Below are 41328 nucleotides of genomic sequence, written 5' to 3'. Positions count from 1 at the left end.
CGCCGTGCCGACGCACGGCGGCTGGATCCCTGTGACAAGCACAGGGAAGAGGGAGCTTGGGGAGGCTTCCGCGTCAAACAACTGCCTCCGAAATAAGGGTGGATTTCAGGCGGTGATTGGGGAACGGGCGACTTAAACTCCCTTACCTGTGCCTGTTACAGGAGGGCCGAGAGAGGCGCATCCCGGTCCTGATCATCGAGTTAAGCGGGCAGTCGTGTCCTCGCACTGCCCTTCATAGACACCCCGCCTAGCTCACGCATCAACACAGACAACCTTCTCCGAAAGCTCACATCCAGAGCGGGACGAGAACGGAAAACCGCACACATCCCGCTCTTTCCGCGCGAGCTAAGCAGCCGTGAACAGCTTACCTTCGTAGTACTTTTCCGGCGGAAGCGGATCCTTGAGGGTTCCGAAATCCTGGAACATTTTGTTGAAGTCGGCGAGCCACTTGTTGACCGTCCCGTCGTTAGTGAACGTGTCAAGCTCGGCGCTCGTCAGCATCTTGCGGCTCTTGGCGACCTTTGCGGTCGCGTCGGCAGGCGCCTTGAGGAAGGCAACCGTCAGCTCGATCGAACGGTCGAGGTTGGCGGCCCTGTAGTCCATCGCCTTCTTCATCACGCTCAGGAAGCTGGTGACGAGCTTGGGGTTTTCCTGGACGATTTCGTTGCGAGCGACATAGGTGTTGATGAAGGACGTATTCGGATAGAAATCCTCGTTGGCGATAAGTTCCTTCATGTCGGGAACGCGTGGCTTGATCGCATCGATCAGCGGATACCAAATACCGGCAGCGTCGATCTGCTTCGAGGAGAAGGCGGCAACGATCGTGCTCGGATCCATCGGCACCAGCTGAATATCGTTGACCGTCAAGCCCACCTTGGCGAGACCGAGGCGGAGGATCATATCGCCGGAGGTGCCCTGCGGAACGCCGACCTTCTTGCCCTTCAGATCGCCAAGCGAATTGATGCCAGCCTGTGCAATCACGCGATCGCTGAAGCCAATGTCGTTGACGCCGATGACCTTGGCGCGGCCGCTTGCCGGAAGCCAGAGGGCGCCAGGCCCGATCGTGCCGAAATTCAGGCTGCCCGCGCCCATTGCCTGGATCTGGATCGGGCCGTTGGTGAAGACCTTGAGATCGGGCTTGAGCCCCTCGGCATCCCACAGCTTCTGGTCTTCGGCGATCGCGAAGACGCTGGCGTTGGGGAAATCCGCGATATAGCCGATGCTCAGGGTATCTGAAGCGGCATTCGCCTTCCGGGCGAGCGGCAGGGTTCCAGCAGCGGCGAGCGCCGCGGTCGCCGTCATGAATGTACGTCTCGTCAGCATTGTCATTCCTCCTTTTATTCTCGCTGTCATTGGGATGCGGGGTGATAAACGGCGCGCCAGACTTGGTTGCGCAGTTCGGTGAATTCGGGCGAAAGCCTCACGTCTTCGGTACGGGGATAAGGCAAGTCGACGGGGATGATCTTGTGCAGCCGCCCGGGCCGCGCCGCCATCACGATTACCCGGCTGGCAAGATAGACGGCCTCGTCGACGTCATGGGTGATGAACATGACCGTGCGGCGCTCCTGGCTCCACATCGTCAGGAGCTGATCCTGCAGCTGTACGCGGGTCAGCGCATCGAGCGCTCCGAAGGGCTCGTCCATCAGCAGGATCTTCGGATTGACCGCATAAGCGCGCGCGATGGCGCAGCGCTGCTTCATGCCGCCCGAAAGGGTCTTTGGCAGGGAATCGGCGAAGTCGGAGAGACCGACGAGGGCGATGAAATGGTCGGCGATCCGCCGGCGATCCGTCTTCGCCAGACCGGCGATCTTGAGACCGAACTCGACGTTTTCGCGCACAGTAAGCCAGGGAAAGAGTGCATATTGCTGGAAGATGACGCCACGCTCCGGCCCCGGACCATGGACTTCCATGTCGTCGACCGCCACACGGCCGGAGGATGGCTCGGTGAGGCCTGCGGCGATGTTCATCGCCGTTGACTTGCCGCAGCCTGACGGCCCGACAACCGTGATGAATTCGCCGTCATCGATATCGAGCGAGAAATTGTCCAAGGCAAGGAACGACCCCTGCCCTTTGTCGAACGTCTTGGAGACGTTCCGGAAGGCGATTTTGGTGGTCATAGTCTCTCCTGCCAGGCCGTCAGGATTTTGTCGGCCGCCATGACGATCCGGTCCATGACGAGGCCAAGGACACCGATGGCGATCAGGCTCACGAAGATCGTCGGAAGGTCGTAGTAGAGTTGTGCTTGCTGCATGCGGAAGCCGAGGCCGGACTGCGCGGCGATGAGTTCGGCCGCGACGACCGTGGCCCAAGAAGAGCCGAGGCCGACGCGAACACCGACCATGATGTAGGGCGTGGATGCTGGAATGACGACGCGACGGAAAATGGTGAAATCGCCGGCGCCGAGCACGCGCGCGGCGTTGATCAAGGTTCTGTCGACGCTGATGACGCCCTGGTAAGTCGCAACGACGCTGGACAGAAATGCCGCCAGGAAGATGACGAAGATCTTCGGCGTTTCCTCTATGCCCATCGTCACAATGGCAAGCGGAATGATCGCAAGCGGCGGTATGGTGCGGAAGAACTGCACATAGGGCTCGATGATGCCGCGTGCCACGCGATACCATCCCATCAGGAAGCCGACGGGAACGGCAACCGCGACGCCCAGCGCAAAGCCGGTCAGCACGCGCCCGAGACTTGCAAGCGCATCATCAAGGAGCTGGCCGTTTTCCGCCTGGATCAGCGCCTGCGAAGCGACCTCAGTCGGCGTCGGCAGACCGACCAGCCCCTGCGCGGTGATCAATTGCCAGATCAGCAATCCCGCGGTGACGGAGACGATGTTGAGCACGAGCATGCCCGTCGCACTGGACAGGAAGGCTCGCGACGGCGCGCTATTTGTTGCTTCTGCGGTTGTCTCTGCCATCATTCCCGCCCTCCGCGGACGACACAGCGAAAGCCGACATGGGTCGTGGCGTGTCTTGCCGCGTTCATCGCGCACCTGCCATGACGTCACGCGTGCGGAAGTTCGACTCGATCAGCCAGTCGCGCAGCACGTCCAGCAGCTCCTGCCGCTTGTGGGCATAATCCGGATTGTCCCAGAGATTGCGGACTTCCTTCGGGTCGTTTTCGAGATCGAAGAGTTGCCCTTCTTCCGATCCCTTGAAATGCACGAGCTTCCAGCGATCGCTGCGGACGCCGGTGATGAATTCCGTGCCCGTGAGTGTCACGTCACCTGCCTGTTCGCAGAAGACGTGGGTGCGCGGCGTCCACTCGCCGCCCTCAAGGGCGGGCTTGAGGCTGCGCGCTTCGAATGACTTGGGCGGCTCGATACCCGCATATTCCAGGATAGTCGGGCCCAGATCGAAGAGCTGGCAGAGGCCGTTGACCTCGCGGCCGCCCTCGAAGCGGCCCGCGGTCGACCAGATGATCGTCGGCACGCGGGTGACGACGTCATACATCGACCATTTCTGGATCAGGCCGTGATCGCCAAGGCATTCGCCATGGTCGGAGGTGAAGATGACGATCGCATCCTCGAGATAGCCTCGCTCCTTCAGGGCTTCCAATAGCTCGCCGATCTTTTCGTCAATCAGCGTTACATTGCCGAGATAGTGCGACCAGAGACGCTGCATCTGCTCGGGTGTCGGATCGAGGCTCCAGACGACTGAATCGTGGTCCACCTCGACATCATGGACGCGCTTTTCCTTGAGCACCGACGGTAGCCCATCCAGCTCCTCCTTCGTCGGCTTCGGCAGTGGCAGATCATTGCGCCGGAGATAGGGCTCGGAGTAGCGGGCGGGCGGGTCGTAGGGCGGATGCGGCCCGGGCAGGCCGACCTGCAGGAAAAGCGGCTCGCTCTGCGGGTAGGTGTTCACCCACCACTTGGCCATATTGCCGACGAACGCATCCGAGTGCAGTTCCTCCGGCAATTCCCAATCAAAGGCGCCAAGGCGTTCCTTGTAATCGTCGCGCTTGCGATAGAGTTCGCGCTGTTGCTTCACCAGGCCGTTTGCGGCAAGCGCCTTATCCCATTCATCGAAATACCAGCGGCCTTCGAGATATCGGTCCTTGTTCTCGACGACGTAGCGTTCGTGAAAACCGGAATCCGAATTATAGGGAATGGTGTGCATCTTGCCGATATTGACGCAGCGATAGCCGGCATCCTTCAGCTTTTCGACCCATGTACGCTGCCAGGCCTGCCCGTTGCTGAGAACGCCGGTCGTATGGGGATAGTAGCCGGTGAAGAGACTGGCGCGGGAGGGGACGCAACTCGGCGCCGTGATGTGGCAATCGGTGAAAGTCACGGCCTTTTTTGCAAGTGCATCGAGGTTCGGTGTCGAAGCGTAAGGAAAACCTAGGGCGGCGATAGAATCATAGCGCTGCTGATCCGTCATGATCAAAATGATGTTGGGCCGATCAGCCATGATTGACACTCCCGATTGCCGGTTCGTGATGAAAGTTCAATGTTGATTAAATCTACAAACTGAGTGCACTATAAGAACGTGAAATGTCTCGCGAGTAGTTGCCTGTTTGAAGCATTGAAATTCCTCCGTGGACCAAGCTCAAGGCTGGCCCTTGTCCTCACCGGCGAAACATGGCACAAAGTTAGCGCTAACGCAACGCTCACTTTGAGCCTTTTTCCCGACGGGAGCGGCACTATGGCTGGAGAGACTGGGGAAGGTGAGGCCCGAACACCCTTGACGCTCGCATCGATTGCCGATCGCGTTGGCGTTTCGGTCAATACCGTCTCGCGCGCACTCAGGGCACCGAATACCGTGCGTGCCGAACTCAGGCGACAGATCGCCAAGGCGATGGAGGAGCTGAACTATGTTCCGAACCGGCTCGCCGGCGGACTGGCGGGAACACGCTCCGACATCGTCGGGGTCGTCGTGACGTCGCTCTATTATTCGGAATTCGCCGGAATCGTCGACACGCTGCAGTCCGCACTTCTTTCAAGCAACCTGCAGGTCATGCTGGCCAATACGCGCTACGATGCCGAACAGGAACTGCGCCTGGTGCGCTCGATTTTGAGCTGGCGGCCTGCCGCCGTTGCCATCATCGGCGTCGACCACCATCCCAAGGTCGACGAGCTGCTGCGCGCATCCGGCGTACCGATCATCGAGATGTGGGATTTGAACGGCACGATCATCGATTCTGCGGTCGGCCTCGATCATCGGGCGATCGGCGCGTCGCAGGCTGCACATCTCATCGGGTGCGGCTACCGGCAACTCGCTTTTCTGGGCAGTGTCCGGGAAAACGATGCCCGTGCGCGCAAGCGTGCGGAAGGAATGAAGGAGCGTGTGATCGAGAGCGGCTTGAGCCCCGTCGTCATGGCCACGCGGCAGGAAAGCGGGCATCCCGATCTGGGAGAGGCACTCGCGTTCGACCTTCTCGATCGGCATCCGGAAATCGACGGCATCGTCTGCAACAGTGACGTTGTCGCATTCGGAGTCCTGCGCGCGTTGCGAAAGAGAGGAAAGCGGGTACCGGACGATATCGGCGTCATCGGATTCGGCGACAGCGAGGCCGGTGCATGCATGACCCCGTCGCTGACGACGGTCCGGCCGGATCGCGAACGCATCGGACGCCTGACGGCGGAGATGATCGTGTCGCGCATCAATGACGGACCCTCTCAGCGCGTCTCGGTAGACTGGCAGCTGCTCGAGCGCGAAAGTACCCGAAGCGTCTAGACGTGAGCTTTCAGGAGGTTGTCCAAGTTGTAGCGCGAGATAGCGGTTGTCTGGCGCGGACGCTTCCCCAATTTCCCTCATTCCTGTGCCTGTCACAGGAATCCAGCCGCCGTGCGTCGGCACGGCGAAAAGACTCCTGTCAACTGGTCGACTTGCTCATTGGTCGTTATGGTGGAACCAGGCAAAGAGATCTCCCGCCATCTGCCGGCATCGCGAAAAGGCGAGTCTCCCGCGCCGTGGACACGGCGCTGCTGGATTCCTGTGACAGGCACAGGAATGAGGCAAGATGGGGCGACGGCGGCGCCAAACAACCAACAATGAGATCGTGGATTGGCAGGATGCCCTGTAGGCCACCCCTCATGGAAATCCCACCTCACCGATCAGCAAGGACAACCTCCTGAGAGTTCATAATTAGAGCGGTTCAGCGTTTCTTGGAACCGCAAAACCGCACTAACCCTTTGTTTTTACGGAATTCCGTATGGGAAACCGCTTCTCACTTTTCCTGCAATCGCCCTACCTAAGACAGGCGATCTCCGTCCTCGCCAAACAGATGTAGCAGTTCCGGATCGAACCGCAGCGCCAGGCCGTCCCCCACCTTCAACCGCTTCTGCCCGGCAAGGACCGCCACCAGCTTCTTATGGCCCTCTGCCTCGGCATGAACGACGGTTTCGGAACCGAGCTCTTCGACAAGAGTGATGCGCGTTTCCATCGTGCCGGAAGCCCCTTGATCCGCAAGTGTGACATGCTGGGGACGGATGCCGACGCTGACTTTTTCGCGGGCGGTGTGCGAGGCCGCGGCCGGGACAGAAAGGCGATGGCCGCCGACGGTTTCGATTTGCGCGGACTTGCCGTCGTGGCCAACGATCCTGCCTTCGAGAAAATTCATGTGCGGCGCGCCGATGAAACCGGCAACGAAGCGATTGGCGGGTTTGTTGTAGAGCTCCAGGGGCGTGCCGACCTGTTCGATCCGGCCGCGTCGCAACACGACGATGCGGTCAGCAAGCGTCATGGCCTCGACCTGGTCGTGGGTGACATAGATCATCGTGGCCTTGAGACGGGCGTGAAGGGCCGCAAGCTCGGCGCGCATGCTGACCCGCAATTCGGCATCAAGATTGGAAAGCGGCTCGTCGAGCAGGAAGGCGTCCGGACGGCGCACGATGGCACGGCCGATCGCGACGCGCTGGCGCTGGCCGCCAGAAAGCTGGCCGGGGCGACGCCGCAGGAACGGTTCGATTTCCAGCATCCGGGCCGCATCGTTAATCCGCGTTTCGATCTCGTCCTTCGGCACCTTTGTATTTTCGAGACCGAAGGCAAGGTTCTGGCGCACGCTCATATGCGGATAGAGCGCGTAGGACTGGAAGACCATGGCAAGGCCACGATCGGCGGCGGTGATCTGCGTTACATCCTTGCCATCGATGGAGACGCTGCCGCTCGTCGGCTTGTCGAGGCCGGCGATCAGGCGCAGAAGCGTCGATTTCCCGCAGCCGGAAGGGCCGACGAAAGCGATGAATTCGCCGTCCTCTACGGCAAGCGAAACGTCGCGGATCACCTCGACTGCACCGAAATTCTTGACGATATTACTGAGCTCGAGCCGGCTCATGCACTCTCCTATTTCAGGCCGGAACCGGCGATGCCGGTGGTGATGAAACGCTGCAGGAAAACGAAGATCAGCACGACCGGGATCATCGAGACGACCGTCATCGCGAGGATATAGTGCCACTGCACATTGAGTTCGCCCGCATAGACGTTGAGGCCGACCTGCAGCGTATAGAGCTCCTTGCGCGAGAGCACGATCAGCGGCCAGAGGAAGTCGTTCCAGCGCCAGACCACCGAGAAGATGGCGAGCACGGCAAGTGCTGGCGCAGAGAGCGGCAGCACGATGCGCCAATAGATCTGCCATTCGCTGGCCTTGTCCATGCGCGCGGCATCGATCAGTTCGTCGGGGATGGTCAGCATATATTGGCGGAGCAGGAAGACGCCGGTCGGTGTTGCGACCGTCGGCAGGATGACGCCCCAGAGACTGTCGAAAAGGTTGAGCGTGCCGATGACGGAATAGAGCGGCACGACGATGACCGAAAGCGGCACCATCAGCGTCGCAAGGATCATCAGCATGACGGCGGCGCGGCCCGGAAACTGGTACTTCGATAGCGCAAATGCGGCCATAGAATTGACGAGCAGGGTGATGATCGTCGCAACGGATGTCACGAAGACGGAATTGCGCAGGAAGAGGAAGAAGTCGAAACGTTCGAAGGGCTCGGTATAGTTGCCGGCGGCAAATTCGACCTCGCGAACCGGGGTGCGGTCCTTGATGTTCGTCTTGATGATCTCACCGGGTGCCTTCGGATCGACCATCTGGGCGATGATGCCGATACGCCTGATCTCGGCAAGCACGCGCCGGCTGCCATCCGGCATTGTGACGTTGTAAACCGGCAGCGGCTTGTCATAGCCCGGCACCGTCGCCTGCTCCGTCACGTAGGGCAGGAAGGAGGGTGGGAACTCGGCAAGGGCGGCAGGCGTCTTGAAAGAGGAAAGAACCAGCCAGACCGCCGGCCCAAACATCAGGAACAGGCCGCAAATCAGCCAGATCCAGCTGACCACATCCGTCCAATGCCAGCCGCGGCCGCCGCGACGGCGGAAGATGAAGGCGGCGATCCCATTCATTCACGCTCTTCCTTCTTTTCGGTGCGCCTGCCGACGCCGAGCTGGATCAACGTCAGGATGACGAGCACGATCCCCATCAGGATCGAAGCGGCAGATGCAAGACCGGGATTGCGCAGCGAGCTCGCAAAGCCGGTCTCATAAATATATTGCGTGATATACATGGTGCTTGTCCCCGGCCCGCCGCCGGTGAGAACGAACACCTCGTCAAAGATCTGCACTGCACGGATCAGCGCCAGCACCAGCACGACGATCAGGTTCGGCATGAGCAGCGGCAGGGTGATGCGCCAGAAGATGCGGGTGGGACCCGCCTTGTCCATGGCTGCGGCTTCATAGAGGTCCTTCGGGATCGCCTGCAGACCGGCGAGCAGGATCAGCGCGTAGAAGCCCATATGCGCCCAGACCGAGACGAAAACGGCAAAAAAGAAAGACCAGAAACGGTCGCTGAGCCAGGAGAACGGCTCGAAGCCAAAGGGAGAGAGCGCATAGTTCAGGAGGCCTTGCCGCTGCAGGATCCATTTCCAGATAAGGCCGACCACGACCGGCGACAGCAGCACCGGAAAGAAGAAGACGGCGCGCCAGAAGCCGCGATTGGAAAGCTCCCGATTGAGGATCAAGGCCGTCGCCAGTGACACGATGATCATCGCCGTCACCTGGAAGACGACAAAGACCGCCGTATTGCGCACCGCGCTCCAGAAGGTATCGGCCGCGCAACTTGCCGGATCGAGATAGTTCCGGCAATCGAACAGAATGCGATACTGGTCCGCACCCACATAGGTGCGGCTGGGAAGAAAGATGGCGCTGCCGCTGGTCGTCGAATAGATGAAGTTGATGACCAGCGGCACGAGTACGAAGATGGTGAAGATCAGCATGTTCGGTGCCAGGAAAATGCCCGCCATGCCGCCAAGTCCCGTCAGCCTCTGCCAGGCCCGCATCGGGATGTCGATCAATCCCATAACGAACCCGACAGGCGTGTAGAGAACCTGTCGCAGGCCGGCTTTCGCCGATGACTCGGAAGCGGTCTCCACCGTCATATGCTTATTCCGTCAGTTGCCGGCGACCTTGGCCTTGATGTCCTCGTCGATGCGGGCATAGGCATCGTCGAGCTTCAGCTCGCCAGCAATAACCTGGCTGATGCGGGCGACGATCGCGCTATAATAGGCGTCCGACCACTTCCAGCCCGGAAGCTTCATCGCCGGACCTGCGGTCTGCGGGGCGGATTCGACAAAGGCCTTCAGGGCTGCCTTCACGTGCGGATTGTCGGTCTTGAAATCCAGCTGGCCGGATGCGACCCCTTTGTGTGCCGGAATGAAGAGGCTGCGTTCGGCGAACTCCTTCTGCACGTCGGCACTTGCCAGATAATCCATCACCTTGGCGACGTCTTTCGGATTCTTGGTGTACTTGACCGCTACCAGGCCGGCACCGCCCTGCATGCCGGAGCAAGCCGCCGGGCCGCATGGACTTCCCGTCATGACCCAATCGAAATTGTTGCCGATCTTCTGCGCGAAACCAGGGACCTGCCAGCTGCCCGAGTAATAGTAGGCGAGCCCGCCATTGATGAAGTCTTCGGCCGCTGCGCGGTAGGTGGTCCCGGCAGCACTCACCCAGACATCCTTGTTCATCGTACCGTCCTCGTTCCATTTGACGAAGCGGCTCAGAAAGTCCTTGGCACCCTGATCGAGCGGAGCTGGCTTGCCGTCGGCGGCGATGTAGTTAGCACCATAGGAGATGTTCGGACCCGAGATGCGATGGCCGGAGCGATCCATAGCCATGGCGAAGACCTGCTGGCTCTCGGCGACCTTTTTGGCTGCCGCCGCCCAGTCGTCCCACGTGGCCTTCGGACCGGGGATCTCGACCCCCGCCTGATCGAACAGCGTCTTGTTGACGAAACCGCCCGTTAGCGTGATCTGCGTCATGAAGCCGGTGATGGCGTTTGAGCCATCCGGGCGCAGCCAGTCGGCCTGAGCTGCGAAATTGTCGTCCCAGTATTTCGCGTCGGCGAGATAGGGGCGAAGATCGAGCCAGTGCTGCGCCAGTGCCTTGAGATTGGTCAAGCGGGCGATATCCGGCCCCTGACCGGCTTCGAGCTGCACCGGCAGTTGCTCCTTCACGACGTCATAGGAGACTTCGTCGAGGATGACGTTGATATCGGGATTGGCCTTCGAAAAGCGCGACAGCAGGTCCTTCACCACCTGGCCTTCGCTGCCATCGGAATACCACATGATGCGGACATCGCCTGCCTGTGCGGCAACCGATGACAGCAGGACCGCGGCGAATGCCGCGGCGATCGATCTCACTCTGGTCATTTTCTCCTCCTCTTGAGCAAGTTACCTTCCGGCCAGTTCCTCCCCTGCCGGACAGCACATCTATGAAGCTGCACCTCGTAGCCCAGAGCCCGGTAAGGGCAAATATGTCGCGTCACCCTGGACAGACCAGTCCGACGGGCGAAGGATGCGGCCTTCGGCCCGAACAGTGCCGTCCTCCTCGAAAACGATGCGGCCGTAGTCCGGATCGAGGACGATGAACGCCCCTTCATCATCCCGGCGGGCCGCAAGCGCGCCAAGGCGCCGGCGCATGCCTTCGAGATCGCCCTCGCGTGCCGCGTCGGACAAGCGGACGAGCCAGCGCCCCTTGCGCCCGGCCATGCGCAGCTCGATATCCGTCGTCGGCCCCTCGCCAACCTTCTCGAACGTCGCACTCCCGATCAGAAGCGCAAGACCGTTGCCTGAGCGGGCGAATGCCAGATTGCCGTCGACGCGAGCTTCATCGAATTCCTCGATCGGAAACCAGGCATGGGTGAAGTCCGGCTGCCCGTCGTGGACGTCGAAATCGAGAATCGCCAGATCGCGATACTGATGGACCCGCGGCAGCGTTCCGCAACCGCCCCAGAAACTCGGCCGGCCATGGCCGAACTGGATCGTCTCGCCGGGATGATTGATCCAGATCTGCGCTTCCGGCCTGGCGCCGAGACGCAAATGCAGGACCGTCTCCTGATAGCCCCAGGCGCCGGGCCGATAATGCGCGACCGTCCCAAGCGCCGTGTCGCGGGTCTTGTAGTGATAGAGCGCGGCAAAACGGTTCTCGCCTTGGCAGAAGGTCCACTCCTGCGCCGTGTCGCGCGCGTGCAGTGCGATGGCCGCCAGTTTTTCCGGAATGCGCAGGCCGTGATCGCGGAGGCAGACGGCAAGCAGCGGCAGAGCATGGAAGCGTCGGCCATACCAGCCGCGGCCCCAGAGCATCCGGGCGATAGCGGAGAGCTCCACCGAGCGGCCGGGCCGCAGCGTGTGTTCGTATGAGCGCCCCTGGCTGCCGGTCAGCATGCCCTGGTGAGCCGAGCGGGCAACGATCTCCATCAGACGGACCATACATGCCTTGGCGCGCTCGCGGATGGTCTCGTCCGGCGCGCATGCCGCAAGCGCGCTCAGTCCCTTGAGATCGATCGGGAAATAGGGCGCCGAGTTCCATTCCGCCATTTCCCAGCGCTCGAAATGATCGAGCCAGGCGCGCACCCGCTCTTCGCCGATTCTGCTCTGTTCGGAGCCGGTGCGACCGGAGCGGACGAAGGTGGCATCGAGAAAGAGCCGGCCGCCGAGATAGGCCGCCGTGTGGAAAAGAAGTGCGTGGTTCTCGGAAAAGTACCACTGAACGTCATTGCCCGGCTCGTCCATCCAGTAGCGATAGTTGAGGATGGCGTATTCGATCTTTCTGCGGAGATCCGGTGAAAGCAGATCGCTCCACCTGATATAGGCGAAGATCAGCGGCACAAGCACGAAATCGGCGCAGTCGTGGCAGTCTTCGATGACCGGCAGCATCGCCTCGATCATCCCTTCGGTGTCTTCGCCTCCCTGCCCCAGGGCCAGGCGTGCGAAGGCGCGCACGGTATCGCGCTCGGAATAGGTGGCGACCTCGGCGAGCGCTTCGGCAACGCGCTCCTGCAGCGAAGCCGGCGCCTCTCCCTGTCGTTCGCTGTGACAGATCTCGACACCAAGTGTGCGGCTGGCGGCAAAATCGCCAATCCGTAAGGTGATATGGAAGTGGCGGAAATCGGCAGGCATTCGCTTGGACGTGCCGAGCTCCAGCACCGTTGCACCCTTGGCGAGTTCGAAATCAAGGTCGAAACGCTCGGTCGACATGAAGTCGCCCTCGATTCCGACATGGGCTGTCAAAGCGGCCGGAAGCGGCAACGGAAAGATAATCCTGACATCCTGCCCGAAATAGGCGGCACGATCGAAACGCATGCCTTCGAGGATTGTCTCGAGCACATCCGCCTCTTGCCCAGCGATCGGCACCGGCATTGCGGTCTCGATCTTCGGACCGGAAACATAATCGAGCTGGAAATAGAAGCGTGCGTCGCGCTCGGCGAGATCGTCAAAATAAACCCGGATTTCGTTGAGGCCGGATGTGAGCTCGATCTCGAAAGTCTGCTGCGTTTCGAGATTGCGCTCATAGCGCGCCATGAAGCCGACCTCCTCGCCATTGACGAAGAGGATCGCGCCGCCGCAGGTGGAAAGGCGCAGTTTGGCGGCGCCGGTCGACTCCGCGTCGATAAACGTGCGAGCCCAATTGCCGATACGCGTCGGACGGAACCAGAAGCCGGAAAGGTCGACGCGCGGCGAGCCGAAGGGAAACCACCAGCGGTTCGCTTCGAAGTCGAGCGCCGGCTGCGGCCGGCGACCGGAATAGGTCTTCTTGAACGCGGTGCGGCAGGGATATTCGTGCGGGATAAAATTCTTCGTCTTGGTGACGAAGAAAAAGGGATCCATCTTGCCTTCCATGGGCTGGTCGGCGACGTCGTAGCGCTGTTCCCGCAATTTTCCGAGCTGCCAATGGACGATCGGCTGTCCGCTCGCAGTCGCCCGGCGGAGATACGATTGCTTGCTCTCGCTCATGCTTGCTGTCTCGTCAGGTGATCTGACCAATGGCCCATGCGCCATCCATTCCAAAGCCTCCTGCATGCGCCCGCTCGTCGCAGTCTCCTCATTGGTCATTGTGCATAGGCATTCCATTTGCGCAATCTGAAAGATTTTTGCATAAAGGACACCGGAGTGAGGATGCCGCATGGCAAGCGAACAGAAAAAAGGCAGGCGAACGCGTCTTGACGATATCGCTGCGCGATGCGGCGTATCGATCAGCACGGTGTCACGAGCACTGGCCGGCGAAAAGGGTGTCAGGCCGGAAATCCGCAAGCTGGTAATCGAGACGGCAAACGCCATCAGCTATGCGGTACCAGCGAGTGTGGCCGGCAAGAAGGTGATCCTGGTCGCCTCCAGCGCGGCAATGATCGACTATGTCCGCAGCCAGTTTACCCTCTATGTGCTCGAAGGGCTGAATGCGCGCGCGGCAACCCTCGGCATCGAAGTTCTCATGCGGCCGGTCGCAAATAGCACCGACCAGATGCGCGTCGTGACCGAAATGCGAGACGATCCGAGCCTCGGCGGGATGCTGATCCTGACCCTCGACGATGAAGACATGCTGGCGGTTGCCGCCGGGCTTGGAAAGCCGGTCGTGCTGGTCAACAGCGACGATCCCTACATGCGCTTTTCGAGCGTCACCCCCTGCAACCGGTCCGCTGCCTTCATCGGCACGGAACGGCTGATCAAGGCCGGGCACGAACGCATCCTCTTCATGCTCAGACCGGGACGCCGAACGATCGAAAGACGGATGGAAGGTTGGTGCGACGCGCTGCGGCATCATGGGCTGAAGGCGAATGCCGATCTCGTGCTGGAGGTCGACGACTGGCTGCCGGAGCTCGGTGCGGAAACGCTGACACGACATGTGCAGCAGAACGGCCTCTCCTTTACCGCCATTCTGACCGCCGGCGACAGCCTTGCAAACGGCGCCGTTCGTGGCTTGCAGGCGATGGGATACGACGTGCCGCGCGACGTCTCAGTGGTCGGCATCGACGATCTTCCGCAATCGGCCTTTCTCAACCCGCCGCTTTCGACGGTGCATATCCCGATACGCGAACTCGGCGCCACAGCACTCGATCTCCTGCGCGACATGATGCTCGGCCTGACCTTGCCGACACGGCGCGTCGAGCTCGGCTGCCATCTTGTCGAACGGTCGTCGATCGCAGTTGCAAGATCACAAGCCTGACTCCGGGGCACGCGAAAAGTGCGAGACGGCACGACGCGGGTGGACTGCATTCGATTACATTTCCGCGGGATGAATTCGTGGCTTATTATCGGCCTATGCTGATAGCTCCGTCAGGTCTTTGCCAAAATAGATAACTGGAAGAATGTTGTTCCAGTAAGCCGGAACTTGTTTGAAGCCGAGCGCTTCGTAAAGGCCGATTGCCGCTTTCATCGTCGGCATTGTATCCAGCACGATCCGCTTATAGCCTAGAACTTTCGCCACTTGTGTCACCGCTCTCAGGAGCTCTCGCCCGGCGCCGGTGCCGCGAGCCTCCGGCCGGACGAATAGCCGCTTGACTTCTGCGTGGCTTGCAAGACCGATCTGATGGAGAGCAACACATCCGATCGGTTGGTCATTAACGAGAGCAAGCAGCAACTCACCCGACGGTGGTTGGTATTCTCCCGGCAACTGGGCCATCTCGGCATCGACATTTTGAAAGGAGAGATCAACATTGATATCATTTACATATGATTGCATAGGCACGCGAATGATATCCACCTCCGATTGCGTTCTGGCAGGAATAATGCGTAGCATCGTCTAGTACCCCCGATATGCCTCAACCACGCTCGATCGAGCGTTCGAAACCTAGACAGCCGGGAGGTTTCGAGACCGTTTCGGCCGAAGCTTTTTTTACTTTCAGCTGTAATCTGAAGGAGCGCCGGCAGCAGCTCCTTCGTGTCACGCACTGAGCCCAGACGGGCACGATCACCTTCAGTCGGATCGCTTAATGCTCCGGCACGTATCGAACCGGTTCCTATTGCCGCACCCGAAATTGCCCTATTGCGGTTGTCTCGATAGCCCCATAACGAACAGAAGACTTTTTCGCGTAGCTCGATTCCCCGTCTGGTCCGACCGTGCCCCGCTTAACGCCCATGATTCTTGCGGTTGCCCTGTTCATGGAACAGATGGATTCGACTGTCATTGCAACCAGCCTGCCGGCGATTGCGGCCGATATCGGCACCTCGCCGATCGCGCTCAAACTTGCGGTCACCAGCTATCTTGTCGCGCTCGCGATCTTCATTCCGATTAGCGGCTGGATGTCCGACCGGTTCGGCGCACGGAACATCTTCCGGCTGGCAATCTTCGTCTTCATGATTGGTTCGATCTGCTGCGCGTTCTCCCATTCGATTGCCGCTTTCGTTGTCTCGCGCCTGATCCAAGGCGCCGGCGGTTCGATGATGACGCCGGTAGGCCGGCTTTTGCTCGTGCGCGGCACTCCGCGCAATCAGCTGGTCAACGCCATGGCCTGGCTCACCATCCCCGCCCTGATCGGCCCGATCATGGGACCGCCCATTGGCGGATTCCTGACGACCTATCTGAGCTGGCATTGGATCTTCTGGATCAATGTCCCGATCGGTACGATCGGCATCCTATTGGTCACCAAGTTTCTACCCGCCGTCGAACCGCGCAGCCCGCGGCCGATGGATTTCATCGGCTTCTTTCTGTCGGGCATAGGCTTCAGCGGTTTCGTGTTTGGCGTGTCGGTCATCAGCCTGCCTGCCGTGCCGATCTTCTACGGCTATCTGACGCTCGCCGTCGGCGTGATCGCCGGCATTTGCTATCTGCTGCATGCCCGGCGCGCCGAATATCCGCTGCTCGATCCGAAAATGTTCCGCTATCCGATGTTCCGGGCGGCAATCCTCGGCGCCTCGAACTTCCGCATGGGACTTGGTGCCCTGCCCTTCCTGATGCCGCTGATGCTGCAGCTGGGCTTCGGCCTCACGCCGCTGCAGTCCGGTTCCGTAACCTTCGTCACCGCCGTCGGCTCGCTGAGCTCCAAATTTGCGGCAACCCGAACCTACGACACCTTCCGGTTTCGCACGGTGATCTCGATTACGACCTTCATCTCGGCGATCTTTCTCGGGATCAATGGGGTTTTCACGCCGAGCACTCCGCTGCCACTGATCATGGCCTGCCTGCTTATCGGCGGACTGCTGCGTTCGATGGCCTTTTCCGGCGTCAACGCCATGGCCTTCGGTGATGTCAGCGACGCCGACAGCAGCCAGGCGACCTCGATCAATGCCGTTGTCCAACGCATTTCCATGGCCATGGGCGTTGCGATCGCCGGCGGAATTCTCGAAGTTTCGAGCAGCTTTCACGGCGGAAAGCTCGAGCTATCCGATTTTCATACCGCCTTTTTCGTCGTCAGCGCGATTTCGCTGACCTCAGTCATTACTTTCCTGAGATTGCCGCGCGACGCCGGCGCGGATCTGACGAACCATCGCGCGCGTCGAGGACGCACGGCGCCTGCTCAAGTTCCTGCGCAATCCTCTGAGTAGAACATCCGCTCAGGCAATCTCCTTCTGCAACTTCGTGAGAATGGTGATCAGCTTGGGCGCCATGTCGCGGATCTCCCGCAAGTGGATTGCACTGAGACGCCGCAGCAGATCCTCTGATTTTTCGGTCAGTTGCAGCGTCTGGCGGCGCTTGTCATCGCGATCCGTCTCACGCCGCACGTAGCCGGCGGCAGCCAGTCTCCCGACAAGTTCGGTCGCCGTATGCGGTGCGATCAGGAGCCGCTCCGCCAGCATGCCGATTGTCATCGTCTCTCCCGCCGGATGTCCCTTGATCGCCAGCAACGCCTGATGCTGCTGCGGCGGGAGCCCTTCCTCCTGGGCTGCGGAGGTGCTGAAATCCATGAACTTGCGCAACGTGTAGCGCAAAGTTGCAAGCGCCTCGTAATGCGCCTGCAACAGCTCATCCTCGTTCTTTCCTGAGTTCGTCGTTCCACCCGTTCGCATTTTTGACATCCGCATTTGATTTATGTCGTATTACGATATATTGAGGGCCGCCCTCAAACGTCGCCCTGATAAAATACAGGCTTTCCATGAACGATCACTCTTTTCCACCCTCGCATGACTTCACCGGCGGGCTGGCGCGCCGAAAAGCCGGAGATTTTACGACCGATCGCCGCGTTCTTCTTCTCATCATAATGGCCGTCATTGTCGGAACCGGCGGCGCATTCGCAGCCTGGGTGCTGGTCAGTCTCATAGCGTTGGTCACCAACATCGTCTGGTTCGGACAGATCGGCATCGTGGCCCCCTCGCTTGGTGAAGTCCCCCGGTCTTTCTGGATGGTGCTGGCGCCTATTATCGGCGGCCTGGTCATCGGGCTCATGGCGCGTTTCGGGTCCGAGAAAATTCGCGGGCACGGAATCCCGGAAGCGATTGAAGCGATCCTTATCGGCGGCAGCCGCATGTCTCCGAAAGTCGCCATACTGAAGCCCCTATCCTCCGCGATCTCGATCGGCACCGGCGGGCCCTTCGGCGCAGAAGGCCCCATCATCATGACGGGGGGCGCGATCGGCTCCCTGTTCGCGCAATTTTTCCACATGAGCGCCGCCGAACGGAAGACATTGCTGGTGGCGGGTGCGGCATCCGGCATGACCGCGATCTTCGGCTCCCCGATTGCCGCCGTCATGCTTGCCGTCGAGCTCCTGCTTTTTGAGTGGAAGCCGCGCAGCTTTATTCCGGTTGCCGTCGCAGCCTGCGTTTCGATCTGCTGGCGGCCGCTCCTGTTCGGGACAGGTCCCCTCTTTCCGACCAATTTTCATATGCAACTGCCGTGGTGGGGGATCTTCCTCTGTGCGGCGATGGGGGTTATCTCGGGTCTGCAGTCAGGCTTGCTGACGACATTGCTCTACAAGATAGAAGACGCGTTCGAAAGGCTGCCCATCCATTGGATGTGGTGGCCGGCGCTCGGCGGTCTCATTGTGGGTCTTGGCGGACTGATCGAGCCGCGGGCTCTAGGTGTCGGATATGACATCATCTCGGATCTTCTGAGCAGCCATGTCGTGGCTGCGGCCGTTCTGGCAATCCTTCTTGTCAAGGCCGGCATCTGGCTCGTTGCGCTCTCATCCGGCACATCCGGAGGCGTTCTCGCGCCCTTGCTCATTCTTGGCGGCGCACTCGGATGGCTCGTCGGGCTTGCCTTCCCCGGCGAACCCGGTTTCTGGGCGCTGCTCGGAATGGCCGCGATGATGGGTGGCACGATGCGGGCTCCGCTAACCGGCACCTTCTTTGCTGTCGAGATAACCGGCGACGTCAGCACGCTCGTACCGCTGCTGGCCGCGACTGTCGTTGCCTATGCGGTTACGGTCCTTCTGCTCCGCCGCTCGATCCTGACGGAAAAGATCGCGCGGCGTGGCCAGCATATCACCCGTGAATATGGCATCGACCCGTTCGAGCTGACGCGCGCGGGCGAGATCATGATCAGGAAAGTCGATACCCTGCCGGCGTCAATGCCGGCGACCGAGGCTCGCGATTTCCTTTCATCACAGCAGGAAGCGCACAGATTGTATCCGGTGATCGAGCCGGACGGCCGGCTGGTGGGCGTGGTGTCGCGTGCCGATGCGTTGGCATGGCAGACGGCCACCGAGCTCGAAGGGGAAACGCTCTATGACAAAGTCTCGGACGCTTCCATCCCCGTCGGGCACCCGGACGATACCGTCGGCTTCATCGCCGACCTGATGATCAAGGGCGATACCGGACGCATTCCCATCACCGATCCCGTGACCGGCGTTCTCGTCGGGCTGATCGCAAGAAAGGACCTTCTGCACCTCAGAAGGTCGGCGCGGTCCTTGGAACAGGAAAGACAGGTCTATTTCAGAAACGGTGGCTCCGGCAGACCTTAGCCGGGCGCCGGTGGCTTCGCCTTTAGTCGATGCTTTCGGGAAGTCCGGCCGGGAGCCCCGTACTCCCGGCCGGTGCCGATCTCGTATTACTTCGACTGCCAGCTCTTGACGAGCTCGTCGTAGTTGACCGTGATCGGCTTCTCCTTTTCATTTTCTATCTTGAGCTGCGGCGCCAGATTACCGTGCTTTACGGCATCGGCGTTCCAGTACTCCAGATCATGCTCTTTGGCGAGCTTCGGACCGATATCGCCCTGGATCCCCGCACGCTCCAGGCGCTGGAGCACCTTTTCCTGCTCCGAGCAGAGAGAATCCATAGCCTCCTGAGCCGTCTTGGCCCCCGAAGAGGCGTCACCGATTGCCTGCCACCAGAGCTGCGCAAGCTTCGGATAGTCAGGAACGTTCGTACCCGTCGGCGACCACTGCAGGCGAGCCGGCGAACGATAGAATTCGATCAGACCACCGAGCTTCGGTGCGCGATCTGTGAAGCTCTTGTGATCGAGGGTCGACTGGCGGATGAAGGTGAGGCCGACATGGCTCTTCTTCACGTCCACGGTCTTGGAGGTGACGAACTGGGCATAGAGCCAGGCGGCCTTGGCGCGATCGTCCGGGGTCGACTTGAGCAGCGTCCAGGAGCCGGCGTCCTGGTAACCGAGCTTCATGCCGTCCTTCCAATAGACGCCATGCGGCGAAGGCGCCATGCGCCATCTCGGCGTACCGTCATCGTTCAGCACGGCCTTGGCGTTTGCGTCGACCATGTTGGCGGTGAAGGCGGTATACCAGAAGATCTGCTGCGCAATATTGCCCTGTGCCGGAACCGGACCGGATTCCGAGAAGGTCATGCCCTGGGCTTCCGGCGGCGCGTAGGCTTTCAGCCAGGCGAGATATTTCTCGATCGAATAGACGGCTGCCGGGCCGTTCGTATCACCGCCACGGGCAACGCAGGAACCGACGGGGCGGGAGTTCTCATCGACCTTGATGCCCCATTCGTCGACCGGCTTTCCGTTCGGAATGCCCTTGTCGCCGTTGCCGGCCATCGAGAGCCAGGCATCGGTGAACCGCCATCCGAGCGATGGGTCCTTTTTGCCGTAGTCCATGTGGCCGAAGACCTTCTTGCCGTTGATCTCGCGGCCGGTGAAGAACTCGGCAATATCCTCATAGGCTGACCAGTTGACCGGAACACCGAGATCGTAACCGTACTTGGCCTTGAAATCCGCCTTGTTCTTCTCGTCGTTGAACCAGTCGTAGCGGAACCAGTAAAGGTTTGCGAACTGCTGGTCAGGCAGCTGATAGAGCTTTCCGTCCGGGGCCGTCGTGAACGATTTTCCGATGAAGTCGTCCACGTCGAGGTCCGGGTCGGTGACGTCCTTGCCTTCTTTCGCCATCCAGTCGGTCAGCGACCGAGCCTGCTGGTAGCGCCAATGCGTGCCGATCAGGTCCGAATCGTTGACATAGGCGTCGTAGATATTTTCACCGGACTGCATCTGCGTCTGAAGCTTTTCGACGACATCGCCTTCGCCGATCAGGTCGTGGGTGATCTTGATGCCGGTAATCGCGGTGAACGCCGGCGCCAGGACCTTAGATTCATAGCTGTGGGTCTCGATAGGCTCGGAAACGACCTTGATCTCCATGCCGGCGAAAGGTTTGGCAGCATCGATGAACCATTGCATTTCCTTTTCCTGGTCGGCGCGGGAAAGCGACGAGAGATCGCCGATTTCCTTGTCCAGAAAAGCCTTGGCTTCATCCATTCCGGCATAGGCCGATCCGGTCAAGGCTAGCAGCATCGCCGCTGTCGTCGTCAATAATTGCCTTCGCATCATATCCTCCCAAGGTAGCGATTGCAGTTATCATGTTCAGGCGGCCAGAACCCCCGGCCATCTGTATCAGCTTGCCGTCATACGTAGCGGAAGACGCCGATGGCGTAGACTACGGAGATGGCAAGAGCCCACCACAGGCCGGGGCCAACCAGACCCAGCCACGCGAGATGAATGTATGCCGCGCCGAGCAGCGAGATGAACAGCCGGTCACCCCGCGTCGTTTCGAAACGCAGCAGGCCGACACGAGGTGAACCGCCCGGCGAAAAATATTCCCATATGCTCATGGCGATCAGCAGTGCGAGGATCGCCAGGAAGAAGAGCGCTGTCGGCAGCGTCCATGCCATCCAGGAAAAGTCCATTCTTCTTCCTCCTCACACGCGCCCGAGCGCGAAGCCCTTCGCGATGTAGTTGCGGACGAAATAGATGACGAGCGCGCCAGGGATGATCGTCAGGACACCGGCCGCGGCGAGCACGCCCCAATCGAGGCCGGAGGCGGAAACTGTGCGTGTCATGGTGGCAGCGATCGGCTTGGCATCCGTGGTCGTCAGCGTACGCGCCAGGAGCAGTTCCACCCAGGAAAACATGAAGCAGAAGAAGGCGGCGACGCCGATGCCGCTTGCGATCAGGGGCATGAAGATCCGCACGAAAAAGCGCGGGAAAGAGTAGCCGTCGATATAGGCGGTTTCGTCGATCTCCTTGGGCACGCCGGACATGAAGCCTTCGAGAATCCAGACCGCCAGCGGCACGTTAAACAGGCAATGGGCAAGCGCCACCGCGATATGCGTATCGATCAGGCCGAAAGCGGAATAGAGCTGGAAGAACGGCAGGGCGAAGACCGCAGGCGGCGCCATTCGGTTGGTGAGCAACCAGAAGAACAGATGCTTGTCGCCCAGGAAGCGATAGCGGGAAAAGGCATAGGCCGCCGGCAGCGCAGCCACCACCGAGATGACCGTATTCATCACCACATAGATGATCGAATTGATATAGCCGCTATACCAGGATGGATCCGTGAAGATGATCCTGTAGTTGCGAAGCGTCGGGTTCAGCGGCCAGAGGGAAAACGTGCCGGTGATCTCCGCATTCTCCTTGAAGCTCATGTTGACGAGCCAGTAGATCGGCAACAGCAGAAAGATGATGTAGATCGTCGGCACGAGCCAGGAAAGGCTGCCAGCGGGTTTGTATGTCTGTCTCATCGCTCGCCCTCCCTTTCTATCTGTTGGCTTCGCCGCTGGTCATGACCGTGTAGAAGATCCACGACAGGAGCAGGATGATCAGGAAGTAGATGATCGACATCGCCGCCGCCGGCCCGAGGTCGAACTGACCGACGGCCATCTTTACGAGGTCGATGGACAGGAACGTCGTCGAATTTCCAGGCCCGCCGCCGGTGACGACGAAGGGTTCGGTATAGATCATGAAACTGTCCATGAAGCGCAGCAGCACGGCGATCAGCAGCACCCTGTTCATCTTCGGAAGCTGGATATGGCGGAAGACGGACCAGCGCGAGGCGCCGTCGATCTTGGCGGCCTGATAATAAGCGTCAGGGATCGACACGAGACCTGCATAGCAGAGCAGCACCACCAGGCTCGTCCAGTGCCAGATATCCATGAGAATGACGGTCACCCAGGCGTCTTCGGGATCGCGCACATAGTTGTAATCGAGCCCGACCGCTTCCAGCGCGCGGCCGAGGAGGCCGATATCGACGCGGCCGAAGACCTGCCAGATCGTGCCAACGACATTCCAGGGTATCAGGAGCGGCAACGCCATCAGCACCAGGCAGACCGGCACGCCGATGCCTTTTCGCGGCATATTGAGCGCGATGAAGACACCGAGCGGGATCTGGATCGCAAGAACGATGAAGGAGAAGATAAGGTTGCGCTGCAGCGCTGCCCAGAAGCGGTCGGAATGCAGGATTTCGATATACCAGTCGGTACCGGCCCAGAAGAACTCGTTGTTGCCGAACGTATCCTGCACCGAGTAGTTCACCACCGTCATCAGCGGGATGGCGGCCGAGAAGGCGACGAGCAACAGGACCGGCAGAACCAGAAACCAGGCTTTGTTGTTCCAGGTCTTTTCCATAGTCAGGCCTCCCTGCCGACGCGCCAGGAGTCGGCGTAGATGCTGACGGCGCCGGGATCGAAAGTGACGCGTGCGTCGGCGGGAATGTCGGCATCCTCCGAAACGACGATCGCGATCGGCTGGCCCGCGAACCGCGCCCGGACGATTTTCTGCCGGCCGATATCCTCAACGCGTGTAACGGAAACAGGCATGCCGTCGCGGCCAATCCGGATGAATTCCGGCCGGATGCCGAGTTCGGTCCTTGCCGCGCCATTAATTTTGGGCACGTAGTCGAGGGCGAGCGTTTCGTCGCCGACGCGGACGGTGCTACCCTCAATCCTGGCGGGCATGATATTCATCCCCGGCGAACCGATAAAATAACCGACAAATGTGTGGCTCGGACGCTCGAAGAGCTCGGCCGGCGTGCCGATCTGGACGATTTCGCCCTCATACATGACGACGACCTTCTCGGCGAAGGTCAGCGCCTCGGTCTGGTCATGCGTGACATAAACCATGGTGAAGCCGAACTGCTTGTGCAGACGCTTCAATTGCGACCGCAGCACCCATTTCATGTGCGGGTCGATGACGGTCAGCGGCTCGTCGAACAGGATGGCGTTGACGTCGTTGCGCACAAGCCCGCGGCCGAGCGAGATCTTCTGCTTCTGATCGGCGGTCAGACGCTGCGCCTTGCGCTTCGCCCAGCTGGTCAGATCGGTCATTTCCAAAATTTCACGGACACGGCGGTCAACCTCCGCTTCCGGAACGTGACGATTGCGCAGCGGAAAGGCGAGGTTGTCGTAAACCGTCATGGTGTCGTAGATGACGGGAAACTGGAAGACCTGCGCGATGTTGCGGCTCTGCGTCGAAAGATTGGTCACGTCCTCGCCGTTGAAGAGGATGCGGCCGTGCGAAGGCTGCAGCAGACCGGAAATGATGTTGAGCAGTGTGGTCTTGCCGCAGCCGGACGGGCCGAGCAGTGCATAGGCGCCGCCATCGCTCCATTCGTGATCGACTTCCTTCAGGGCCCAGTCCTTGTCCGTCTTCGGGTTCGGGCCGTAAGCGTGACGAATATGGTCGAGTGTGATCCTTGCCATCGTCGCTGTTCCTCAAGCCTTCTGGCCGACCGTCACGATGGCGCGGCCATCGGTGTCGAATGCCATCAGGTGACGGGTGTCCATGAAGACATCGATCTCGGTATCGGGATCGATGTCATGAACGCCATGCGCCAGCATCACCCAACGCACACCGTCATAGTTGACGTGAACGAAACTCTCCGATCCGGTGATCTCGGAAACCTGCGTGCGGGTTCTCAGTTGCGCAGCTTCGGCTGTCTGCGGCTTGAGCCCGAGATGATGCGGATGAAAGGCGATCGTGACCGGGCCGTCCGCCATTGCGGAAAGATGCGGCGGGACGGCAAAAGCGCTGGTCCCTTCGCGCTCGAAGGCCCCTTTGGCCTTGACGACCTGGATGAAATTGAGTGGCGGATCGGCAAAAGTCTTGGCGGTGATAAGATCGACCGGATTGCGATAGACGCTGATTGTCGGGCCGAACTGCGTGACGCGTCCTTCGCTGAGCGTTGCGGTATTGCCACCAAGGAGAAGCGCTTCCGAAGGCTCAGTCGTCGCGTAGACGAAGATCGCACCGGACTGGGCGAATATCCTCGGCAGCTCTTCGCGCAGTTCCTCGCGCAGCTTGTAGTCGAGATTGGCGAGCGGTTCGTCCAGAAGAACCAGACTGGCGTTCTTGACCAGCGCGCGGGCAAGCGCAGTGCGCTGCTGCTGCCCGCCGGAGAGGCTGAGGGGCGTGCGATCGAGATAAGGCGTCAGCTTCAGAAGTTCCGCCGCGCCGCGGACTTCGCGGTCGATCGTGGCGCTGTCCTTGCCGGATATGCGCATCGGCGATGCGATGTTCTCATAGACCGTCAGCGCCGGATAATTGATGAACTGCTGGTAGACCATCGCGACGTTTCGCTGCTGCACCGGCTTGCCGGTGACATCGACGCCGTCGAAATGGACAGAGCCGCTGGACGGGCGATCGAGCCCTGCCATCAGCCGCATCAGCGAGGTCTTTCCCGACAGCGTCGGTCCGAGCAGGACGTTCAGCGTACCGCGCTCAAACGCCAGATCAGTCGGATAGATATGATACTCACCGCCTACCATCTTGGCAGTGTTGCGCAATTCCAGCATTCCGGTTCCCGTGCCTCCTCACCGACGGGATCACATACCGCCTTATCCGGCCATTTTCGCCGGCACGGCGGCCATGTACTCCTCCAACAGAGCGGCCTGTTCCTTTGTAAGATAAAGACCCTTCTTGGTCCGGCGCCAAAGCACGTCTTCGGCGTGCCGCGCCCACTCTTCCCGGATCAGCCACAAAACTTCACATTCATAGAGATCGCTGCCGAAGCTCCTCCCCAGATCTTCGATCTTCTGGGCGCTTCCTAACAAAGCAAACGCTCTGGTACCGTAACGGCGCACCAGCCGGCGGGCATGAGCCTCAGCCAGAAACGGGTAACGACTTTTGACCTTGCCAACTTCCGCCTCGTAGCCTTGAGCCGGGAAATCACCGCCAGGAAGATTGCTCTTTGCCGTCCACGGAGTGCCCTTGACGCCGATCGCCTCGCCAATCTTTTCAAGCGCATGCTCACCAAGCCTTCGATAGGTGGTAAGCTTGCCACCGAATACATTGAGGAGCGGTGCTTCACCCTCCTCGCCCTCGAGCTTGAGGACATAGTCGCGCGTCGCCTCTTGCGCCTTCGATGCGCCGTCGTCATAGAGCGGACGCACAGCCGAATAGGTCCAGACGATGTCTTCACGCCGGACCGGTTCCCGGAAATATTCCGAAGCTGCGCGGCACAGATAGTCGGTCTCCTCCTCAGAGATCCTGACATCGCTCAGGTCGCCATTGTAATCGCGATCGGTCGTGCCGATAAGTGTAAAGTCCTGTTCGTAAGGTATGGCGAAGATGATGCGGTTGTCGGGGTTCTGGAAAAAATAGGCGCGCGGATCGTCGAACTTCTTCTTCACGACGATGTGGCTGCCCTGGACGAGGCGGACATTATGCACCTCGTTCTTCCCAAACGCATCCGCAAGAACGTGATCGACCCACGGGCCTGCGGCATTGACCAAAAGGCGAGCCTGCAGCGTCGTCTGTCTGCCGGTCACACTATCCTGAACGTCGACAGTCCAGATACCTGCGTCCCGCCGCGCCGAGATCACCTTGGTACGCGGCATGATCAATGCACCGCGGTCGGCAGCGTCGCGTGCGTTCAGCACCACCATGCGGGCATCGTCGACCCATCCGTCGGAATATTCAAAAGCCTTGGCAAAGAGTGCCTTCAGCGGCTTTCCTGCCGGATCGCGACGCATGTCCAGCACCGCAGTCGGCGGCAACAGCTTGCGACCGCCAAGATGGTCGTAGAGAAACAGCCCGAGGCGGATCAGCCAGGCCGGGCGGATGCCGCCCTTATGATAGGGAAGGACGAAGCGCAACGGCCAGATGATATGCGGCGCCATCGCCCATAGCACCTCGCGCTCCATCAACGATTCCCGCACCAGGCGGAACTCATAATGCTCGAGGTAGCGCAGACCGCCATGGATGAGCTTGGTGGCGCCCGATGAGGTTCCGGAAGCGAAATCGTTCATTTCGGCCAACGCCACCGAATAACCGCGGCCCACGGCATCACGGGCAATGCCGCAGCCGTTGATGCCGCCGCCGATGACGAAAATGTCGAAAGCCTGGCTGCTCACGCATCCCTCCGAACCCTGCTTCGCATTGCACAAATTTGGCGCAATTGCGAAACTAATATAACTTAAAACGAAAACTTTTCGAATGTCAAACGAATGCTATGTACTTTCGAATCGAACCTTGTCGTTCGACTTCATCTTTGAAGTCTCGATGAGTTTGACGTTGTTTTCATGACAGATTCGGCGAACTGCCGAGAGCGGGCAATCGTCGGTGATAAAGGTATGGACCTGCGACAGATGTCCGATACGGACCGGCGCAGTGCGCTCGAATTTGGTCGAATCGGCAACGAGAACCACATGGCGAGCATTGGCGATAATCGCCTGCGCCACTTTCACTTCGCGAAAATCGAAATCCAGAAGCGCACCGTCCGCATCTATGGCGGACGCTCCGATTACGGCGTAGTCCACTTTGAACTGGCGAATGAAATCGACAGCCGCCTCACCGACGATGCCGCCGTCCGAGCCGCGAACCACGCCGCCCGCGATCACGACCTCGATCGTCGGCAAAACCCGCAACCGATTGGCAACGTTGATATTATTCGTGATCACCATTAATTCGTGGTGATCCAGCAATGCCTCGCCGACCGCCTCGGTTGTCGTTCCTATGTTGATGAAGAGCGAGGAATTGTTCGGGATCATCGCGGCTGCCGAAAGCCCGATCGCCTGCTTTTCCTGCGCCGCGATCTGGCGACGGGCCTCGTATTTCACATTTTCGGTTCCGCTCGGAAATGTCGCCCCGCCATGGATGCGCGTCAGTACCTTGGCATCGCAGAGATCGTTCAGATCCTTGCGGATCGTCTGCGGCGTCACCGCAAAGCGGGCGGCAAGCTCCTCCACCAGAACGCGACCATTTGATTTCGCCAAATCGAGGATTTCCGCCTGCCGGCCCGTCAGAAACATTCCCGCACCATTCGTTTTCTTTCATTTTATCGAAAAATGAAACTGCCGCAATGATGACGTACGAAAAACGAAGAGACGGAGTGCTGCTCCAAGCGTTCGCCGGATCGGGGCAGGCGCGCTAGCGGTCGAAAACTGCTATTTGAAGAGAAGGCGCGTACAACGTCCACCGATGATGAGGGGATCAGAACACCTGGCGCAGGACTACGAAGAGAACGAACGCGATGGCGATCGAAGCAGGCAGCGTCAGGATCCAGGCCATCAGCAAATTGCGCACCGTTGCCGCCTGCAAGCCGGAACCGTTTGCGGCCATTGTGCCCGCGACGCCGGAGGACAGCACATGTGTCGTCGAGACCGGCAGGCCGAGGTGGTCGGCAGCGCCGATCGTCACCATGGCGACGACCTCCGCGGCTGCGCCCTGGCCGTAGGTCAGATGCGTCTTGCCGATCTTTTCGCCGACGGTGATGACGATCCGCTTCCAGCCGACCATCGTACCGAGGCCAAGCGCCAGAGCAACGGCAACCTTCACCCAGATCGGGATGAACTTTGTCGCATTGTCGACCGCCTTGTGATAGTTCGTCACCGCCTGTAGATCGCCGGCATCCATCGGCAACAGCTTCTGCTTGTCGATCAGCTTCAGGGCCTCGCCGATCAGGTAGATGTCATTGCGCACGTTACCGACGAGACTGGTCGGTACCGAATCGAGCGTCGGGAAGGCGGCGACTTCGGCACTGGTGGCATGGATATATTGCTGCAGCGCCAGCGTCGTTACATCCGTCCATGTCTTGTTCTTGACGGCGTTGCCGACCTCCGCCTTGTAATCGGCGACCGTGACCCCGGGCTTCACATATTTGCCGAGCGCCGTCTCGACCTGCGCGGACGCCGCCTTGTAGGCTTCGAGATAGTTGACATCAGGCGTGCGGTTGAGCGCGAAGGCGGTCGGAACGAGACCGATCAGGATGAGCATGATCAGGCCCATGCCCTTCTGCCCGTCGTTCGAGCCGTGGGCGAAGCTGACGCCGGTGCAGGTGAAGATCAGGATGGCGCGGATCCAGAGCGGCGGCGGCTGATTGCCCTTCGGCTCCTGATAGAGGGTCTTGTTGCGCACCAGCATTTTCAGCACCAGAAGCAGAATTGCCGAGAGGCCGAAGCCGATGAGCGGCGATATGAGCAACGACATGCCGATGTTGGTGGCCTGCGACCAATCCACACCGCTGGTCGCAGTGCCGACCGGCGCCAGGACTTGGTTTGCAAGACCGACGCCGATGATCGAGCCGACCAGCGTATGCGAGCTCGATGACGGCAGGCCGAGATACCAGGTGCCGAGGTTCCATATGATGGCCGCGATCAAGAGCGCGAAGACCATGGCAAGTCCGGAACCGGAACCGACCTGGAGGATCAATTCGACAGGCAGGAGCGCCAGGATGCCGAAGGCAACGGCGCCCGAGGAGGTCAGGACGCCGAGGAAATTGAAGAAACCCGACCAGATGACGGCGAACTCAGCCGGCATCGACCGGGTGTAGATGACGGTGGCAACGGCGTTGGCCGTATCATGGAAGCCGTTGACGAATTCGAAGCCGAGCGCGATCAGCAGCGCCAGTCCGAGCAGGATCCACGGAACCGCGACCGCATTCGCAAGGTCCTTGCCGAGCGCATAGGCGACATAACCGAGGCCGCAAACAAGGATGACACCGAAGATCGGCAAGAACCAGCGGCCAATGCCGCCGTGCCGACGATCAAGGGGATGTCCGCTCTCTGCTCCGTGGACTCCATTCGAACCGACGTCAACCATGGCATGCCTCCCTTGCCGGAAATTGCCTTTTCGCAATAAATCCGCAGCATGAACTTGTGATGACGACGTTGCAGGGCCGTTTCGATCCTGGTCGGCTCGGCGCAACTACTCTCCACTTGCGATTGGAAAAGTTCGGCCGTCGAATAGCTTTCGTGCCGTCCTGATCGTGCCCGCCGCCTTTATCGAGCCGTCAGCGGCCAGATCCAGAAAAACCTCCATGGCCCCCGTTGGGTGTTCGACTTTATAAAGTCCGTCCTCTGGCGTACTGACGCATTCAGCTGCGGGCGAACCTTCCAGTCGCGTTGCTGTCGCGACGGTGACGGCGGCCAGGACACCGACGGAGGCGTGAACGCGATGCGGAATGAAGCTGCGTGTGCATATCGATCCGCCCTCTCTGGCTGGCGATACCAGTGTCATCTTCGGAACCGAAGCAGTCCTGACATCACCGAGATTCATCATCGGCCCGGCCTGGAGGCGAATGGATTCAATGCGTTTTTTCACTTCCGCATTTGCCTCCAGTTCCTCCCGCGTTTCCGCGCCCGTCAAACCGAAGTCGGCAGCGCGCATGATCACGCTCGGCATGCCGTTGTCGATCAACGTCGCCGCAATCCCGTCAATCACGTCGACCTTGTTGCCCGTGGGAAGCAGAGCGCCGCACATCGAGCCCGCAATGTTCTCAAAGAGAAGCGGTATGGGGGCATGATGACCGGGAACGCCGGCGATTTCGGCGTTGCCGGCGTAGTTTACCCGGCCGTTCGGCGTTTCAATCCGGGCAACCGCGACCTCACCGGAATTCACCATATGGATCCGGACCGGTGTGACATCGCCGGTCGGTTTCACGATCCCCCGCTCGATTGCCGCAGGCCCCACGCCGGCCAGAATGTTTCCGCACCCTTGAGCGTCGCTCACAAGCGCCTGGTCAACAAACACCTGGAGGAAAAGATAGTCCACATCGGCGTCCTCAAGGCTCGATGGCGAAATCACCGCGACCTTCGAGGTCAACGGGTCGGCGCCGCCGATGCCGTCAATCTGCCTCGGGTCGGGCGACCCCATGATCCGCAACAGGAGATCGTCTCGTTCACCCGGGTCATTGGGAAGATCGTCGGCAAGAAAGTACGCGCCTTTCGACGTGCCGCCGCGCATCCAGAGACAAGGGATGCCGCCCTCAGACATACTTCAGCCCCTTCTCTCGGAGCGTCGCCCGCATGTCATAGATATCCAGTCCGAGTTGGCCCGCTGCCAGCCGCTTCCGCTTCGCCTCTTCATTCGCTACGCGTTTCTCGGCCGCAATCAGGACATCCTCCGCCTCGGTGCGTTTCACCACGCAGACGCCGTCATCGTCGGCAACGATGATATCACCGGCTTCGATCAGCGCTCCTGCACACACGATCGGTATATTCACGGAGCCGAGCGTCTCCTTGACCGTGCCCTGAGCGGACACCGCCTTGGACCACACCGGAAACTGCATCCGGGTCAGGTCCCGGATGTCACGGACGCCGGCATCGATCACCAATCCCTTGCAGCCCCGTGCCAGTGCCGAGGTCGCCAGGAGATCACCGAAATAGCCATTGTCGCAAGGTGAGGTCGGTGCCAGCACAAGTATATCGCCCTCCCTCAATTGCTCGATCGCCACATGGATCATCCAGTTGTCGCCAGGAGGTGCAGAGATGGTGACCGCTGATCCCGCGAGCTGGGCACTGGAATAAATGGGACGTATGTAACTTGCGAGCATTCCCTTGCGGCCTTGAGCCTCGTGGACGGTCGCAACGCCCGCCTTGCCAAGCCGATCGATGATGTCCGGTTCTGCACGAGCGATATTCTGGACAACGATGCCCATCGTCAGCCTCCCTTTTCTTCGACCGGCGGAGTGCCGTGGGTATGGAAAGTCTCGATGGTCTTCAGCCCCCAGGCCTGTCCCTTCTTCCGCTCGGCCTCGGTCCATACGATCGGCTCCCAGTCGGGCGCCAGGATGAGACGCGCGCCGGCATTCGCGAGCTCGACGCGGTTGCCGGCGGGCTCCCACACATAGAGAAAGAAGGTACCCTGGATGGCGTGCTTATGCGGGCCGGTCTCTATATGGACGCCGTTCTCCAGGAAGATATCGGCGGCCCGGAGGATGTCCTCGCGCGTATCTGTTGCATAGGTGACGTGATGGAGGCGGGCGTTCCCGCCGCCATGCTCCTCGGTGCACGCGAGGTCATAGCCCTTGTTGTTGATGGTGAACCAGCAGCCCCCGAGCCTTCCGTTGTCAAGCTGGATCATCTCCGTGACTCTGGAGCCGAGGCACGTTTCCATGAACCGTCGGAACTCCGAGACGTCGGAAGCCAGAAGATTGAGATGGTCGAGGCGGCGGGGATGGCAGCCGCGTCCGTGATAGCGCTGCGCGATGTTCTTCAGAGCGGGCTTTTCGTCGTCGGGCGGGCTGTAACGGATCGTCTCGTAGTAGATCTCGAACATATGCCCGAAGGGATCCTCGAAGCGGAATGGCCGGCCATGGCCGAGATCGCCTTCGACCCAGCCGATGACCTTGTATCCGCTCGTCTCTATCGCCCTTACGCGCCTATCGAGCGCCTCGGGCGAGGAGGTGCGATAGGCAATGTGACCAACGCCGCTGGTGTGATGGCGAGTAAGCTTCAAGGTATGGAATTCGTAGTCGTCCCACGCCCTGAGATAGGCGGAGTTCTCGTCCTGTCCGGCAAGCGTCAGGCCGTAAACCCGCAGAAAGAAATCGAGACTTTCATCGAACTTGTTCGAATAGATCTCGACGTGCGCGAGGTGCGCGATGTCGAAACAGGGTTCCATTGATAATCCTCCCTCGGCCGATTACAGCTCGTCGACCGTCCGCGGAAAGACCGACTGAAAGCCTTCGGCGTACTTGGCGGCCCGTCCGCCCGACTGCCCACCGGAATTTCGCTGAAAATGATTGGCACGGTTCTGCGCGACACGGGTATAAAACTCCCAGAGGTGTTCCTGTCCTTCCATGCATTCGATTGCCGCGCGCTTCTTGTCCCACACCGGAGTGATGTCGAGGAAAAGATCCGGCTTCCAGCCCATCTGTTCGGTCTGATGTGGCTCGAAAAGATAGAGCTGCGGCGCTCCTAGAACCTTCTGTCCCGGGTTGTGGCCCCAGGCCTGCGCGATCATGCGCGCCTCGAGCGCAACTTGGGTCGCATACATGTGGTCCGTATTGTAGGGGTCATAGTGCGAATGGCTCAGCATGAACGCCGGCTGCACGTTCCTGATGACATCGACGAGGCGGTACTTGTCGTCGTCATTCAATCGCAAAGGATAATCGCCCAAGTCGAAGCTTATAAGGTCGTGGATTCCAAGTGCCTTTGCTGCCTTTTCGGACTCGGCCCGTCGCGCTGCCTTAACCTTTTCCAGCGTCATGCCCGGCTCCTTCCAGAGCTTCGCCGACTCGCCGCGTTCGCCAAAGGACAGGCACACGACAGTGACGTCGTAGCCCTTTTCCGCATGCAGGGCGATCGCTCCGCCGCAACGCCAGACAAAATCCGCCGCATGGGCACTGATGACGAGAGCCGTCTTCTTTTCAGTCATCGGGGTCTCCTTCCTGATTGGCGGCGATTTCAGTCTTCTGACCCCTGTTTGCCAATTTGGAATTCCGGCGAACCCAATAAGTTTTTGCTATAGCAAGATCCCGGCGTTCGAATATCCCAGCAATACTATAGCTTTTTCTTATACCTCCTCGACCATTTTGAAATGGGCATTTTGCCCGCTTCCGGACAGCTTATGCCATCGATCGGGCTCGGTCAGTTTCTGTCCAGAGCCGTTACGACAGGTACGCGACGTCTCTCCGGACACCCGATGGAGCCGTTGGTCCAGGGAGGAAGAATGCTGACCCTTCTGTTCGATGGGCTGGCCTACGGAATGCTGCTGTTCGTGCTTTCATGCGGGCTCGCAGTCACTCTGGGGCTCATGAATTTCATCAATCTGGCGCATGGCGCATTTGCCATGGCCGGCGGCTACGTCACCGTGACCCTGACGAACCGCTGGGGCGTGCCGTTCCTGCTGACGCTGCCGATCGCTTTCGTCGTGACGGCAGCCGTCGGGATCGTGCTTGAAAAGACGCTCTACGCACGGCTCTACGACAAGACCCACCTCGACCAGGTCCTGTTCTCGATCGGCATCGTATTCATTGCGGTCGCCGGGATCGATTATGTAATGGGTTCTCAGCAGCAGATTCTGAATCTTCCCGACTTTCTGCGGGGACGCGTCACCGTCCTTGGCGTCGGCATCGGGGTCTACCGCGCCTTTCTGATCGTCATGTGCGGGATCCTTGCGCTGATGCTTCAGATGGTGCTGGGTCGGACTCGTTTCGGCAGCAGGCTGCGCGCGTCGGTCGACGACCGTCGTGTCGCCCGCGGCGTCGGCATTCGCGTCAATACGGTCTTCGCCGTCACCTTTGCGGTGGGCTCGGGCCTTGCCGGTCTCGGGGGTGCGCTCGGCGCCGAAATCCTCGGGCTCGATCCGACCTTCCCGCTGAAGTTCATGGTGTACTTTCTCATCGTCGTTTCCGTTGGCGGGACGTCGAGCATGACGGGCCCTCTCGCAGCATCGGTTCTTCTCGGCGTCGCGGATGCGGCCGGCGGCAAGAAGGTCGAGTTCATCGTCAAGGACGACGGCAGCGTGCCGGACAATGCGCTGCGCATCTCGCAGGAGCTCGTGACAAGTGACAAGGTCTCGATTCTCACCGGATTCGGCAATACACCGACGGCGCTGTCGGTCGCCCAGTTGTCGAAGAGGGCGAAGATACCGCAGGTCATCATGGTGGCCGCGACTTCATCGATCATGAAGTCCTCCCCCTATATGCTGCGGACCTCGTGGACCATCCCCCAGGTCGCCAGCGTCATCGGTAAGTGGGCGCCTGAGAACGGAGCCAAGAAGTTCGTCAGCATCGTATCCGACTATGGTCCGGGCGCCGACGCCGAGGAATGGTTCTCCAGGACCCTCGAAACAAACGGCGGTACCGTGATCTCCAAGCTGAAGGTGCCGCTCGCAAATCCGGATTTCGCACCATTCCTGCAGCGCGCCGCGGACGAAAAACCAGAAGCCCTCTTCGTCTTCGTGCCCACGGGCGCCGGCGCCGCCTTCATGAAGCAGTTTGTCGAACGCGGCCTCGACAAGTCGGGCATCAAGGTCATCGCCATGGCCGACGTGACGGACGACGATCTCTTGAATAACATGGGCGATCCCGCCATCGGCGTCATCACCGGCGGCCCCTATTCCGCGAGCCACGACTCCCCTGAGAACAAGGCCTTCGTTGAAGCCTTCAAGAAGATCAACGATGGCATGCGTCCGAACATGGTGGCGGCTGCCGCCTGGGACGCTCTCGATCTCATATACAAGACGCTGGACAAGACAAAGGGCGATGCGAGCGGCAATGCCTTCGTCGATGCGGCCAAGGGTCTGCAGATCCAGAGCCCGCGTGGCCCGATCTCGATCGACCCCGAGACGCGTGACATCGTCCAGGACATCTATATGCGCAAGGTCGAGAAGGTTGACGGCGAGCTCTACAACACGGAGTTCCAGACCTACGACAAGGTCAAGGATCCCGCTCACTGAAGCTAGCCGGGCGGGAAAACGCAGTCATCCCGCCCGTTCCTGGTCTGATACGACAATCAACAGCCTTGCGCTGCATCACAAAGTCGAAATGAAAGGACGAAGACCATCATGTCGGCCATCGCGACCATCGGTTTCGGAGAAGCAGCGCAGGCATTTGTCGCCGGTTGGCTTTCCGAAGACACCTTCACCTGCGAACCGCTATCCACATTCGACATCAAAGTCCAAGAACCGCCGCACCGAGAGGCGCTTCTCCAGGCCTGCTCGCGCTTCGGCGTCCTTTGCGCGAAATCCCCGGGCGAGGCTTTGAAAGGCCATGACATCGTATTCAGCCTCGTCACGGCAAACCGCGCCTTCGAGGCGGCGGAACAGGCCGCAGAGTTCCTCGAAAGGGACGCCCTTTATCTCGATTGCAACTCCTGTTCGCCTGCGACGAAGGCGGCTGCCGCCCGGCTCGTCGAGGCGGCCGGGGCCGTCTACGTCGACGTTGCGGTAATGTCACCTGTCCAGCCCGCACGGCACCGCACCCCTCTGCTTGTCTCCGGCCCGTCCGTAGGCCGGGCGCAACTGGTTCTCGACGGCCTCGGCATGAATGCTCGCGCCGCCGGAGACCGGGTTGGCCAGGCATCCTCGATAAAAATGCTGCGCTCCGTCATGATCAAGGGACTGGAGGCGCTCACAGCCGAATGCATACTGGCAGCGCGCAAGGCCGGCGTTGAAAGGGATGTCCTCGCCTCGCTCCAGGCATCAGACCCCGGGATAGACTGGACCGCGCGCTCGGCTTACAACCTTGAACGCATGATGGTTCACGGAAAAAGGCGCGCAGCGGAAATGCAGGAGGTTGCCGCAACCCTGAGAGAGCTGGGATTGCCGGACCGAATGGCGCTGGCAACGGTCGACTGGCAGCAACAGGTCGGGAATTTCGATATCCGAACGTCGGAAACCTCCATGGAGGGACGCGCGGAATCCATCCTGGAGCGTTTCTCGAATTGAACCCATCCCAATCAGCAGAGCCAAAAGTACAACACAACCTGCGCCACCTGAGGGTCTTCCTGGCTGTCGTCGATACCAGTTCGGTAACCAAGGCGGCTGAGATCAGCCATCTTTCCCAGCCAGCCGTCACCCAGGCACTTTCAAAGATCGAGCGCGAGCTGCGAACGACGTTGTTTGCAAGGACACCGCAAGGACTTTTCGTCAACGCACAAGGCGAGGTTCTGGCACGGCGTGTCCGGCGGGCATTCGGCTACCTTGACCCTGCCCTCTTGGACCTCAGCCCTCGCCTGCGCATCGTGGCGACGACTTCGCAATTGGAGGCGCTGATCGCGGTGCGCGAATGTGAGAACTTCACCCTTGCGGCACGTCGGCTCGGCCTCGCGCAGCCGACCGTCCATCGCGCTGTGACGCAGCTTGAGCAGGAGGCGGCCCGGCCCCTGTTCGAGCGTACTTCCTACGGCATTGTGGCAACGAAAACCGCCCAGGCGCTGGCACAGGCTGCACGCCTTGCCTTTGCCGAGCTGGCCCAGGCAGAGGCAGACCTTGCGGAAACTCTTTCCGAGGAGGCGGGAAAGATCGTCATTGGAGCAATGCCCTTGTCACGGTCCTTCGTTCTTCCGAGGGCTATCGCTGAATTCAGAAAACTCCGCCCGAAGACCCCGATCCACGTTCTGGAGGGTCCCTATGCGGACCTCTTGGCCGGCCTCCGCCGAGGAGAGATTGACTTCCTGATCGGGGCGCTGCGCGACCCCGCGCCGATCGGCGATGTTGAGCAGCGAATTCTATTCACCGACACCCTGGTCGTGGTGGCCGGAAGCAGCCATCCCCTGGTGACCAAAAAGGACGTTTCGCTTGATGAACTCGCCTCTTACCCTTGGATCGTAGGGCAGCGCGGCACGCCCATCCGAGGTCATTTCGACGCGCTGTTTGCCGGTCTGGCTGGACGCCCGGCCAGCATCGTTGAATCCAGCTCCCTTATCCTGATGCGCGAGCTGTTGAATAAGACCGATCATCTTGGATGTATCTCTTACCTGCAAGCTCAGGCGGAGCTCTCTCGCGGTCTCCTGAAGGCGCTGCCGCTTGACCTGAGGCACACAGCAAGGCCGATCGGCCTCACGCTTCGCGCCAATTGGATGCCCACCGTCGCACAGGGGCAATTCTTGAGACTCGTATCCGAAGCCGGCGACGTATTACATCCGTAAGGACAAGCCGGCCGCTTGAAGCATGATGGTAATCTGGACGGCCCATGGAGTAATTGCGACGCAAGCAAAGATGACGGACTTGCGCAGCCATTCGGTGGTCGGATCCAGGAGCACGATGACGGATTGCACTTTCCACTGCCTCGGCCCTCTGATTCTAGACCGGATCGTCGAAGTTGATCGCCTGCCGGGCCAGGGTGAGAAAGCCTTTGTCCAGGCGAAGCGGGTAGCGCCCGGTGGACCATCGCGAAATGTTGCTGTCTCGTTGGCCCGCTGGGGCAACAAGGTCGACTTCCATAGTCGAGTAGGAGACGATGCGAGCGGACGAATGCTCATCGATAACCTGGCGACAGAGGGTATCGCTACGAGCGGTGTCGATATGGCCAAGAGCATGGAGACGACAACAAGCCTGGTTATCGTCGAGAGATCGGGCGAGACGGCGATCCTGATCGATCCAATCGAAGAGCGATGGCTTCAATCAATCGGTGGAAATCTTGGCGTAGAGACCGGTGATGTTGTCATCGCCAATTTCTTTCATCCGGGCGCGGTTTCGACTGCTTTCGCAAAAGCAGGGCGAAAGAGCGCGATGACGGTGCTCGATATCGAGTTGCCCGAGATCGTCCGATATGGGTGGGAAGCTGCGCTTTCGACCGGTCGCATGGCGGATCTGGTTGTCACGAACGCCCAGGTGATCGGCGCGTTTATCGATCAAACAGGATTTCAAGGATCTCCGGAAATGGCTGCAACGCACTTCGCGAGGCAATTATCCGGAATTGGTCGCCTGGTCTGCGTCACACTTGGATCCGCAGGAGTCGTCGCGCGCGATGGTGACCAGATTATTTCCATCCCCGCAATGAAGGTGGCAGCAAAGAATACGACCGGTGCCGGTGACGTATTCCTGGCTGCTTTCGTTCGCGCTCACACTAACGGTATCGGGCTTGCGCACGCGCTGCGGTTGGCGACGGCTGCGGCCGGTCTCTTCGTGGCCGGGGACTTTCCATCATGGCCAGAGGTTGAACTCCTTGGACGCTCCTTGTCTGATTGAACGCGGCAATTTGAGAAAACCGTGACGATCTGGACGTTTGATTTGTTCAGTCGTGCACATCCATAAGAGGATAACCGTGTGAAAATACTCCGGCTCGTCTCCATTGTGATCGTCGCGGCGGTGGCTGCGGGTGGCTTTATCTATGCGCGCGGCGACCGCGACGCACTCAAGAAAATCGTGCTCGATGACTGTCTGGCCGGCAGCCACGACACCTCACAATGCGCGCGCGTCGATCGCCAGGATGGCTTCGTCCTGCTGAAGGACAGAAAGGGATCGGCTCATTACCTGCTCATGCCCACGGTCCCGATTGCGGGAATCGAAAGCGGCTAATCCCGGCATCCATGTCGAGGGTGAATATGTCGGCGATTACAACGATATCGTTGCCAAGCTGCAGGCTGCCATCCCGGCCAAGCGCGCGCCTGATGCCGTCATCATGGAAGTCACCCGCTACGGCCTCTTTGCCGATCGCGGCGTGCTGATCGATTTGACGCCCTATTTCGACGCCGATCCGCTGAAGGCCGACCTTTACGACTATGCGCGTGAAGTGGGCGTCTATAACGGCAAGAACTATATCGTGCCGTTCAATTCCTCCACGCCAGTCCTTTACTACAACAAGGACATCTTCGCCCGCGCCGGCATCACCAATGAGCCGCCGCTCAAGACTTTCGACGACATCCTCGCCGTTTCCAAGACGATCACCGAAAAGCTGGGCTCCGAAGGCATCACCGGCATTGCCGCCCCGGGCCAGTTCGCCCGCTGGGGTCTTGTCATGTCCAACGACAGCGAGCTGATCGACTCCAAGACCAACGACATCCTGCTCGACTCCCGTAATACGATTGAGGCCTATCAGTGGATGGCCTCGCTGGTGCATGATCAGAAGGTCGCCTCCCCGGATGGTGTGACCGACGAGGATGTCGGCCGCGACGCCTTCCTCGCCGGCAAGGTCGGCATCATGCTGAATTCGACCGGGAACTATACCGGCTCGAAGAAGGCGCTCGGCGACAAGCTGGAAGTACACCCGATGCCCTGCAACAAGGTTTGCTCGGTTCCGATCGGCGGCGCCGGCATCGGCATCCTGTCGACCTCGAGCAAGGAGGTGGAGGACGCCGCCTACAAGTTCGTGAGTTACGCTGCCTCGCCCGAAGCCAATGCAATCTGGTTTGCCGCGACCGGCTACCTGCCGATCAACAAGAAGAGTGCTGCTCTGCCCGTTGCCGCCGAAGCCCTCGCCACCCAGCCGGGCATCGACGTTGCCATCAAGCAGCTCGACTTCGCCCACGGCCGTGCACGCCCGCCGGTCGTCACCTGGATGCGCACCACCGAGTACAAGATGTGGGAAGCCATGGCACTCGGCCAGCGCGGCGTCGAGGAGACGATGAAGGACTTCGCCGTCCAGACCCGCGAGGAAGCCAAGCGCGCGAACAACTAAGCTCCTCAATCAAAAAACTAGAGCGGGATGTTGCCCGAAAACCGCACACACTTTTCGACATCCCGCTCTGAATGGCAAGACGGCAGCTCCGCAACGGTCTGCCGTCGCAACCGATCCGGTCCCATGCTTCGCACCCTTACTCCCTACCTGCTCGTCGCGCCGCTGATCGTCTTCATGGCGGTCTTTACCTATATTCCCGTGATTGCGAGCGTGAACCTCAGCTTCCGGCACTGGGATTTCCTGTCGCCGAACATGCCCTTTGTGGGCTTCGAGAACTACCGCCTGCTGCTGGATTCCCGTGATTTCTGGAATTCGCTGCAGGTCACAGCGCTCTTTGCGTTGATTTCCGTGCCGGTGAGGCTCGGGCTGGCGCTGGCGGTCGCAAGCTATCTCACTCGGGAGACCCTGCCCTCGCGGCTCTTGCGCGGAGCGCTGTTCCTGCCCTCGGTCACCTCCACCGTATCCATCGCCGTCGTCTTCTCCTGGGTCTTCGCGACCGACTACGGCATGGTCAACGCCGCCCTCACATGGCTGGGTCTCGGCAAGGTGCAGTGGCTGCAGGACCCGCAGCTTGCCCTCTGGGTACTGATCTTCGTCAACACCTGGAAACAACTCGGCTATGATATCGTCATCTATATCGCCGGCCTGCAGGCCGTGCCGCAGGAACTCTACGATGCCGCAGCCGTCGATGGCGGCCGGCGCTTCCATGTGTTCCGCCGGGTGACGGTGCCGCTCGTCATGCCAACCACCTATTTCCTGCTTGTGATTTCGGTCATCGAGGCCTTCCAGGTGTTCACCATCGTCAATGTCATGACCCACGGTGGTCCCGCTGGTGCCACCGATATGCTCGTCAACCTGCTCTATCGCGTCGGCTTCACTCTTTTCGACATCGGCAGAGGTTCGGCGCTCGCCGTCCTGCTCTTCGTCTTCCTGATTGCGCTGGCGCTGATCAAGTCCCGCGTCATTGGCCGGAGGGTTCATTATGAGGCATGAAACCCCCATAGTCGCCGGCCTGGCGCTGCTGGCGGGGCTCACCTTCCTGTCGCCCGTGCTTTACTCCATCTGGATGTCCTTCCAGACCGCGCACGCCTATTACACCGGCGGCCTCGACTTCACGCTCGACAACTATGTCCGCGCGGTCGCTGAGTATAATTTCGCCCGCTATCTCCTGAACAGCATCATCGTCTCGGGCCTCGTAACGCTCCTCGGCATCGCGGTCGCAACCATGGCCGCCTTCGCCTTCGCCAGGTATCGGTTCCGCGGCGGCAATCTGCTGTTCGGCGCGACCGTGGCGACGTTGATGATCCCGAGCCATATCAGCCTCATCCCGAACTACCTGACGCTTGCCAAGGCCGGTCTGCTCGACACCTATGCCGGTCTGATCCTGCCGGCCATATCCAACGGTTTCGCCGCCTTTTTCCTGCGCCAGTACATCAGGGGCATCCCGAAGGCGCTGGACGAGGCAGCCTATATGGACGGCGCAACGCCGCTGCAGGTGCTGTGGCGGGTGATCGTACCGATCGCGCGACCGGCCATTTTCTCCATGGGGCTCTATATCTTCATCACCGAGTGGAACAATTACATCTGGCCGCTGGTCGCCGTTGGCAAGGAAGACCTCTACACGTTGCAGATCGGGCTCGCCCGCCTTTACCGCATCAATCCCGGCGAAGGACT

At 60.1% G+C, this 41328-nt stretch carries 36 protein-coding genes (1 of these 36 only partly in view); 12 read left to right on the top strand and 24 right to left on the bottom strand.

The genetic code is table 11. The features are described from left to right. Window positions 1-345: 345 nt before the first annotated feature. From AAE029_RS28255 to AAE029_RS28240, 4 genes are all read right to left on the bottom strand, one after another. Entirely contained in the window at window positions 346-1320 is a 975-nt protein-coding gene (locus AAE029_RS28255; protein ID WP_371076237.1) for an aliphatic sulfonate ABC transporter substrate-binding protein, read from the bottom strand. A gap of 29 nt (window positions 1321-1349) precedes the next feature. Next, window positions 1350-2117 carry an ABC transporter ATP-binding protein gene (locus AAE029_RS28250; RefSeq protein WP_371076228.1) on the bottom strand — a complete coding sequence of 256 codons (768 nt, stop codon included), beginning with the start codon at window positions 2115-2117 and terminating at the stop codon, window positions 1350-1352. Next, on the bottom strand, window positions 2114-2848 hold the full coding sequence (locus AAE029_RS28245; protein ID WP_371076236.1) for an ABC transporter permease: 735 nt from the start codon (window positions 2846-2848) through the stop codon (window positions 2114-2116). Before AAE029_RS28245 ends, AAE029_RS28250 begins: the two co-directional genes overlap by 4 nt. A gap of 133 nt (window positions 2849-2981) precedes the next feature. Next, window positions 2982-4415: a sulfatase gene (locus AAE029_RS28240; RefSeq protein ID WP_371076227.1), complete on the bottom strand. Its 1434-nt coding sequence runs from the start codon at window positions 4413-4415 to the stop codon at window positions 2982-2984. 234 nt (window positions 4416-4649) lie between these two features. On the opposite strand from AAE029_RS28240, the gene AAE029_RS28235 reads away from it, so the two are divergent. Then, the gene (locus tag AAE029_RS28235; RefSeq protein ID WP_371076226.1) at window positions 4650-5681 is read left to right on the top strand and encodes a LacI family DNA-binding transcriptional regulator; all 1032 of its coding nucleotides are present in this window, start codon (window positions 4650-4652) and stop codon (window positions 5679-5681) included. A 517-nt stretch (window positions 5682-6198) separates the two neighbouring features. On the opposite strand, the gene AAE029_RS28230 is transcribed toward AAE029_RS28235, so the two are convergent. The 5 genes from AAE029_RS28230 to AAE029_RS28210 are packed head-to-tail and all read right to left on the bottom strand — an operon-like array spanning window position 6199 to window position 13228. Continuing rightward, window positions 6199-7281 (bottom strand): ABC transporter ATP-binding protein, encoded by a 1083-nt coding sequence (locus tag AAE029_RS28230; RefSeq protein ID WP_371076225.1) that lies wholly within the window; start codon window positions 7279-7281, stop codon window positions 6199-6201. A gap of 8 nt (window positions 7282-7289) precedes the next feature. Continuing rightward, a complete protein-coding gene (locus AAE029_RS28225; protein ID WP_371076224.1) occupies window positions 7290-8342 on the bottom strand; it encodes a carbohydrate ABC transporter permease in 1053 nt (350 codons plus the stop codon). Beyond that, complete coding sequence (locus AAE029_RS28220) at window positions 8339-9373, bottom strand: carbohydrate ABC transporter permease (protein ID WP_371076223.1); 1035 nt, start codon at window positions 9371-9373, stop codon at window positions 8339-8341. Before AAE029_RS28220 ends, AAE029_RS28225 begins: the two co-directional genes overlap by 4 nt. 12 nt (window positions 9374-9385) lie before the next feature. Continuing rightward, window positions 9386-10645 (bottom strand): ABC transporter substrate-binding protein, encoded by a 1260-nt coding sequence (locus tag AAE029_RS28215; protein WP_371076222.1) that lies wholly within the window; start codon window positions 10643-10645, stop codon window positions 9386-9388. A gap of 60 nt (window positions 10646-10705) precedes the next feature. Then, complete coding sequence (locus AAE029_RS28210) at window positions 10706-13228, bottom strand: hypothetical protein (RefSeq protein ID WP_371076221.1); 2523 nt, start codon at window positions 13226-13228, stop codon at window positions 10706-10708. 169 nt (window positions 13229-13397) lie between these two features. Here AAE029_RS28210 and AAE029_RS28205 point away from each other — a divergent pair, with 169 nt between their 5' ends. After that, window positions 13398-14435, top strand: a complete 1038-nt coding sequence (locus AAE029_RS28205) for a LacI family DNA-binding transcriptional regulator (protein WP_371076220.1) — start codon at window positions 13398-13400, stop codon at window positions 14433-14435. A gap of 93 nt (window positions 14436-14528) precedes the next feature. Here AAE029_RS28205 and AAE029_RS28200 read toward each other — a convergent pair whose 3' ends face one another. Then, window positions 14529-15008, bottom strand: a complete 480-nt coding sequence (locus tag AAE029_RS28200; RefSeq protein ID WP_371076219.1) for a GNAT family N-acetyltransferase — start codon at window positions 15006-15008, stop codon at window positions 14529-14531. 338 nt (window positions 15009-15346) lie between these two features. On the opposite strand from AAE029_RS28200, the gene AAE029_RS28195 reads away from it, so the two are divergent. After that, complete coding sequence (locus AAE029_RS28195) at window positions 15347-16753, top strand: MFS transporter (RefSeq protein ID WP_371076218.1); 1407 nt, start codon at window positions 15347-15349, stop codon at window positions 16751-16753. A 9-nt stretch (window positions 16754-16762) separates the two neighbouring features. Here the strand turns inward: AAE029_RS28195 and AAE029_RS28190 are convergent, their stop codons facing one another. Next, window positions 16763-17215, bottom strand: coding sequence for a MarR family winged helix-turn-helix transcriptional regulator (locus tag AAE029_RS28190; RefSeq protein WP_371076217.1), 453 nt, complete (start codon window positions 17213-17215; stop codon window positions 16763-16765). A gap of 86 nt (window positions 17216-17301) precedes the next feature. Here AAE029_RS28190 and AAE029_RS28185 point away from each other — a divergent pair, with 86 nt between their 5' ends. Further along, entirely contained in the window at window positions 17302-19107 is a 1806-nt protein-coding gene (locus tag AAE029_RS28185) for a chloride channel protein (protein ID WP_371076216.1), read from the top strand. A gap of 86 nt (window positions 19108-19193) precedes the next feature. Here AAE029_RS28185 and AAE029_RS28180 read toward each other — a convergent pair whose 3' ends face one another. The 13 genes from AAE029_RS28180 to AAE029_RS28120 form a co-directional block, all read right to left on the bottom strand. Further along, on the bottom strand, window positions 19194-20921 hold the full coding sequence (locus AAE029_RS28180) for an ABC transporter substrate-binding protein (RefSeq protein WP_371076235.1): 1728 nt from the start codon (window positions 20919-20921) through the stop codon (window positions 19194-19196). A 77-nt stretch (window positions 20922-20998) separates the two neighbouring features. Beyond that, window positions 20999-21280, bottom strand: a complete 282-nt coding sequence (locus AAE029_RS28175; RefSeq protein ID WP_371076215.1) for a DUF2160 domain-containing protein — start codon at window positions 21278-21280, stop codon at window positions 20999-21001. A 12-nt stretch (window positions 21281-21292) separates the two neighbouring features. Further along, the gene (locus tag AAE029_RS28170) at window positions 21293-22114 is read right to left on the bottom strand and encodes a carbohydrate ABC transporter permease (protein WP_371076214.1); all 822 of its coding nucleotides are present in this window, start codon (window positions 22112-22114) and stop codon (window positions 21293-21295) included. A gap of 16 nt (window positions 22115-22130) precedes the next feature. Continuing rightward, entirely contained in the window at window positions 22131-22997 is an 867-nt protein-coding gene (locus tag AAE029_RS28165) for a carbohydrate ABC transporter permease (RefSeq protein ID WP_371076213.1), read from the bottom strand. Window positions 22998-22999: 2 nt separating this feature from the next. After that, window positions 23000-24070: an ABC transporter ATP-binding protein gene (locus AAE029_RS28160; protein WP_371076212.1), complete on the bottom strand. Its 1071-nt coding sequence runs from the start codon at window positions 24068-24070 to the stop codon at window positions 23000-23002. A 12-nt stretch (window positions 24071-24082) separates the two neighbouring features. Continuing rightward, complete coding sequence (locus AAE029_RS28155; protein WP_371076211.1) at window positions 24083-25162, bottom strand: ABC transporter ATP-binding protein; 1080 nt, start codon at window positions 25160-25162, stop codon at window positions 24083-24085. 42 nt (window positions 25163-25204) lie between these two features. Beyond that, a complete protein-coding gene (glpD, locus tag AAE029_RS28150) occupies window positions 25205-26755 on the bottom strand; it encodes a glycerol-3-phosphate dehydrogenase (protein ID WP_371076210.1) in 1551 nt (516 codons plus the stop codon). Window positions 26756-26818: 63 nt separating this feature from the next. Next, the gene (locus tag AAE029_RS28145) at window positions 26819-27619 is read right to left on the bottom strand and encodes a DeoR/GlpR family DNA-binding transcription regulator (protein ID WP_371076209.1); all 801 of its coding nucleotides are present in this window, start codon (window positions 27617-27619) and stop codon (window positions 26819-26821) included. Window positions 27620-27800: 181 nt separating this feature from the next. Next, on the bottom strand, window positions 27801-29408 hold the full coding sequence (locus tag AAE029_RS28140; protein WP_371076208.1) for an inorganic phosphate transporter: 1608 nt from the start codon (window positions 29406-29408) through the stop codon (window positions 27801-27803). A gap of 105 nt (window positions 29409-29513) precedes the next feature. Further along, window positions 29514-30581 carry a 4-oxalomesaconate tautomerase gene (locus tag AAE029_RS28135; RefSeq protein WP_371076207.1) on the bottom strand — a complete coding sequence of 356 codons (1068 nt, stop codon included), beginning with the start codon at window positions 30579-30581 and terminating at the stop codon, window positions 29514-29516. Further along, window positions 30574-31245: a 4-carboxy-4-hydroxy-2-oxoadipate aldolase/oxaloacetate decarboxylase gene (locus AAE029_RS28130; RefSeq protein WP_371076206.1), complete on the bottom strand. Its 672-nt coding sequence runs from the start codon at window positions 31243-31245 to the stop codon at window positions 30574-30576. Before AAE029_RS28130 ends, AAE029_RS28135 begins: the two co-directional genes overlap by 8 nt. Window positions 31246-31247: 2 nt before the next feature. Beyond that, the gene (locus AAE029_RS28125; RefSeq protein WP_371076205.1) at window positions 31248-32210 is read right to left on the bottom strand and encodes a VOC family protein; all 963 of its coding nucleotides are present in this window, start codon (window positions 32208-32210) and stop codon (window positions 31248-31250) included. 21 nt (window positions 32211-32231) lie between these two features. After that, a complete protein-coding gene (locus tag AAE029_RS28120; protein ID WP_371076204.1) occupies window positions 32232-32966 on the bottom strand; it encodes a PIG-L deacetylase family protein in 735 nt (244 codons plus the stop codon). Window positions 32967-33260: 294 nt separating this feature from the next. On the opposite strand from AAE029_RS28120, the gene AAE029_RS28115 reads away from it, so the two are divergent. The 8 genes from AAE029_RS28115 to AAE029_RS28080 form a co-directional block, all read left to right on the top strand. Then, window positions 33261-34991, top strand: a complete 1731-nt coding sequence (locus tag AAE029_RS28115) for an ABC transporter substrate-binding protein (protein ID WP_371076203.1) — start codon at window positions 33261-33263, stop codon at window positions 34989-34991. A 108-nt stretch (window positions 34992-35099) separates the two neighbouring features. Beyond that, window positions 35100-35981 carry a DUF1932 domain-containing protein gene (locus AAE029_RS28110; protein WP_371076202.1) on the top strand — a complete coding sequence of 294 codons (882 nt, stop codon included), beginning with the start codon at window positions 35100-35102 and terminating at the stop codon, window positions 35979-35981. Continuing rightward, window positions 35978-37183, top strand: coding sequence for a LysR family transcriptional regulator (locus AAE029_RS28105; RefSeq protein WP_371076201.1), 1206 nt, complete (start codon window positions 35978-35980; stop codon window positions 37181-37183). The genes AAE029_RS28110 and AAE029_RS28105 overlap by 4 nt, the downstream gene beginning before the upstream one ends. Before the next feature lie 115 nt (window positions 37184-37298). Beyond that, the gene (locus AAE029_RS28100; RefSeq protein WP_371076200.1) at window positions 37299-38225 is read left to right on the top strand and encodes a carbohydrate kinase family protein; all 927 of its coding nucleotides are present in this window, start codon (window positions 37299-37301) and stop codon (window positions 38223-38225) included. 78 nt (window positions 38226-38303) lie between these two features. Continuing rightward, a complete protein-coding gene (locus tag AAE029_RS28095) occupies window positions 38304-38555 on the top strand; it encodes a CDP-diacylglycerol diphosphatase (RefSeq protein ID WP_371076199.1) in 252 nt (83 codons plus the stop codon). Then, window positions 38533-39654: an ABC transporter substrate-binding protein gene (locus tag AAE029_RS28090; RefSeq protein WP_371076198.1), complete on the top strand. Its 1122-nt coding sequence runs from the start codon at window positions 38533-38535 to the stop codon at window positions 39652-39654. Before AAE029_RS28095 ends, AAE029_RS28090 begins: the two co-directional genes overlap by 23 nt. Window positions 39655-39777: 123 nt before the next feature. Continuing rightward, on the top strand, window positions 39778-40647 hold the full coding sequence (locus tag AAE029_RS28085) for a carbohydrate ABC transporter permease (protein ID WP_371076197.1): 870 nt from the start codon (window positions 39778-39780) through the stop codon (window positions 40645-40647). Next, window positions 40637-41328 carry the 5' portion of a carbohydrate ABC transporter permease gene (locus AAE029_RS28080; protein WP_371076196.1) on the top strand. It continues 118 nt past the right edge of the window, so only the first 692 of its 810 coding nucleotides appear in the window; the start codon lies at window positions 40637-40639; the stop codon falls past the right edge of the window. The genes AAE029_RS28085 and AAE029_RS28080 overlap by 11 nt, the downstream gene beginning before the upstream one ends.

Origin of the sequence: Sinorhizobium sp. CB7 (assembly GCF_041357635.1) — a bacterium.
Lineage (GTDB): Bacteria > Pseudomonadota > Alphaproteobacteria > Rhizobiales > Rhizobiaceae > Rhizobium.
This window is presented reverse-complemented; position numbering and strand designations above follow the sequence as displayed.

Excerpts from the sequence above, each read along its gene's own strand:
- AAE029_RS28210 (WP_371076221.1), bottom strand. The coding sequence starts at position 13,228 with ATGAGCGAGAGCAAGCAATCGTATCTCCGCCGGGCGACTGCGAGCGGA.
- AAE029_RS28245 (WP_371076236.1), bottom strand. The coding sequence starts at position 2,848 with ATGCTCGTGCTCAACATCGTCTCCGTCACCGCGGGATTGCTGATCTGG.
- AAE029_RS28170 (WP_371076214.1), bottom strand. The coding sequence starts at position 22,114 with ATGAGACAGACATACAAACCCGCTGGCAGCCTTTCCTGGCTCGTGCCG.
- AAE029_RS28250 (WP_371076228.1), bottom strand. The coding sequence starts at position 2,117 with ATGACCACCAAAATCGCCTTCCGGAACGTCTCCAAGACGTTCGACAAA.
- AAE029_RS28125 (WP_371076205.1), bottom strand. The coding sequence starts at position 32,210 with ATGGAACCCTGTTTCGACATCGCGCACCTCGCGCACGTCGAGATCTAT.
- AAE029_RS28130 (WP_371076206.1), bottom strand. The coding sequence starts at position 31,245 with ATGGGCATCGTTGTCCAGAATATCGCTCGTGCAGAACCGGACATCATC.
- AAE029_RS28235 (WP_371076226.1), top strand. The coding sequence starts at position 4,650 with ATGGCTGGAGAGACTGGGGAAGGTGAGGCCCGAACACCCTTGACGCTC.
- AAE029_RS28200 (WP_371076219.1), bottom strand. The coding sequence starts at position 15,008 with ATGCTACGCATTATTCCTGCCAGAACGCAATCGGAGGTGGATATCATT.
- AAE029_RS28180 (WP_371076235.1), bottom strand. The coding sequence starts at position 20,921 with ATGCGAAGGCAATTATTGACGACGACAGCGGCGATGCTGCTAGCCTTG.
- AAE029_RS28135 (WP_371076207.1), bottom strand. The coding sequence starts at position 30,581 with ATGTCTGAGGGCGGCATCCCTTGTCTCTGGATGCGCGGCGGCACGTCG.
- AAE029_RS28230 (WP_371076225.1), bottom strand. The coding sequence starts at position 7,281 with ATGAGCCGGCTCGAGCTCAGTAATATCGTCAAGAATTTCGGTGCAGTC.
- AAE029_RS28215 (WP_371076222.1), bottom strand. The coding sequence starts at position 10,645 with ATGACCAGAGTGAGATCGATCGCCGCGGCATTCGCCGCGGTCCTGCTG.
- AAE029_RS28145 (WP_371076209.1), bottom strand. The coding sequence starts at position 27,619 with ATGTTTCTGACGGGCCGGCAGGCGGAAATCCTCGATTTGGCGAAATCA.
- AAE029_RS28085 (WP_371076197.1), top strand. The coding sequence starts at position 39,778 with ATGCTTCGCACCCTTACTCCCTACCTGCTCGTCGCGCCGCTGATCGTC.
- AAE029_RS28120 (WP_371076204.1), bottom strand. The coding sequence starts at position 32,966 with ATGACTGAAAAGAAGACGGCTCTCGTCATCAGTGCCCATGCGGCGGAT.
- AAE029_RS28185 (WP_371076216.1), top strand. The coding sequence starts at position 17,302 with ATGAACGATCACTCTTTTCCACCCTCGCATGACTTCACCGGCGGGCTG.
- AAE029_RS28220 (WP_371076223.1), bottom strand. The coding sequence starts at position 9,373 with ATGACGGTGGAGACCGCTTCCGAGTCATCGGCGAAAGCCGGCCTGCGA.
- AAE029_RS28100 (WP_371076200.1), top strand. The coding sequence starts at position 37,299 with ATGACGGATTGCACTTTCCACTGCCTCGGCCCTCTGATTCTAGACCGG.
- AAE029_RS28155 (WP_371076211.1), bottom strand. The coding sequence starts at position 25,162 with ATGCTGGAATTGCGCAACACTGCCAAGATGGTAGGCGGTGAGTATCAT.
- AAE029_RS28240 (WP_371076227.1), bottom strand. The coding sequence starts at position 4,415 with ATGGCTGATCGGCCCAACATCATTTTGATCATGACGGATCAGCAGCGC.
- AAE029_RS28225 (WP_371076224.1), bottom strand. The coding sequence starts at position 8,342 with ATGAATGGGATCGCCGCCTTCATCTTCCGCCGTCGCGGCGGCCGCGGC.
- AAE029_RS28160 (WP_371076212.1), bottom strand. The coding sequence starts at position 24,070 with ATGGCAAGGATCACACTCGACCATATTCGTCACGCTTACGGCCCGAAC.
- AAE029_RS28165 (WP_371076213.1), bottom strand. The coding sequence starts at position 22,997 with ATGGAAAAGACCTGGAACAACAAAGCCTGGTTTCTGGTTCTGCCGGTC.
- AAE029_RS28175 (WP_371076215.1), bottom strand. The coding sequence starts at position 21,280 with ATGGACTTTTCCTGGATGGCATGGACGCTGCCGACAGCGCTCTTCTTC.
- AAE029_RS28115 (WP_371076203.1), top strand. The coding sequence starts at position 33,261 with ATGCTGACCCTTCTGTTCGATGGGCTGGCCTACGGAATGCTGCTGTTC.
- AAE029_RS28205 (WP_371076220.1), top strand. The coding sequence starts at position 13,398 with ATGGCAAGCGAACAGAAAAAAGGCAGGCGAACGCGTCTTGACGATATC.
- AAE029_RS28190 (WP_371076217.1), bottom strand. The coding sequence starts at position 17,215 with ATGCGAACGGGTGGAACGACGAACTCAGGAAAGAACGAGGATGAGCTG.
- AAE029_RS28140 (WP_371076208.1), bottom strand. The coding sequence starts at position 29,408 with ATGGTTGACGTCGGTTCGAATGGAGTCCACGGAGCAGAGAGCGGACAT.
- AAE029_RS28110 (WP_371076202.1), top strand. The coding sequence starts at position 35,100 with ATGTCGGCCATCGCGACCATCGGTTTCGGAGAAGCAGCGCAGGCATTT.
- AAE029_RS28195 (WP_371076218.1), top strand. The coding sequence starts at position 15,347 with ATGATTCTTGCGGTTGCCCTGTTCATGGAACAGATGGATTCGACTGTC.